Origin of the sequence: Campylobacter concisus, assembly GCF_002913765.1 — a bacterium.
GTDB classification, from domain to species: Bacteria; Campylobacterota; Campylobacteria; order Campylobacterales; family Campylobacteraceae; genus Campylobacter_A; species Campylobacter_A concisus_BB.
On sequence record NZ_PPCH01000026.1, the window covers coordinates 1 to 57,671 of the forward strand.

51 protein-coding genes, 1 tRNA gene and 1 pseudogene (1 of these 53 running past the window's edge) are annotated in these 57,671 nt (G+C 41.2%); 27 read left to right on the forward strand and 26 right to left on the reverse strand.

Annotation, left to right across the window (positions count from 1 at the left end; genetic code table 11):
• Positions 1 to 185: pseudogene (locus CYO89_RS09285) on the forward strand (beta-aspartyl-peptidase); the annotation flags it as partial.
• A 137-nt stretch (positions 186 to 322) separates the two neighbouring features.
• Here CYO89_RS09285 and CYO89_RS09290 read toward each other — a convergent pair.
• Positions 323 to 1,147 carry an adenylosuccinate lyase gene (locus CYO89_RS09290; protein ID WP_103598068.1) on the reverse strand — a complete coding sequence of 275 codons (825 nt, stop codon included), beginning with the start codon at positions 1,145 to 1,147 and terminating at the stop codon, positions 323 to 325.
• 50 nt (positions 1,148 to 1,197) lie between these two features.
• On the reverse strand, positions 1,198 to 1,383 hold the full coding sequence (locus CYO89_RS09295) for a hypothetical protein (RefSeq protein WP_103598069.1): 186 nt from the start codon (positions 1,381 to 1,383) through the stop codon (positions 1,198 to 1,200).
• A gap of 109 nt (positions 1,384 to 1,492) precedes the next feature.
• Here CYO89_RS09295 and CYO89_RS09300 point away from each other — a divergent pair.
• Positions 1,493 to 1,569 (forward strand) — tRNA-Arg (locus tag CYO89_RS09300).
• 41 nt (positions 1,570 to 1,610) lie between these two features.
• Here CYO89_RS09300 and truA read toward each other — a convergent pair.
• From truA to glmU, 7 genes are read right to left on the reverse strand one after another with little or no spacing between them, the layout of a single operon-like run.
• Positions 1,611 to 2,342 carry a tRNA pseudouridine(38-40) synthase TruA gene (gene truA, locus CYO89_RS09305; RefSeq protein WP_103598070.1) on the reverse strand — a complete coding sequence of 244 codons (732 nt, stop codon included), beginning with the start codon at positions 2,340 to 2,342 and terminating at the stop codon, positions 1,611 to 1,613.
• Entirely contained in the window at positions 2,342 to 3,370 is a 1,029-nt protein-coding gene (locus CYO89_RS09310; protein WP_103598071.1) for an LptF/LptG family permease, read from the reverse strand. The genes truA and CYO89_RS09310 overlap by 1 nt, the downstream gene beginning before the upstream one ends.
• Entirely contained in the window at positions 3,363 to 4,151 is a 789-nt protein-coding gene (locus tag CYO89_RS09315) for a prepilin peptidase (protein ID WP_103598180.1), read from the reverse strand. The genes CYO89_RS09310 and CYO89_RS09315 overlap by 8 nt, the downstream gene beginning before the upstream one ends.
• A gap of 7 nt (positions 4,152 to 4,158) precedes the next feature.
• Positions 4,159 to 4,830, reverse strand: a complete 672-nt coding sequence (gene uppS, locus CYO89_RS09320) for a polyprenyl diphosphate synthase (RefSeq protein ID WP_103598072.1) — start codon at positions 4,828 to 4,830, stop codon at positions 4,159 to 4,161.
• Between the two features lie 3 nt (positions 4,831 to 4,833).
• On the reverse strand, positions 4,834 to 5,520 hold the full coding sequence (locus CYO89_RS09325) for a hypothetical protein (protein WP_103598073.1): 687 nt from the start codon (positions 5,518 to 5,520) through the stop codon (positions 4,834 to 4,836).
• Positions 5,517 to 6,689 (reverse strand): bifunctional phosphopantothenoylcysteine decarboxylase/phosphopantothenate--cysteine ligase CoaBC, encoded by a 1,173-nt coding sequence (gene coaBC / locus CYO89_RS09330; protein ID WP_103598181.1) that lies wholly within the window; start codon positions 6,687 to 6,689, stop codon positions 5,517 to 5,519. The genes CYO89_RS09325 and coaBC overlap by 4 nt, the downstream gene beginning before the upstream one ends.
• Entirely contained in the window at positions 6,676 to 7,986 is a 1,311-nt protein-coding gene (gene glmU, locus CYO89_RS09335; RefSeq protein ID WP_103598074.1) for a bifunctional UDP-N-acetylglucosamine diphosphorylase/glucosamine-1-phosphate N-acetyltransferase GlmU, read from the reverse strand. The genes coaBC and glmU overlap by 14 nt, the downstream gene beginning before the upstream one ends.
• Before the next feature lie 136 nt (positions 7,987 to 8,122).
• Between glmU and CYO89_RS09340 the strand changes: the two genes are divergently transcribed.
• From CYO89_RS09340 to CYO89_RS09375, 8 genes are read left to right on the forward strand one after another with little or no spacing between them, the layout of a single operon-like run.
• Positions 8,123 to 8,890, forward strand: a complete 768-nt coding sequence (locus CYO89_RS09340; RefSeq protein ID WP_004318159.1) for a motility protein A — start codon at positions 8,123 to 8,125, stop codon at positions 8,888 to 8,890.
• Positions 8,890 to 9,669 carry a flagellar motor protein MotB gene (locus tag CYO89_RS09345; protein ID WP_004318176.1) on the forward strand — a complete coding sequence of 260 codons (780 nt, stop codon included), beginning with the start codon at positions 8,890 to 8,892 and terminating at the stop codon, positions 9,667 to 9,669. Before CYO89_RS09340 ends, CYO89_RS09345 begins: the two co-directional genes overlap by 1 nt.
• Before the next feature lie 11 nt (positions 9,670 to 9,680).
• Positions 9,681 to 10,403: a flagellar type III secretion system pore protein FliP gene (fliP, locus tag CYO89_RS09350; RefSeq protein WP_196779718.1), complete on the forward strand. Its 723-nt coding sequence runs from the start codon at positions 9,681 to 9,683 to the stop codon at positions 10,401 to 10,403.
• On the forward strand, positions 10,403 to 11,668 hold the full coding sequence (locus tag CYO89_RS09355) for a TolC family protein (RefSeq protein WP_103598075.1): 1,266 nt from the start codon (positions 10,403 to 10,405) through the stop codon (positions 11,666 to 11,668). The genes fliP and CYO89_RS09355 overlap by 1 nt, the downstream gene beginning before the upstream one ends.
• Positions 11,665 to 12,408 carry an efflux RND transporter periplasmic adaptor subunit gene (locus CYO89_RS09360; protein ID WP_103598076.1) on the forward strand — a complete coding sequence of 248 codons (744 nt, stop codon included), beginning with the start codon at positions 11,665 to 11,667 and terminating at the stop codon, positions 12,406 to 12,408. The genes CYO89_RS09355 and CYO89_RS09360 overlap by 4 nt, the downstream gene beginning before the upstream one ends.
• Positions 12,405 to 15,431, forward strand: a complete 3,027-nt coding sequence (locus tag CYO89_RS09365) for an efflux RND transporter permease subunit (protein ID WP_103598077.1) — start codon at positions 12,405 to 12,407, stop codon at positions 15,429 to 15,431. Before CYO89_RS09360 ends, CYO89_RS09365 begins: the two co-directional genes overlap by 4 nt.
• On the forward strand, positions 15,428 to 16,663 hold the full coding sequence (locus CYO89_RS09370; protein WP_103598078.1) for a TolC family protein: 1,236 nt from the start codon (positions 15,428 to 15,430) through the stop codon (positions 16,661 to 16,663). The genes CYO89_RS09365 and CYO89_RS09370 overlap by 4 nt, the downstream gene beginning before the upstream one ends.
• Complete coding sequence (locus CYO89_RS09375; RefSeq protein WP_103598079.1) at positions 16,660 to 17,523, forward strand: EamA family transporter; 864 nt, start codon at positions 16,660 to 16,662, stop codon at positions 17,521 to 17,523. Before CYO89_RS09370 ends, CYO89_RS09375 begins: the two co-directional genes overlap by 4 nt.
• Before the next feature lie 29 nt (positions 17,524 to 17,552).
• On the opposite strand, the gene CYO89_RS09380 is transcribed toward CYO89_RS09375, so the two are convergent.
• The 8 genes from CYO89_RS09380 to CYO89_RS09415 all read right to left on the reverse strand — a co-directional run bounded on the left by CYO89_RS09380 (position 17,553) and on the right by CYO89_RS09415 (position 25,069).
• Positions 17,553 to 17,924: a hypothetical protein gene (locus CYO89_RS09380; protein ID WP_103598080.1), complete on the reverse strand. Its 372-nt coding sequence runs from the start codon at positions 17,922 to 17,924 to the stop codon at positions 17,553 to 17,555.
• A gap of 52 nt (positions 17,925 to 17,976) precedes the next feature.
• The gene (locus tag CYO89_RS09385) at positions 17,977 to 19,224 is read right to left on the reverse strand and encodes a ComEC/Rec2 family competence protein (protein WP_103598081.1); all 1,248 of its coding nucleotides are present in this window, start codon (positions 19,222 to 19,224) and stop codon (positions 17,977 to 17,979) included.
• Positions 19,225 to 19,226: 2 nt separating this feature from the next.
• Positions 19,227 to 20,639, reverse strand: a complete 1,413-nt coding sequence (locus CYO89_RS09390) for a replicative DNA helicase (RefSeq protein ID WP_009293632.1) — start codon at positions 20,637 to 20,639, stop codon at positions 19,227 to 19,229.
• Between the two features lie 4 nt (positions 20,640 to 20,643).
• A complete protein-coding gene (gene ispG / locus CYO89_RS09395) occupies positions 20,644 to 21,702 on the reverse strand; it encodes a flavodoxin-dependent (E)-4-hydroxy-3-methylbut-2-enyl-diphosphate synthase (protein ID WP_103598082.1) in 1,059 nt (352 codons plus the stop codon).
• Positions 21,703 to 22,318: 616 nt separating this feature from the next.
• The gene (locus tag CYO89_RS09400) at positions 22,319 to 24,169 is read right to left on the reverse strand and encodes a primosomal protein N' (RefSeq protein ID WP_103598083.1); all 1,851 of its coding nucleotides are present in this window, start codon (positions 24,167 to 24,169) and stop codon (positions 22,319 to 22,321) included.
• Positions 24,169 to 24,579 carry a type II secretion system protein gene (locus CYO89_RS09405; RefSeq protein WP_103598084.1) on the reverse strand — a complete coding sequence of 137 codons (411 nt, stop codon included), beginning with the start codon at positions 24,577 to 24,579 and terminating at the stop codon, positions 24,169 to 24,171. Before CYO89_RS09405 ends, CYO89_RS09400 begins: the two co-directional genes overlap by 1 nt.
• Entirely contained in the window at positions 24,576 to 24,812 is a 237-nt protein-coding gene (locus tag CYO89_RS09410) for a hypothetical protein (protein ID WP_009293636.1), read from the reverse strand. The genes CYO89_RS09405 and CYO89_RS09410 overlap by 4 nt, the downstream gene beginning before the upstream one ends.
• Positions 24,813 to 24,835: 23 nt before the next feature.
• Positions 24,836 to 25,069, reverse strand: coding sequence for a hypothetical protein (locus CYO89_RS09415; RefSeq protein WP_009293637.1), 234 nt, complete (start codon positions 25,067 to 25,069; stop codon positions 24,836 to 24,838).
• Positions 25,070 to 25,194: 125 nt separating this feature from the next.
• Here CYO89_RS09415 and uvrB point away from each other — a divergent pair, with 125 nt between their 5' ends.
• On the forward strand, positions 25,195 to 27,171 hold the full coding sequence (gene uvrB / locus CYO89_RS09420; protein ID WP_103598085.1) for an excinuclease ABC subunit UvrB: 1,977 nt from the start codon (positions 25,195 to 25,197) through the stop codon (positions 27,169 to 27,171).
• An 804-nt stretch (positions 27,172 to 27,975) separates the two neighbouring features.
• Here the strand turns inward: uvrB and CYO89_RS09425 are convergent.
• Positions 27,976 to 29,136: an MFS transporter gene (locus CYO89_RS09425; protein WP_103598086.1), complete on the reverse strand. Its 1,161-nt coding sequence runs from the start codon at positions 29,134 to 29,136 to the stop codon at positions 27,976 to 27,978.
• Entirely contained in the window at positions 29,137 to 31,680 is a 2,544-nt protein-coding gene (locus tag CYO89_RS09430) for a tryptophanyl-tRNA synthetase (protein WP_103598087.1), read from the reverse strand. It lies immediately after the preceding gene.
• A gap of 168 nt (positions 31,681 to 31,848) precedes the next feature.
• On the opposite strand from CYO89_RS09430, the gene groES reads away from it, so the two are divergent.
• The 3 genes from groES to CYO89_RS09445 all read left to right on the forward strand — a co-directional run bounded on the left by groES (position 31,849) and on the right by CYO89_RS09445 (position 35,259).
• Positions 31,849 to 32,109: a co-chaperone GroES gene (gene groES, locus CYO89_RS09435; RefSeq protein ID WP_009293641.1), complete on the forward strand. Its 261-nt coding sequence runs from the start codon at positions 31,849 to 31,851 to the stop codon at positions 32,107 to 32,109.
• A 17-nt stretch (positions 32,110 to 32,126) separates the two neighbouring features.
• On the forward strand, positions 32,127 to 33,761 hold the full coding sequence (groL, locus tag CYO89_RS09440) for a chaperonin GroEL (RefSeq protein ID WP_103598088.1): 1,635 nt from the start codon (positions 32,127 to 32,129) through the stop codon (positions 33,759 to 33,761).
• Between the two features lie 130 nt (positions 33,762 to 33,891).
• Positions 33,892 to 35,259: a phosphomannomutase/phosphoglucomutase gene (locus tag CYO89_RS09445; protein ID WP_103598089.1), complete on the forward strand. Its 1,368-nt coding sequence runs from the start codon at positions 33,892 to 33,894 to the stop codon at positions 35,257 to 35,259.
• A gap of 449 nt (positions 35,260 to 35,708) precedes the next feature.
• On the opposite strand, the gene CYO89_RS09460 is transcribed toward CYO89_RS09445, so the two are convergent.
• The 4 genes from CYO89_RS09460 to CYO89_RS09475 all read right to left on the reverse strand — a co-directional run bounded on the left by CYO89_RS09460 (position 35,709) and on the right by CYO89_RS09475 (position 38,705).
• Positions 35,709 to 36,566, reverse strand: a complete 858-nt coding sequence (locus tag CYO89_RS09460; RefSeq protein WP_103598092.1) for a cysteine ABC transporter substrate-binding protein — start codon at positions 36,564 to 36,566, stop codon at positions 35,709 to 35,711.
• Between the two features lie 91 nt (positions 36,567 to 36,657).
• Positions 36,658 to 37,395: an amino acid ABC transporter ATP-binding protein gene (locus CYO89_RS09465; protein WP_103598093.1), complete on the reverse strand. Its 738-nt coding sequence runs from the start codon at positions 37,393 to 37,395 to the stop codon at positions 36,658 to 36,660.
• A 1-nt stretch (position 37,396) separates the two neighbouring features.
• The gene (locus CYO89_RS09470) at positions 37,397 to 38,065 is read right to left on the reverse strand and encodes an amino acid ABC transporter permease (RefSeq protein WP_103598094.1); all 669 of its coding nucleotides are present in this window, start codon (positions 38,063 to 38,065) and stop codon (positions 37,397 to 37,399) included.
• Positions 38,052 to 38,705 (reverse strand): amino acid ABC transporter permease, encoded by a 654-nt coding sequence (locus CYO89_RS09475; protein ID WP_021085233.1) that lies wholly within the window; start codon positions 38,703 to 38,705, stop codon positions 38,052 to 38,054. The genes CYO89_RS09470 and CYO89_RS09475 overlap by 14 nt, the downstream gene beginning before the upstream one ends.
• A gap of 109 nt (positions 38,706 to 38,814) precedes the next feature.
• Here CYO89_RS09475 and CYO89_RS09480 point away from each other — a divergent pair, with 109 nt between their 5' ends.
• From CYO89_RS09480 to CYO89_RS09505, 6 genes are all read left to right on the forward strand, one after another.
• Positions 38,815 to 39,060, forward strand: coding sequence for a CBU_0592 family membrane protein (locus CYO89_RS09480; RefSeq protein WP_103598095.1), 246 nt, complete (start codon positions 38,815 to 38,817; stop codon positions 39,058 to 39,060).
• Positions 39,057 to 40,025, forward strand: coding sequence for an agmatine deiminase family protein (locus CYO89_RS09485; RefSeq protein WP_103598096.1), 969 nt, complete (start codon positions 39,057 to 39,059; stop codon positions 40,023 to 40,025). The genes CYO89_RS09480 and CYO89_RS09485 overlap by 4 nt, the downstream gene beginning before the upstream one ends.
• Positions 40,026 to 40,027: 2 nt before the next feature.
• On the forward strand, positions 40,028 to 40,954 hold the full coding sequence (locus CYO89_RS09490; RefSeq protein WP_103598097.1) for a cation diffusion facilitator family transporter: 927 nt from the start codon (positions 40,028 to 40,030) through the stop codon (positions 40,952 to 40,954).
• Position 40,955: 1 nt separating this feature from the next.
• A complete protein-coding gene (locus CYO89_RS09495; protein ID WP_103598098.1) occupies positions 40,956 to 41,828 on the forward strand; it encodes a carbon-nitrogen hydrolase in 873 nt (290 codons plus the stop codon).
• Between the two features lie 204 nt (positions 41,829 to 42,032).
• The gene (locus CYO89_RS09500; protein WP_012001579.1) at positions 42,033 to 42,974 is read left to right on the forward strand and encodes a TAXI family TRAP transporter solute-binding subunit; all 942 of its coding nucleotides are present in this window, start codon (positions 42,033 to 42,035) and stop codon (positions 42,972 to 42,974) included.
• An 87-nt stretch (positions 42,975 to 43,061) separates the two neighbouring features.
• Positions 43,062 to 45,128, forward strand: coding sequence for a TRAP transporter permease (locus CYO89_RS09505; RefSeq protein ID WP_103598099.1), 2,067 nt, complete (start codon positions 43,062 to 43,064; stop codon positions 45,126 to 45,128).
• Between the two features lie 99 nt (positions 45,129 to 45,227).
• On the opposite strand, the gene CYO89_RS09510 is transcribed toward CYO89_RS09505, so the two are convergent.
• The 3 genes from CYO89_RS09510 to CYO89_RS09520 all read right to left on the reverse strand — a co-directional run bounded on the left by CYO89_RS09510 (position 45,228) and on the right by CYO89_RS09520 (position 47,741).
• On the reverse strand, positions 45,228 to 45,713 hold the full coding sequence (locus CYO89_RS09510) for a tetratricopeptide repeat protein (RefSeq protein WP_103598100.1): 486 nt from the start codon (positions 45,711 to 45,713) through the stop codon (positions 45,228 to 45,230).
• A gap of 70 nt (positions 45,714 to 45,783) precedes the next feature.
• On the reverse strand, positions 45,784 to 46,467 hold the full coding sequence (locus CYO89_RS09515) for a YgjP-like metallopeptidase domain-containing protein (RefSeq protein ID WP_103598101.1): 684 nt from the start codon (positions 46,465 to 46,467) through the stop codon (positions 45,784 to 45,786).
• Positions 46,422 to 47,741, reverse strand: a complete 1,320-nt coding sequence (locus CYO89_RS09520; protein ID WP_103598102.1) for an MATE family efflux transporter — start codon at positions 47,739 to 47,741, stop codon at positions 46,422 to 46,424. The genes CYO89_RS09515 and CYO89_RS09520 overlap by 46 nt, the downstream gene beginning before the upstream one ends.
• A 96-nt stretch (positions 47,742 to 47,837) precedes the next feature.
• Here CYO89_RS09520 and abc-f point away from each other — a divergent pair, with 96 nt between their 5' ends.
• The 7 genes from abc-f to CYO89_RS09555 all read left to right on the forward strand — a co-directional run.
• The gene (gene abc-f, locus CYO89_RS09525; RefSeq protein ID WP_103598103.1) at positions 47,838 to 49,769 is read left to right on the forward strand and encodes a ribosomal protection-like ABC-F family protein; all 1,932 of its coding nucleotides are present in this window, start codon (positions 47,838 to 47,840) and stop codon (positions 49,767 to 49,769) included.
• 1 nt (position 49,770) lies between these two features.
• Positions 49,771 to 49,893 (forward strand): hypothetical protein, encoded by a 123-nt coding sequence (locus CYO89_RS10645; RefSeq protein ID WP_258032564.1) that lies wholly within the window; start codon positions 49,771 to 49,773, stop codon positions 49,891 to 49,893.
• A 386-nt stretch (positions 49,894 to 50,279) separates the two neighbouring features.
• Positions 50,280 to 51,791 (forward strand): DKNYY domain-containing protein, encoded by a 1,512-nt coding sequence (locus CYO89_RS09535; protein ID WP_103598104.1) that lies wholly within the window; start codon positions 50,280 to 50,282, stop codon positions 51,789 to 51,791.
• Positions 51,791 to 53,236, forward strand: a complete 1,446-nt coding sequence (locus tag CYO89_RS09540) for a DKNYY domain-containing protein (RefSeq protein WP_103598105.1) — start codon at positions 51,791 to 51,793, stop codon at positions 53,234 to 53,236. Before CYO89_RS09535 ends, CYO89_RS09540 begins: the two co-directional genes overlap by 1 nt.
• A 125-nt stretch (positions 53,237 to 53,361) precedes the next feature.
• On the forward strand, positions 53,362 to 55,302 hold the full coding sequence (locus CYO89_RS09545) for a BCCT family transporter (RefSeq protein ID WP_103598106.1): 1,941 nt from the start codon (positions 53,362 to 53,364) through the stop codon (positions 55,300 to 55,302).
• Positions 55,303 to 56,002: 700 nt separating this feature from the next.
• Positions 56,003 to 56,455 carry a hypothetical protein gene (locus CYO89_RS09550; RefSeq protein ID WP_103598107.1) on the forward strand — a complete coding sequence of 151 codons (453 nt, stop codon included), beginning with the start codon at positions 56,003 to 56,005 and terminating at the stop codon, positions 56,453 to 56,455.
• A 152-nt stretch (positions 56,456 to 56,607) separates the two neighbouring features.
• Positions 56,608 to 57,671, forward strand: partial view of a sodium-dependent transporter gene (locus tag CYO89_RS09555; protein WP_103572329.1) — the 5' portion only. 310 nt of this gene lie beyond the right edge of the window; only the first 1,064 of its 1,374 coding nucleotides appear in the window; the start codon lies at positions 56,608 to 56,610; the stop codon falls past the right edge of the window.

Sequence of the window (57,671 nt, forward strand, 5' to 3'; positions counted from 1 at the left end):
TGCAAAAAGCAGCCGAAGAGGCTGTAAAAGAGGTAGCAGCACTAGGCGGTAGTGGTGGTATCATCTCTATCGATAAATTTGGTAAGACTGGCTTTGCTTGGACTAAAGATAAACTTGGTATGTATCATGGTGAGGCAAGACTGGGAGCTAAACCAGTTGTTTACTGGCCACTTGGCGAGAAATGATTAGATAGCTAGGTCGGATTATATCCGGCCTAGTTTTTAAAGGGAGAAAGTTTATTAAAATATATAAATTGCTCCAAGAACGATAAATGCTCTTAGGCAAAAACCGCCGATTAAATTTATATTAAGTGTTGTCTTATCTAGCCAACTTTTATAAAATTCTCTTGGTTTTTAAAGAATGGTTTTAGTGCCTCATAGGCTGCTTGGATCTTTTTAAATTTAGCGTTATACTCGTTTTTGATGCTTTCGCTCTTGCTTGAGTGCCTATCTGGGTGATAAATTTTAGCAAGGGCTAGGTAGCTGTCTCTTACAGTTTCGAAGCTATCATTGTTTGAGCAGCCTAAAATTTCAAAATTTTCTTCTAGTAAATTTGCCAAAGCGCTGAAACGACTTTTAAATTTGGCTGAGTTTTGGATCTTGTAATTTCTCTTAAACTCTTTAAATTTGACTTCATTGTAGTTAAAATTTACTATAAATTTTAGATGTTCGCGTCTTGAAATGATCTCTTCTATCAAGTCAAAGTCGCTATCTTTTTTTATTTTTAGGCTAATTTTATGATTTTTCTCGTCAAATTTAGACTCATTTCCTTTAAAATTTTGCAAAATGTAGCTAGCAAAAGCTCTTGGAGTGTTGTTTAGCGTAAATATAATCTCGTCGTTAAAAAACTCAATGTCAATGTTATAGATGTTTGTTAGAGCGTTTCTTTGCACTAGAGATAGTTTTATGGTTTTGTATTTTGCAAAGGTCACGTCAAGCTCGTTGCCCTGTTTTTCGTAGAGTTTTTTTATAAATTTTAAGAAGCATTTTCGTTGCGGGATCTCGCTCTCTTCGTAAAAAGAGATGATCTTGTCTTTGTTTGCTAGGGTTTTTGTGAAATTTTTACTTATCAGTGCGCGAAGCTCGCAAAAAAGAGCGTCACTATCGGTTAAAATGCTTAAAGATTCTAAAGTTTGGGTTATATTCATGGGTTTCTCCATTCAAAATATCCCTATTTAAAGCAACTAGCGTTCCAAAGTTAAATTTTCCTGATATTGCTATCTTTTGTATATGTCAAAAATTCATCTCTTAGCTTTTGTTCTTTGTGTAAGATCGCCTCCTCTTTTGTGTGAGAAGCGGCTTCTTTTTGGGGCTTTTTAGCCACGCCTTGCTCTTTTGTAAGCTCTTTTTTGATCTCTTTTAGACTATCGAAAAAATCGTTCATTTTTGCTCCTTTTACTCAAAGGATTTTACTAAAAAGGTTATAAATTTAAAATGAATACAATCTCTTTTTAAGGAAAGTTTGGTTAATATCACAACTTAATTTTTCATGTGCGCTCGTAGCTCAGCTGGATAGAGCATTTGATTGCGGTTCAAAAGGTCAGAGATTCGAATTCTCTCGGGCGCACCATCCTTTTCTCCCCAAATTTTATTTTCAGACCACTTTTGAGATTAGTTAAATTTATAAAAAACTCTATTTAGATATAGCCCTTCAGCAGGTGCTGGTATGCGAGTTAGGGCAGGATGTCCATTTAGTGAAGCTTTGATGAGCTCGCTGCCGTCTTTTTGCTTTAGCGCCTTTAGTAAATTTGCAACCATGAGGCGAACTTGACCGCGTAAAAAGCCATTTGCCTTAAAAACGATGATAGTTTGCTCTTTGTATGCGTAGCAAAATGCTTTGTAAATTTCTCGCACTGGGCTTTTTGTATCGCTTCCGGTTTTCATATATGCGCTAAAATCATGCTCGCCGATAAAATTACGCAAAATTTCATTTGCTTTTTTGATATCAAATTTAGGCAAAAATACCTTGTAGTTTGAGCTAAAAACATCAAATTTACCGTGATCTATCACATATCTATAAGACCTTGCGACCGCGTCAAATCTTGCTTGAAAGCTCTCATCCACAAAATTTATGCGTTTTATGTGAATGCTTGGATGTGCGTGACGGTTTATAAGATCTTTTAGGTGATTTAAATCTTTAAAGTGATCGCCGCAAACGACACTTGAGCTTTGGTTATTTGCATGCACGCTTTTATCGGTGCGCGAACTAGAGATCACTCTTTCGAAAATGCCAATGTGAGCTAGGGCGCGCTCTAACTCATCTTCTACGCCGTTTTCATGCGGCTGGGTCTGCGAGCCTTGAAATTTCGAGCCATCGTAGCTGTAGATTAGCTGAATTTTCATCAGTATCTTCGTGTGATCTTGGCTTTATAAAGCAAGACGCCAGCTAGTAAAAATACGAAAAATATGAGCGGTATTGCAAGCGCTGGCTTCGATGAAAAGAGCATTATGAGCGTAAAATATCCAAACAAAACGCCAAAAGTGCCAACATAGACCATGCCCTTTTCATATCTATACGTGACGATGCCAAGGCTGATAGCAAAGAGCGTGCTTGCAAGTGGGAAGAGGGCCACTAGGACGTAGGTGCTAAGGTCTTTTCGGCGTTTATCGCTGCTAGCTGCATCCATCCAGTACTCTTTGATGCTGCCAACGTCGCTTATCTCCTCGCTTTGGGCGGTTCTTATCTTCATTGATTTGAAGTTGCTTTGGTGATAAATTTCATCTCTGATGTCATACATTTTGCCCTCGTTTAAAGAGAGCTCTACACTTTGACCCACGTTTATGATCTTTGCGTTTTTGGCGGTTATTAGGCGCTGTGAGTCTTTGACAAAGGGGTTAAACATCACGATATCTTTGTAGGTTGTGCCATTTTTGTCTTCGCTTTCACTGCCCACATAGACCATCCAGTCGGAGAATTTTTGTCCAAACTGGGTTGGCTTTAAATTTAGCTTAGCAACCGTCTTTTTATAGTCGATGAAATTTGCATTTAGCTGGGCGGCTATTGGTATCATGACGATGGCAACTACCAGCAAGGCAGCGCTTAAAAGGGCTGAAAAAGCTAAGAAAAATCTTGCGATCTTATTTGGCGAGCCACCAAGTGTGAAGATAACGATACTTTCATTTTCTTTTGATAGCCGAAAAAGCGTCATCGCAAGTGAGACGAAAAACGCGATAGGCACGACAAAGAGCAGCACTCGTGGGAGCATAAATGAGTAGAGTTTAAAGAGCTCGCCAAAGCTGATCTCGATGTATGAAGTGATACGCGCGATCTGGATGAAAAAGACGATCGACATGATCAAAAAAAGCGTACTAAATAGCGATGCGAACGTGCCTAAAAAGTTAAACAAAAGATATTTATTTACTCTATTCATAAATGAACCTTAAAATTTCTAAAATTTGCCCGTCAAAAGCGTAGGTGACAAGCAGTCCTAGGCTTAAAAATGGCACAAAGGCTAGCTCATAGCCCTTTTTGCGAACGAGCGCATAGACTGGGAGCGTAAGAAGTGCCGCCAGATAGATCGCCACAAGGGCTAGCTTGGCTGGCAAAATGGCTCCGATGATCGCTGCGATAAATATGTCAGCACTTCCCATGGCTTCTTTTTTCATCGCATAGCTCACGACAAATCTCAGCGCCCAAAATATAAAACCAAAGATGATTAAATTTAAAATTTGAGCAAAATTTCCTTTAAAGATAAAAAGCAGCAAGGCATAGGCAAATGCAAAAAATAGCGCCGCAAAAAGAAGCGCATCTGGCACTGCTTTATACCTTATGTCTATGACGCTAAGGGCTAGTAGCATGATAAAGCAAAGTCCTAAAAATAGCGAATAAAGCAAGGTTTCTACGCTTAAAATTTCGCCGCACTCTTTAAAAAAACAGATCAGAAAAAGTAGCCCAGAGGCTAGCTCAACCAGCGGATAGACAAAGCTTATCTTTTGCTTGCAAAAGGCGCATTTGCCGCCTAAAAATAGCCATGAAAAAAGCGGGATATTGTGATAAAAATTTAGCTTGTGAGAGCATTTTGGGCAGTGTGAGGCTGGGAAATTTATGCTTTCATTTCGTGGCAAGCGGTATATCAGCACATTTGAAAATGACCCCACACAGATGCCAAAAACAAAAGCAAAAACGGCAAAAAAGATGACTAAAATATCCATTATCCCACTAAACTCCGCCAAATCTTCGCTCTATATCTTTAAATTTAGCCACGATGCTTGCAAGCTCATCCTTGCCAAAGTCTGGCCAAAGTGTCGGCGTGAAAAATAGCTCCGCGTAGCTTGCCTGCCAGAGCATGAAATTTGAAAGCCTGCTCTCGCCACCAGTTCTAATGAGAAGATCCACCGGCTCACTCTCGTCAAGCGCCGCATTTAGGCTCGCTTCATCTATCTCGCAGCCTTTTAAATTTAGTTTTTTCACAGCTCTTATGATCTCATCCTTTGAGCCGTAGTTTATCGCTAAATTTAATAATAAATTTGCGTTCTCACGTGTTGCATTTTTAGTGATCTCTATCTCATTTTTTAGCTCGTCACTAAATGGCGAGATGTCGCCGATCGTGTTAAATTTGATCCCATTTTTTATAAAATCATCACGCTTTAAAAGAAGAAATTTTTTAAGCAAATTCATCAAAAAATCAACCTCTTTTTGCGGTCTTTTCCAGTTTTCGGTGCTAAATGCGTAAAGGCTTAAAATTTTCACCCCATTATCGATGCAAAATTCACACATATCACTCACCACATTTGCCCCGGCCTCGTGCCCATTTGTCCGCAAAAATCCACGCTTTTTAGCCCAGCGTCCGTTGCCGTCCATGATGATAGCGAGGTGGTTAAGTTTGTTCAATGTCTAGCCTTTAAAGTCAATTATCTGCTCTTTTTTGCTCCAAAGAGCGCTTACGTTTTGCACCATAACTGCGGCACTGAATTCGCTTTTTAGCAAGCTCGCGACGTTACTAAATGGAGTTGCGATCTCACACAAAATTTCATCTTTAAATTTAAAAATAAGCGGCGCAAAATTTGAAAAAACAAGAAAAACTCTCATCTCATTTGCCTCTTTTTTAAGCTGGAAAATACCGTTTGTACCGCTATATGCAAATGGTATATGCACGACATTTTCTTGCAGGGCAAAGAGCATTTTAGCTAGCACTCTCATCTCATCTTTTGTTTTAACTTCGCTTAAGTTTTTAAATAAATAGCTGTAAAGCCACGATAAATTCTCGTTTTTTACCAAATTTTCTATCAAATTTAGCCCGTCAGCCAAAACGTCCTCATCTAAAATTTTTGGTTTTTCGTATAAATTTTTTATGACGATGTTTTCGCCCTGACTATGCACCTCGCCCCAGTATCTTGAGCCTACATTTAGCTCTTTTACGCTTTTTGTGTTTAAATTTCTATTTGCGAAATTTAAGATGTATCTGTTAAAGCCCACTTTTTGGCTCACCAAAATGCTAAGTGGCAGGGACGAATTTATCGCTACTAGCGGAGCTTGGCTATTGTTTGCTATCTTTTGGACGCGTGAGATTTGCTCTATCATAAATTTGCCGCTAGCTCCACGATGCGCCCTGCGATCTCATCTTTTGAGGCAAGCGGCAGTAAAATCTCACTATTTTTTGTAATGAAATTTACCTCGTTTTGCTCGCTTGCAAAGCTATTTTTCTCGCCTAAAATATTTAGACAAACTGCATCAAGCGCTTTTTTCTCTAACATTGATCTAGCGCTTTTAAGAGCGTTTTCGTTTGAAATCTCAAGTTTAAAGCCGATCTTTTTACAGCTAAATTTACTTAAACTTTGCAAAATGTCGATATTTTTGTTTAGGCTTAAATTTAAAACTTCGCCAACGTCCTCTTTTTTTATCTTGCCATCTATCTTTGTCGGTACAAAATCGCTCACCGCAGCGCACATTACAAGTAAATTCGCCTCCTTGCACTCACTCTTGCAAAGCTCTAAAAGCTCGCTACTTGAGCTAAATTTAAGGCACTCAAATGGCTCGCCACTAGCCTCAAAGCTAGCAAGTAGTTTTACCTCCGCACCTGCGTAGTAAAAGGCTCTAGCCAAGGCTCTTGCCATTTTTCCGCTTGAGAAATTTGTAATGGCTCTTACATCATCTATCTTTTCAGTTGTCGCGCCACCAGTTATCACTACTTTTTTGCCTGCAAAAATGGGCTTGCTAAGCCTTTTAATGGCAGCTTCTACTATCATCTCAGGGCTTGCAAGACCGCCCTTGCCAACGTCGCCGCAAGCTAGAGTTTTAAGCACTGGCTCAACTACCAAAGCGCCGTTTTTCTTTAAAATTTCAAGCGAATTTTGCGTAGCAAAATGCTCGATCATATTATTATTTGCAGCAGGGGCAACGACTAAAGGTACGTGCGAGGCGGCGATTAGCGTTTGCATAAAGACATTGTCGCAGATGCCAGCTGTTAGCTTATTTATCGTATTTACCGAGGCAGGTGCGATGAGGACTAGATCCATTTTAGAGTAGGCTATGTGATTTACGCCATCTTGCCAGTTTTGCGTTTGTGAGCTTAAAATTTTATGCTCGCTTAGTGCCTCAAAGCCGCTTACACTGCAAAATTCAAGCGCTCCGTCACTTAAAGCTACATAAACATCAGCGCCTTGCTTTTTAAGCAGTGATAAAATTTCGTAAGCTTTATAAAAGGCGATACTACCGCAAACGGCAAGTAAAATTTTCTTATTTTTTAACATCGTCTTTGCCAAAGAATTTCTCAAAAAAGCCGCTTTTGTTCTCTTGACGACCTCTGCTGATAGCTAGAGCGCCGCTCTCAACGTCTTTTGTGATGGTGCTGCCAGCTGCGATGATGACGTTATCAGCGATATTTACAGGGGCAACTAGCTGCGTATCTGAGCCAACAAAGACGTTTTTGCCGATTTTGGTTTTGTATTTTGCCTTGCCGTCGTAGTTGCATGTGATCGTGCCACAACCGATATTTGTGCCACTTTCTATCTCGCAGTCGCCAAGATAGCTTAAGTGTCCAGCTTTTACGCCACTAAGAACGCCTTTTTTAACCTCGACGAAATTTCCTATGTGCGTATCAGAAATTTCAGAATTTGGTCTTATGTGAGCTAGTGGACCGATGTCTGAGTTTTTGATGATGCTACTTTCGATCACTGATGAGCTTTTGATGATGCTCTCAGAAATAACGCACTCGCCAAGGATACTGACGTTTTCTTCTAGTACGCACTCGCCTTCAAATTTAGCCCTGCTATCTATGAAAATGCTCTCAGGCATACGCATCAAAACGCCAGCTTTCATTAAATTTTGCTTGATCTCATCTTGCATGATTTTTTCAGCGATACTTAGCTGAAATTTATCATTTATCCCCATGAAATTTTGCTCATTAACATTTACTGCAACGCACTTTAAGCCCTTTTCATTTGCTATTTTTATGGCGTCAGTTAGGTAGTACTCTTTTTGTGCGTTTTGATTGCTTATGAGCGGTAAAATTTGCTCTAGCGCCTCGCGTTTAAAGCAGTAGCAGCCAGCATTTACGCTTTTTATGGCAAGTTGCGCTTCGCTCGCATCTTTTTGCTCGACGATGGCCTCAACTTTGCCGTTTTTTATGATGACTCTGCCGTAGCCAAAAGGATTTGCTGCTTCAAATGAGCTCATAACCACGTCTGCTTCGGCATTTGCTAGACGCATAAGGTCAGTTGATCTAACAAGTGGCATATCCCCGCAAGTGACAAGCACCTTTTCACCGCTTAAATTTACGCCCTTTATCGCGCCTGCTGTGCCTGGGAAATTTGCTAGATCTTGCTCAAAAATTTTAGTTTGAGGGAAAATTTCTTTTATCTTTTTGCTAATTAACTCTTTTTCGTAGTGAAGCACGACGCTAACGTCATTTGTGATCGCATAAGCTTGCTTTAATATGTGAATGATCATTGGCTCGCCGCATAGCTCAAATAGCACCTTTGGGCGTTTTGATTTCATTCTGGTACCAAGACCAGCAGCTAGGATTATGATTGAAGTATTATTGTTCATTTTTAAGCCTTTTAACGTTAAAAATTTCGCAGATTGTAGCAAAAAATGGCAAACATTTTTTTTAATTTAACGATTGTTTCAACAAAAAGCTAATAAAATAGCAATTCTTAAGAATTTATAAATAAAGCGAGTTTAAATGGATTTAGGAACCGTCGTCGGCTGGGTTTTGACCCTGGTGCTTTTGTTTGGATCAATGGCGATAGGCGTTGGTATAGGACCATACATCGATATCCCTTCTGTGATGATCGTTTTTGGTGGTACTATCGGCGTTATGATGGTTGGCTTCAAGATGGAGACGCTTAAAGGTGTTGGTAAATTTTATGGTGTCGCTGTTAAGCCATCAGTTGTTGTAAATTTACCTGAGACTATAAAAAAAGTAGTTGATTACTCAACCAAAGCTAGGCGAGATGGCATCTTAGCACTTGAGAGCGAAGTAAATAACGAATCAAATCAGTTTTTAAAAAAAGGTCTTTCAATGGCGGTCGATGGCAATGAGCCAGATGCGATCAGAGCGCTTTTAGAGATCGATATCGATCAAACCAGCACAAGGCATGCAAATAACATCAAAATTTTTGAGCAAGTCGGTGGTTTTGCTGGTGCGATGGGTATGATCGGTACGCTTATTGGTCTTGTTGCGATGCTTCTTAATATGTCAGACCCTAGTGCGATCGGTCCATCTATGGCGGTTGCTTTGCTTACGACACTTTATGGTGCGATGATAGGTAACATCATCGGCTCACCTGTTGCAAATATCCTCTCGATCCGCGATGCTGATGAGGCGCTTGAGAAGCAAGTCATTTTAGAGGGTATCATGGCGATACAAGCAGGGGATAACCCAAGAACGCTTGAGGCTAAGCTTTTAGCATTTTTACCTCCAAAAGATAGAAAAAGTCAGTTTGAATAATGGGTAAATTAATAAAACCAGAAGAGTGCCCAAAGTGTATGCCTGAGTGGTTGGCTGCCTTTGGTGACCTTATGTCGCTGCTGCTTTGCTTTTTCGTTTTGCTCCTTTCTATGGCGACGATGGATGCCAAAAAGATGGAGGCTGCTGTTGGCTCACTAGCTGGTGCGCTAAGCGTGCTAGAGGGTGGTGCAAGACCAGATAGTCAGGTAGAAAAAGAGACAGACCCTGAAAGCAGACGCACTCCAAAGCCAAAAGCTCAAAAAGGCGCTCAAAATGAGGTCACTTCGACTGTTAAAAAGATAAATGAGCTACTAACGGCTAGTGGGGCACCTGAGATCACGATGGAGGAGAGCGAGGATGGCTTTATTGTGAGACTTCCAGCTGCGATGCTCTTTGACAAAGATAGTGCTGAAATTTCTGGCGAGGATGCGAAACTCTTTTTAAAGCGAATAGGCATGATCATAGCCAAAATGCCAAATGAAGTAAAAACAGATATCATCGGATACACTGATAATACAAATCCAAGCAAAGACTCTATATACAAAAACAACTGGCAGCTCTCTACCGCAAGGGCGCTAAGTGTGCTTGAAGAGCTAGTTAGCGATGGCGTGCCACAAGAGAGGCTTATCACTTCTGGCAGAGCCTCTTTCGATCCGATCGCTAGCAACAGCACAGACGAGGGCAGAGCCAAAAACAATAGAGTGGAAATTCACTTTGTCTCGCTCGAGCCAAAAAATAAAGAGGCTACTAAGAAAAGTATCCTTGATACGAGGAATTAGTCGTGAAAGCACTGCTTAGCTTAGCGGTTTTGTTTTGTGTAGTTTTTGGCGCTGATCCTGCGCTACCAACTATAAATTTAAGCCTAAATTCACCGCAAAATGCCGAGCAGCTTGTAAATTCACTAAATGTTTTACTAATCCTCACCGCACTAGCACTCGCTCCTTCACTCATCTTTATGATGACGAGCTTTTTGCGCCTTGTCATTGTATTTTCATTTTTGCGTCAAGCGATGGGCACGCAACAAGTGCCACCTTCAACGGTTCTCATCTCGCTTGCGATGGTGCTTACATTTTTCATCATGGAGCCAGTTGGGCAAAGAAGCTACGATGAGGGTATAAAGCCTTATATAGCCGAGCAGATAGGCTATGAGGAGATGCTTGATAAGAGTTTAAAGCCGTTTAAAGAATTTATGGTGAAAAACACTAGAGAAAAAGATCTTGCACTATTTTTTAGGATAAGAAATTTGCAAAATCCAGCAAATATCGAGGATATCCCGCTAAGCATCGCGATGTCAGCTTTCATGATAAGCGAGCTAAAGACATCTTTTGAGATAGCATTTTTGCTCTATCTGCCGTTTTTAGTTATCGACATGGTCGTAAGCTCCGTTTTGATGGCGATGGGTATGATGATGCTGCCTCCTGTCATGATCTCGCTGCCATTTAAGCTACTCATCTTCGTGCTGGTAGACGGCTGGAATTTGCTAATAGGAAATTTAGTAAAAAGCTTTCACTGATGAAGAAAATTTTATTAGCACTTTTGCCTTTGGCGCTATTTGGATCAAATTTAAGCGAGATAGCAAACAAGGCCACTCAAAACGAAATTTCAAAGATCAAAGAGCTTGAGCTAAAAAGAGCAAATTTAAATGACGAGGCGACATCAAGCGCCTACTTGCCAAGCCTTAGCCTAGAGGGCTCATACGGCAAAAACGCAAGCACCTTCCCAAGCATAGTCGCCAAAGAGTCAGCTGGCGTGCTGGCAAGGATTGATTTTTTACTATATGACGGCGGGGCGAGAGAGGCTAGGCTAAAGATGAGCCAGCTTTTAAAAAACAAAGCCGCCATCGCAAGTGATGAAGCCAAAAACTACCTTGCATTTAAGGCTGTAAATTTATATTTTAACGCCTGCGCACTTGAAAATATAATAGCTGCCAAAAACGCTCAGGCAAATTTTTTAAAAGGCGTTTTAGACAAGCTTGAAAAGGCGAACATTGCAGGACTTGCCGCAAAAGATGAGCTAGAAAATGTGCGGGCAAAATACCACCTAGCAAACAGCACGCAGCTTGAATACAAAAATAAAATGGAGCAAATTTTAAACGAGATAAATTTGCTAACAGGCGAGCAAATTTCGCCACTTAGCGGGGCAAAAATGGCTGAGATTAGCTCAAATTTAGCTTCAAAAAATGCCGAGCTTGACAGACTAAATCAAGATATATCTTTAAGCGAAGCTAAGCTTAGCGAGACAAGAGCTGGCTTTTTGCCTCAAATTTCGCTTTATGACACCTATGGATTTTACAAAAATAACTACGACATCGACCTTGGCAAATATAGCGCTTACCGCCCATATCTTGACAAATATCTAAAAGAAGATACGCACGGCAATAAATTTGGCGTTAGCTTTAGGTGGAAAATTTTTGACTTTTTTACCACTAGCAAGATGAGCCAAGCTAGCAAGATCGCGCTTGATGAGGCGAGACTAAATTTAGAGTATAAAAAGCGCGAAAACGAGACAAAACTTAAAAATTTACAAAACGAGATCATTTCGCTTAGCTCAAAGATCGCCTCGCTAAATGAGTATGTAAAAGCAAGCGAACTTGCGCTTAGAGCGAGCTTTGAGAAGTATAACTCTGGGCTTTTAGGGTATAGCGACCTGCTTGAAGCGCTCTCGCAAAAATTTGATGCTATTAGTCTTTTTGAAGGGGCGAAAGACGAGCTAGAGATAAAAAAGGCGGAGTATTTTTTTGAAAGTGGCGAGAGTATTTTAGAGAGGATTAGGGATTGAAAAAGCTGATAATTTTAATGATATTTTGCATCTTTTCATTTGCAAGGGAGGAGATTTTTGCTGATTTTGAAGTCTATGCTAGGCAAAGCTCAAAGCTTGCATTTGAGAGCAGCGGCAAGGTGGATAAAATTTTTGTAGATGTCTCAAGCCACGTTAAAAAGGGCGACACTTTAGCTAGCCTTGATCAAACAAGCCTTGAGATCGCTCTGAAAAAGGCAAAAAGCGACCTAGCACTTGCCAAAAATGCCAAAGAATTTGCTAAAAGCACCTTTAATAAATTTAGTCAAGTAAAGGACGTCACTTCAAAGCAAGAATTTGATGAGGTAAAGTATAAATTTGACGAGGCAGCTCTAAGAGTTCAAGCAGCGGAGATCGCCATTTTAAATGCAGATGATCATCTTAAAAAGGCCGTTTTAAAAGCTCCGTTTGATGGTGTAATAGCTAGTAAAAATGTCGAGCTTGGCGAGAGTGCTTCGCCACTTCAGCCAGCCTTTGTCTTAAACTCCGAGGAGGCTAAAATTTTAATAGCGATCGATGAAAAATATGCAAATTTAGTAAAAGTTGGCGATACGTTTAAATTTAGGCTTGACGCAACAAACGAGGAAAAAGAGGTTAAAATCGCGCTAATTTACCCAGAGATTAAGCGAGAGACTAGAAAATTTTACGCCCAGGCTTATGACAGCGGGCTAAAGCCAGGCATGTTTGGTCAAGGAAAAGTGATAATCGGCGAAAATAAATGATAAAAACAGCCATAAACCGCCCCATAACTACGCTTATGATATTTTTAAGCCTCGTTGTCTTTGGTATCTACTCGCTAAAGACGATGAATGTAAATTTATACCCGCAAGTAAATATCCCAATCGTTAAGATCACAACCTACGCAAATGGCGATATGAACTACATCAAGACAAAGATCACGCAAAAGATCGAGGATGAGGTCTCAAGCATCGAGGGGATAAAAAAGCTTTACTCAACTAGCTTTGACAACCTAAGCGTGGTAAGCATCGAATTTGAGCTAAACAAAGACCTAGAGAGCGCTACAAACGACGTCCGCGACAAGATGCAAAAGGCAAGGTTAAACGCAAACTACGAGATAGAAAAGCTAAATGGCCTCTCTTCAGCCGTCTTTAGCCTTTTTATCACAAGGCTTGATGGTAACGAAACTAAGCTCATGCAAGAGATAGATGATGTGGCAAAGCCATTTTTAGAGCGCATTAGTGGCGTTTCAAAGGTCAAGACAAATGGCTTTTTAGAGCCAGCGGTGAAAATTTTACTTGATAGGTTTAAGCTAGATAAGGCTGCTCTTAGCGCAAACGAAGTGGCAAATTTGATAAAGATTGAAAATTTAAAAGCGCCACTGGGCAAGATAGAAAATGAAAAAATCCAAATGGCGATCAAGTCAAATTTCAGCGCCAAAAGCATAGATGAGATAAGAAATTTAACGATCAAACAAGGGGTCTTTTTAAAAGATATCGCAAGCGTTGATCTCGCTTACAAAGACGCAAACGAAGCAGCGATAATGGATAAAAAAAGTGGCGTCTTGCTTGGCCTTGAGCTAGCTCCAGACGCAAACGCCCTAACCGTGATCGCTCTAGCTAAATCAAAGCTAGATCAGTTTAAAAGCCTGCTTGGCAATGAATACGACGTAAAAATAGCCTATGATAAGAGCGAAGTGATACAAAAGCACATCGATCAAACCGCCTTTGATATGATCCTTGGCGTCTTGCTGACCATCGTGATCGTCTATCTATTTTTAAGAAATTTCTCGATCACCATCATCTCAGTCGTAGCGATACCAACTAGCATCGTAGCGACATTTTTCATCATAAATGCCCTAGGATACGACATAAACCGCTTAAGCCTCATAGCGCTCACACTTGGCATCGGAATTTTCATCGACGATGCGATCGTCGTCACTGAAAATATCGCTAGCAAGCTAAAAGATGAGCCAAATGCCCTAAAAGCAAGCTTTGCAGGCATAAAAGAGATAGCATTTAGCGTCTTTGCGATCTCGCTCGTGCTGCTTTGCGTCTTCGTGCCTATTGCCTTTATGAGCGGCATCGTTGGCAAATACTTTAACTCATTTGCGATGAGCGTGGCAGCTGGCATCGTCATCTCGTTTTTCGTGAGTATCTTTCTCGTGCCAACGCTTAGTGCTAGGTTTGTAAATGCCAAAGAAAGCGGCTTTTTTCTAAAGAGCGAGCCCTTTTTTGAGGCGCTTGAAAATGGCTACGAGAAGCTTTTAACTTTAGCGCTTAAATTTAAGCTCATATTTTTAGCTATAACGCTTGCGGTCGTTGTTTGCTCGTTTGGGCTGGCTAAATTTGTAGGCGGTGACTTCATGCCAAGCGAGGATAACTCGGAGTTTAACATCTACTTTAAGCTTGATCCCTCACTTAGCCTGCAAGCTAGCAAAGAGAGGCTAAAAGATAAAATTTCACTCATAAATGCCGATCCTCAGGTAGCTTACGCCTACTTTATCCTTGGCTACACAGACGCCAAGCAGCCTTATCTTGTAAAGGCTTACGTTAGGCTAAAGGAGCTAAAAGATAGAGCTAATCACGAGCGGCAAAACGCTATCATGCAGAGGTTTCGTGACAAGCTAAAAAGTGACGATATGAGCGTCATTGTAGCTGATCTTCCGGTGGTTGAAGGTGGCGATGTGCAGCCAGTTAAGCTTACTATCACCTCTGAAAATGGCAAAGAGCTAGAGAAATTTGTGCCAAAGATCAGCAAGATGCTAAAAGAGATAAATGACGCAACGGACGTAAATTCGCCCGAAGAAGATCTGCTAAAACGCGTGCAAATTTCTATCGATGAAGATAAGGCTAAGAGGCTAAATTTAGACAAAGCCAGCATTGCAAGCGCCGTTTATAGCGCATTTAGCCAGAACGAGGTCTCTGTTTTTGAAAACGAAAATGGCAAAGAGTATGAGCTTTACATGCGCCTTGATGATAAATTTAGAAGCGATACAAATGATATCTTAAAGACCAAGATAAGAAGCAATGAGGGCTTTTTTGTCACACTTGGCGATGTGGCGACGATTAGTTTTGAGCAAAAGCCAGCTAGTATTTCAAGGTTTAATAGAGCCGATGAGATCAAATTTCTAGCAAATACAAAAAACAACGCTCCGCTAAATAACGTGGCGAATGAAATTTCAAAGAAGCTTGATGAAATTTTGCCAGCAAATTTCAAGTATAAATTTCTTGGTTTTGTTGAGCTGATGGATGATACGAACGCTTCGTTTATCTTTACGGTGAGTGCGAGCGCGGTGCTTATTTACATGGTGCTTGCTGCGCTTTATGAGAGCTTTTTGCTGCCATTTCTCATCATGCTAGCCATGCCGCTTGCCTTTTGTGGCGTGGTGATCGGACTTTTTATAAGCGGCAATCCATTTAGCCTATTTGTCATGGTTGGCGTCATCTTGCTCTTTGGCATGGTCGGTAAAAATGCCATTTTAGTCGTTGATTTTGCAAATCACTTTGCAAATAGCGGCATGGAGGCAAACGAAGCTGTGAAAATGGCTGCAAAAAAGCGCTTAAGAGCCGTTTTGATGACCACTTTTGCCATGATATTTGCCATGCTGCCTCTTGCGCTTGGCAGAGGCGCTGGCTTTGAAGCCAACTCGCCTATGGCTATAAGCATCATCTTTGGGCTCATTAGCTCGACTTTGCTAAGTTTGCTTGTCGTGCCAGTGCTATTTGCTTGGGTCTATAATCTTGATAAATTTATAAGAAAATTTTATGAAAGGGAGAGAATTTGAAGAAGATTTTGGCTGTTTTGCTCTTTGCTTTGCCTCTTTGGGCTGGAAATTTACTAGAGATCATCGCTCTGGCGCAAAGCGCAAAGCTTGAGAGTTTGAAAGAATTTAATAAAAACGAATATATAAATAAAAATAAGAGCAACAAGCTAAATTTATCCCTTGATGGCAGATATACCTTTGTGCCTGACGAGCTAAAGGGCGGGTATATGACAAAGGCTGGATCGATCACGGCAAAGGTCGAGTATCTCATCTTTGACGGCGGTGCGAGTGAGGCTTCGGATAAAATTTTAGACCACAAGGGCGTGGAGAAAATTTACAAAGATGAAGAGCTTATGAATCTCACTGCTTTTCAGGTCGCAAAGGTCTATTTTAACGCTGTTGCACTAAATTCTCTTATAAATTTAGAGACAAAATTTGTGGATAGCTTTGCCAAGGCTGCAGCTGAAAATGAGTTTTGGTTTGAGTATGGCGAGATAGATAAGAGCGAATTTGATGCGATAAATTTCACTCTTAATAAAAAAAGAGCCGAGCTAGACGAGCTTGGGCTTAAGCTAGCCGAGCTAAACTCAAGGATAAATTTACTCTCAAACGGCGAGATCGGCTTTAATGCTGGCTCAAAGATAGTGATGCCTGACTTTAGCAGAGATGATCTAAGCGCCAAGCTTGGGGCGATGGAGCAAGAAAAATATATAAAAGAGCAAGAAAATGAGAAGCAAAAGAGCAAATTTGCTCCAAAAATTTACCTAAAAGATACGCAAAGTGTGAATAATAACAGCTTTAAAAAAGGCGAGAGGACGACTTCGCAGATGGCTGAGGCATACGCTGATGCGAACAAGCCTAGAGTGGAGTTTGAGTGGAAGCTGCCAGATAGCCTAAGCCTCAGCAAGCAAAGCCAAACTAAGCGCATAGAGGAGCAAAAGGCTGCGCTTGATCTAAGTGATGAAGAAAACAGGATAATGGCTAGGCTAAAGGATCTAAGAGGCGTGATAGAGGGCTTAAGTGCTAGGCTAAATTTAGACTCGCTAAAGCAAGATAGTCTTGATAGCGACTTTAATGACTTGTTAAATGGCTATCTTAGCGGCAAGGTAAAATTTGAGCAGTTTTTATTTGTGAGCGAGAAAAATTTTAGCGACAGGGCAAATTTCATCCTAAATGGCGATCTGCTCGAGCTAAACAAGCTTGAATACTTTTTTGAATGCGCAAGAAATATAAATGAGGTGGTGATAGAATGAATAAACTGATCTTTGTGACCATTTTGTGGGCGTTTAGCTTTAGTTTGATAGGCGAGTTTTTAGCTGGCAAGGTCGATAGCTATTTGGCTGTTTTTGTGCGTGTGACGCTTGCAAGCCTAGTTTTTTTGCCATTTACGAAATTTCGCGGCGTCAGCCCCAAGCTAGCCCTTGGCATAATGGGCATAGGAGCGGTGCAAATAGGGCTAATGTATCTTTGCTACTACAACTCGTTTTTGTATCTAAGCGTGCCTGAAGTCGCGCTTTTTACCATTTTTACGCCGTTTTATGTGACGCTCATATATGATGCGTTTAGTTTTAAATTTAGGCCGCTTTATCTCTTTAGCGTTGGCGTTGCGGTCTTTGGTGCGCTTGTCATAAAGTATGGCGCGATAAACGAAGGGGCGATAAAGGGCTTTTTGCTGGTGCAAGGGGCAAATATCTGCTTTGGAGCAGGGCAGAGTGCGTATAAGGCGCTTTTGGAGAGATTTGACGTGGATCAAAAAAAGGTCTTTGGCTACTTTCACTTTGGAGCGTTTTTTGTGGCAGTGATCGCGCTCGTAACACTTGGCAATCCAGCTAAATTTCACGTAGATCTAACCCAAACTTTGGTGCTTTTGTGGCTTGGAGCGGTCGCTAGTGGGGTTGGCTATTTTATGTGGAACAAAGGCGCTTGCGAGGTCGATAGCGGCGTGCTTGCCATCATGAATAACGCCCTCATACCAGCGGCTATTATCGTAAATTTGGTCTTTTGGCAAAAGGACGCCAACCTAACAAGGCTCATTTTAGGTGCTGCGATAATGTATATCTCGCTACTAATTCACAATAAAATCATGAAATTTTACGGCGTAAAGGCCGCGTGAGGTTAAATTTAGGGTTAGATTTGAGCTATTTAAGCGCCTTGCATCTTTACAAGCTGGGCGTTTAGTTGCATTATCTGAGCAAAGATAGCTCCCTTTTTGGTCTGAAGCGAGGCGACCAGCTCTTTTGCGTATGGATTTTTGCTAGCACTTGCCTGTTTTATCGCATTATCGATCTCTTTTAGCTGTTTTTGCAGTTTTTCTAACTGCTTTTTTATGACATCGGCGCTACTCTCACTCTCATTATTTACCTCGCTAGCTAAATTTGAAGCGTCATGCAAAATAGTGCTTTTATCGATGTTTTGTGACTCTTCGCTCTTTAAATTTGCCTCATCAGCCTTTAAATTTAGCCCACTTTTAGGAGCACTTTTATTTAAATTTATAAAATTTGAGTTTATCTGCATCGCCTTGCCTTTAAATTTAAAAGCATATCGGCAAATTTAAGTAAAACTTTGACTACGAAAAATTTAGCAAGAAAAGTAAAAACACTACCACGCCAAAGAGTGGCGGAAGTAGGACTAGGGATTTAAATTTAACGCAAAAAAGTATGATGGCGTTATAAAGTAAAAATGTAAATGTGCTTATATGAAGGCTGCCAGAGCTTAGTCTAAAAGCTAACATCTTGCTTAAAATTTCATCAAAAATGCCGCCATATCCAAAGAGGTGAAGTAAAAAGCTTAGCGGATAAAATATGCTAAATAGGTAGTTGATAGCCAGCACGCTAAGCTGCAAGAGGCTAATGAGCGGGAAAAAGTAAAGCACTGCAACCTCCATCGCAAAAAAGACATATAAATTTAAAAGTAGCGAGTTTGCTAACAGGCTAAATTTGGGTGCAAAATACAAAAGATAGACGAAGATATAAAAGACGCCAAGGCATGAAAAATAAAAGCCAACGCTAAAAAGAAGCTGCGGAAATAGGGCGACACTAAATAAAATAACGCCAAAGAGTGTGTAGAAATTTAATATCTTTATCTTTTTGCAGACCATGTAAAAGCCAGCCACGCTCATCAAAAATGCCCGCAAAAAGCTTGCTATAAAGCCGATCATATAAAAGTAGAAGCAAAGCACTAAAAATACGGCAATTGTAAAGTCAAAAATGTATGAGCGGTAAGGCATATATCTTGCGTAGATGGGCTTAAAAACGAGCTTTAAAAGAAAGAAACAAACTGCGCTTATGACGCCAAGATGATAGCCGCTAATGGCAATGAGGTGCGCCACGCCCCAGTTTGAGACATCATCTCTTAGCTCGCCAAAGACATTTGTGCCAAGAAAGAGCGCTGAGAAAAGCTGCGAAATTTTAGCGTTTTCGTGCTGGGCGGAGATGAAATTTATAGCTCTTTGCCTTAGGCTCTCGTCTTTTTTGATAACGGCTCTATCGTAGCTTGGCATGTAAAATGTGCCAGAAAGATAGTTTTTAAAACTAACGTCTATTGGCTGAACACTAAGCACCACGACGTCATAAAGGCTGATCTCATCTTTTTTAGAAGCGGTTGTGTAAAAGCTAAAATTTGAGGTGTCGATCCTGATGATCTGGCGCTTTTTGCCGTTTTTCTCTTTGGTGAAATTTACGCTTACTTTGCCTGTGATATCTTGCTCGCCAAGCTCCATAAAAGCGCTGTATTCATGAAATTTAAGCGCTAAATTTAGACAAAAAAGCAAAATGCAAAGCAGGAGAAAATAAAATATACGCCTGCTTTTTGGCAAATTTACTCTTTAAATTCAGTTGATTGCACTGGTGTGGTGGCGATATCGCAAAAGCGCGAGTACTGCTTTTGAAAGAGCACGTCGATAGATCCCACTTCACCGTTTCTGTTTTTGCCAACGATGATCTCGGCATTTTCTTGAAGCTTGTTAAAAACGTGCTCGCTTTTATACTCTTTGCCCTCGGCTGCTGCCTTGCTCTTTTTCTCGTTCTCCTCTTGCTCCAGATAGACCTCGTGCCTATAGACAAAAAGGATGATGTCGGCGTCTTGCTCGATCGCGCCTGACTCTCTTAGGTCACTTAGCATAGGGCGCTTGTTTGCGCGTGCTTCAAGGCCGCGGTTTAGCTGCGAAAGTGCGATGATAGGCATATCCAGCTCGCGCGCTAGAAGCTTTAAGCCACGAGAAATTTCAGCTATTTGTATGTGGCGATCGGCGTAGTTGTTTGTGCTCATCATAAGACCGATGTAGTCGATGACGCAGAGTGAAATTTCAGGATGAGCCGACTTTAGCTTGCGAAGCTGCGTCCTTACTTGGTGGATATTTACGTAGCCGCTATCGTGCACAAAGAGCTTGGCGTGCGAAAATTCGCTGCATGCGTGGCTAAAGTGAGCGAGCTTCTCGTCGTCCAAGGTCGCTGTCATTATCTCTTGAAGTGGGATCGAGGTCTTATCTGCTAGCATCCTCATCATGATCTGCTCTGCTGGCATCTCAAGTGAGAAAAATACAACGCCAGCGCCACTTTTTAAAACGTGCCCCATGAAATTTAGACAAAGCGTCGTTTTACCCATGCCAGGGCGTGCTGCGATGATGATGAGGTCGCCATTTTTAAAACCTTTTATCATCTCATTTAGCTTTTTAAAGCCGGTGTTTAGTCCGATGATATCGCGCTCGTTTAGGGCTGCTTGCTTTTGCATGTGCACGATCAAGCTTTTAATGATGTCCTCGCTATCTCTGATGCTGCCAGTGCCGCTACCATCGACAAGAGAGTAAAACTCCTGACTTAGCTCATCGACCATATCGCGGCTAGCTTTGTCCTCATTTACCTTGCTTGGAATGTCGTGGGCGATCTTTACTAGACTGCGTTTGATCGATTTTTCTTTTAGCTCGTTTGCGTATCTTTGGATGTCGATGATCGAGTTTGTGGCCAAAATGCTCGCCATGACGTTGTCATCGTAGTTTTCGCCAAGCTTGTTTTTGATAAATGTCGATGCGATAGGCACGTCGCCGTTTAGACAATCAACCATCGCTTTGTAAATTTGCGCGTGAGCCTTTAGGTAAAAGTCCCCAGCCTTTATAGTGTCAAAAATTTCGCCCAAAGCGTCGTTGTTTGCGATGATCGAGCTTAGTATGGCTCGCTCCATATCAAGGTCGTAAAGGTTGCTAAATTCTATCTCGTTAAGTCTCTCTTTTGCCACTGCTTTATCCTCTGCTCTTTATCTCGTCGTCGATCTCTTGTAAAAATCTATCCACAAGCTCGCTCTCAGGCAGCCTTGCAACCACTTCGCCGTGTCGCATTATCATGCCATTTCCCTTGCCAAAGGCTATGGCTACGTCTGCGCCTTTTGCCTCGCCGATAGCATTTACCACGCAGCCCATAACTGAGACGTTTAGTGGCTCTTTTATGTTTTTAGTCTTTTCTTCTACGAGTTTTACTGCTGCCATTAAATCAGCTTGCAAACGCCCACAAGTTGGGCATGAGATAATGTTTAGCCCCTCTTTTTGGCGGCCGCTATCTTTTAAGATCGCCTTTGCGACTTTGATCTCCTCTTCAAGCTCGCCTGTGATGCTAACTCTCATCGTATCGCCGATACCCTCAAGTAGTAACCCGCCAAGTGCGATCGCGGACTTGATAGTCGCGTGAAAAGTAGTGCCAGCCTCGGTAACACCTAGATGAAATGGGTAGTTTGTCTTTGGGCGAAGCGCTCTATAAGCTTGCATAGTGCGCTCGACGTCGCTTGATTTAAGTGAAATTTTAATGTCTGTAAAGTCAAAATCCTCAAGAAGCTTGATGTTGTATAAGGCACTCTCCACCATCGCCTCCACCGTGCGGCCATAGCGGTCCTCAAACTGCTTTTCAAGCGAGCCAGAATTTACGCCTATGCGGATAGGTAAATTTCTCTGCTTGCAGGCATCAACAACTGCTTTTATGTTTTTAGCTGAGCCTATGTTGCCTGGATTTATGCGGATAGCATCGACAAATTCGCTAACGATGAGCGCGTAGGTGTGGTTAAAATGTATGTCTGCAACGACTGGGATGGGTGAGCCTGCGACGATCTGCTTTAGCGCGCTGGCGTCCTCTTTGTCAAAAACTGCGCAGCGCACGATGTCACAGCCTGCAAAATATAGCCTTTGTATCTGCTCTAGCGTGCCTTTTACGTCCTTTGTCTTTGAAAATGTCATCGACTGCACGGAGATCGGTGCGTCACCGCCTATTAAAACATCGCGAATTTTTATCTGTTTTGTCGGGTATCGTTGCAAAATTTTGCCTTTAAATTTTATTGGGGATTATAAGAAAAAATGGCTTTTAAAAGTCTTGAAAAATTAATAAAGTTTTTAAATGCAGGTGGTTTGCAATTCAGGTCTCTTTATTGTAAATGCAAATTTTAAAATTTTACTCACTTGCCTTAGCAGCTTACTAAATTTAGAAGCGTGATATGCTCGTTCATGAAATTTTAAAATTTGTCTGACTTTCTATTACACAAAACGCATGCAGTGCGAAGCACAATTGCATGCACTTTGAACGTGCGAGGGGTTTAGGGGATTTAAAAAGGAGGATAAGGGGACGGCTTCGTCATTCAAGTCCCCTTGTCTCTCTTTTGGATAAAAGAGTTTTTAAATTTAAGGTCTATATTTTTAAAAAAATTTACTATTTTTACAAATTTTAAAATTCCGTTCACTCGCAAGAATTGACTACTAAAATTTGGCTTCGCTTACAGCTTAGCTCAAATTTTAGAGCCGAAATTGCTCGCTCACGAAATTTTAAAATTTGTCTAACATTTATATACACTATGAAGCAAATTTGCAAATTTTAAAACTTTGCTCACTCGCCTTAGCAACTTGCTAAATTTAAAATTTGCTTGTGTTAAATCGTCTTCTAGCTAAAATTCACCGGATCTATATCAATATCACTAAGTTCGCTTTTGCAGAGGTTTGCCGCTTTTAAAAGCATGGTGTGAGAGTTTGAGCGAAGCAGAATTTCATATCTAAATTTGCCCCCAAGATATTCTATCTGGCATTTGCCATATCCCACGATCTCGAGCTCGTCGCCCTTTAAACTTTCCAAATTTCTTACAAAATCATTTGTTGCACCCTTTGCCGTGCTCTCATCTTTGTGCGAGATAACTATGCGAAGTAGCCTAGTAAATGGCGGATAAAGAGCTTCTCTAAAAGGTATCTCATCCTTTAAAAATGCGTCGTAGTCGCTGATATAGCTCTCAAAAAACTCCTTTTGCTTGCTTTGGATGATGACCCTGCCAGCTCCGTTTCTACCAGCTCTTCCAGCTACTTGCATGGCAAGGGCAAGTGTCCGCTCTCTAGCTCTGTAATCAGGAAAATTTAAAAGCTCGTCAAAGCCCATGATGACGGCTAGCTCGACATTGTGATAATCATGCCCCTTGCTTAGCATCTGCGTGCCAAGCAAGATGTCTATCCTGCCGTCGTTAAATTCCTTTAAAGCCTTTACGAGCTTGTTTTGCGTCGTGATCTCGTCTCTGTCAAATTTAGCGATCCTAGCGTTTGCAAACTCAGCTTGCAACCTCTCAAGAAGCTCGCTCGTGCCGATCTTTTTAGCCTCTATCATCTCGCTGCCGCACTGGTGGCAGGTCTTTGGCACGGCCATTTTGTGCTCGCAGTATTGGCACTTGAGCACGTTTTGCTTTTTATAGTAGCTCATGCCGATGCTACAAAACGGACACTTCACCGTCTCGCCGCAGTTTTTGCAGACAAGATATTTGAAATTTGCCCTTGTTGGCAGGCAGATGACGGCTTGCTTTTTATTTTCAAGCGTCTTTGCGATCTGCTCTTTTAAAATTTCGCTTATGCCAGTCTCGCTCTCGTCAAATATATAGCTCTTTTGCGACGCAAAATATGTCCCTTTTAGGCGAAAACACTCTTGCTTATAAAAGCTAGTGAGGCTTGGCGTGGCACTACCCAGAACTACTTGCAGGTCAAATTTGCTAGTTAAAAAGAGTGCTAGGTCCCTTGCGTTGTAGTGGGGCTTTGAGCCTGTGTTTTTGTAGCTATCGTCGTGCTCTTCGTCGATGATGATGAGTTTTAGCCTCTCAAGTGGCAAAAATAGGGCAGACCTAGCTCCTGCAACAAGCCTAGCCTTGCCGCTTTTGATGTCTTTTAAAATTTGCTCTTTTTTCTTTGGTGTGATCTTAGAGTGCCACACTGCCACAGCCTCGCCAAAGAAGCTCTCTAAGCGCTTTTGCATCTGCGGGGTTAGTGAAATTTCAGGCATTAAAAATAGCGCTTGGCCGCCTGCGTTTAAAATTTCTCTAATTTTTGCTATGTAAATTTCACTTTTGCCACTTCCCGTGTCGCCAAAGATGAGTGAGCTTTTCCGCTCGTTTATAAAATTTAGCGCTTCAAGCTGCTTTGGGCTTAAATTTGGCGATTTAAAGTCGCTTTCGCCTTTGTAAATTTCATCATCAGTAAGGCTTTGTGGTTCAAATAAATTTATAGCAACGCCAAGCTCGCAGGTGTAGTAGTAGGCGATAAATTTGGCTAATGTTGCCTGTATCTCGTTTAGCTTAATGGGTAAAATTTCATCAATGAGGCTTGTTTTAAAGCTTGGCTCATCCACTTCACGCAGGATAAAGCCAACTAGACTTTTGCCTCTAAGTTTTGCAGTGACGGCGCGAAATGGCGCAATATCTAGCTCGCTTTTATATGTGAGCGCAGCTAAATTTACCCCGCTAAATACGACCTCGTAGTATCTCATCACTCAAGAGCGCTGCAAAGTCCGTCGCTACTCTCGCAGTCAAATTCGCCAGTGGTTTTGTTATAAGTGAAATTTGCTGTTTGTCCGTCTAGTTTGAAGGTATAAGTGGTTGCTCCAGTTTTGTGCCAGCCGTTTTTTGTGCCGCTGTCTGCGATATTTACGCTTATTACTTTGTTGAAAAGTTTGTTCCCATCATCAAGCGCGTCTGGATATGCTGGAGTGCCTTTTAGGACACTATCGTTGTATTTTAGTGAGATGCCGCTTTTTATGGCAGCGATTTGCGTTTTTGCGTTTGCAACTATGGCGTCGCTTCTAGTAAAGAAAAGCTTTGGTATAGCAATAGCGCTTAAGACGCCAAGTATGACGATGACAAATATAATTTCTATTAGGGTAAAAGCTCTTTTTTTCATTTATTTTCCGGTTTTAGTATCTCTTCTATCTCTTTTGTGACGTCCTTTACGACGCGTAAATTTGTGTAGCTCTCGTAGCTCTTTTCGACAAAAGCGTTTATAAGCTCACGAGGCTCGATAAATTTCTTTCCACCCATAAATTTCTGCCAGTCACGCTCAAAAACTTCAGCAAAATCATCATCAAGCGTTATCGTGTAGTCGCGAGATGATACGGTGAGCGTGATCTGTTTCATCTTTTATGCCAAAAATGCCTAGCTTATCTACCAAGGACAGCTTCGATCTTTTTCATTACATCATCAGCTTCGCTATTTTTCTTGTCAAGATCCTCTTCTAAGCGCATGATCTGATTGCTCTTTGCCTCATTTTGTGCTTTTAATGTTACGATCTCGTTACGTAGCTCTTCATTTACTCTGCAAACTTCATCGTATTTTGTGATGAGGTCATTTACTTTATCGCTTAGTGTGGTTAAGATCGCATTATCTTCAAACATAAAGGTTCCTTTAAAATAATAATTAATGCCGTATTCTAACACGCAGAGGCTAAATTCTTTTTAAAATTCTCATTTGACAAAGCACTATCTTTGCTATAAAATTCGCCCAAATTTAAAGGTAGTTAATGAGTAAATTTGAAATTTCATCTAAATTTAGCCCAAGCAGTGATCAAGCAAGAGCGATAAAAGAGATAGTAAAAAGTATAAAATCAGGCAATAAATACCAAACTCTTCTAGGTGTGACAGGATCTGGTAAGACCTTTACTATGGCAAATGTCATACGTGAGCTAAATATGCCAACGCTCATCATGACGCATAATAAATCCTTAGCTGCTCAGCTTTACAGCGAATTTAAGGGCTTTTTCCCAAAAAACCATGTCGAGTACTTCATAAGCTACTACGACTACTATCAGCCAGAGGCCTACATCCCAAGAAGCGACCTATATATAGAAAAGGATAGCTCGGTAAATGAGGAGCTTGAGCGCTTGCGCCTCTCTGCGACGGCTAGTTTGCTAAGCTTTGACGACGTCATCTGTGTCGCCTCAGTCTCTGCAAACTACGGCCTTGGTAATCCAAGCGAGTATAAGGGGATGGTGGCATATCTTAGCGTGGGTGAGAAGATAAGCCAAAGAAAGCTTTTAGAGCAGCTCGTGGATATGGGCTACAAGCGCAATGACAACTACTTTGACAGGGGGGATTTTCGTGTAAATGGCGATGTGGTGGATATTTACCCAGCTTACTACAACGACGAAGCCCTAAGGATCGAGTTTTTTGGCGATGAGATCGATGCGATGTATCATTTTGACGTGCTTGATAACAAGAGACTCAAAGACATCTCTAAATTTACGCTTTATGCGACCAGCCAGTTCATCGTGGGCGCTGATAGGCTAAAGATCGCGATGAAAGAGATCGAAGAGGAGCTTGATGCGCGTTTGAAAGAATTTAACGAGCAGGGCAAGCTAGTCGAGGTGCAGAGGCTAAAGCAAAGGGTTGAGTTTGACCTTGAGATGATGGCAAGCACTGGCATGTGCAAAGGCATCGAAAACTACGCGCGCCACCTAACCGGACAAAAGCCCGGAGAGACGCCGTACTCGATGTTTGACTACTTTGAGATAAGCGGCAAAGACTATCTGGTCATCGTCGATGAGAGCCATGTGAGCTTGCCGCAGTTTAGGGGTATGTACGCGGGTGACAGGAGCCGTAAAGAGGTGCTTGTGGAGTATGGATTTCGCTTGCCATCAGCGCTTGATAATAGGCCGCTTAAATTTGATGAGTTTATAAGCAAAAAGGCGAAATTTCTTTTTGTCTCAGCCACGCCAAACGAGTATGAGCTTGGTATCAGCCAGGGGCACGTCTATGAGCAGATTTTGCGACCTACTGGGCTGCTTGATCCGCTTATCGAGATAAAAGATAGTGACAATCAAGTCGAGGCGCTATTTGACGAGGCAAAGGCGGTCATCGCTAGAGGTGAGCGTGTGTTAGTTACGGTGCTAACTAAGAAGATGGCCGAGGAGCTAAGCCGCTACTACATCGAGCTTGGCATAAAGGTAAAGTATATGCACTCAGACATCGACGCGATCGAGCGAAATGAGATCATTAGGGGGCTTAGAAGCGGCGAATTTGACATGCTAATAGGCATAAATTTGCTCCGTGAGGGGCTTGATCTGCCAGAGGTGAGCCTGATAGCCATAATGGACGCTGATAAAGAGGGCTTTTTGCGCTCGACTACGAGCCTTATACAGACGATGGGGCGTGCGGCTAGAAATGTAAATGGCAAGGTGCTAATGTTTGCCAAAAAGATCACACACTCGATGAAAGAGGCGATCGATACAACGACTGCTAGACGTAAATTTCAAGATGAGTACAACAAAGCTCACGGCATCACACCACACTCTGCAAGTAGAAATATCGAAGAGAGCCTGCATGTCGAAGATGATGGTGAAATTTATAAGCGCGGTAAGAATTTAGAGAAGATGCCAGCTAGCGAGCGAGCCGCGATCGTAAAAGAGCTAAGAAAACAGATGCTTGAAGCGGCGGCGCAACTGGAGTTTGAGAAGGCGGCGGCGCTGAGAGATGAGATAGCAAAGATGAGAAAGTTATAAAAAGGCTCGTCTCTTGCGCGCTTTTAAATGAACTAGAAATTTTCTCCCTTGATGAACTATGTGTTCTATCTTCGGTTGAAAATTTCTTCGTAACATTTAAAATCATCACAAGATACTTTGCCTTGATATTTCAGTAGCCAAATTCAAATTTTTATGTGTCTGGTCTGCGCAAATTTTAACTACGCAACATTTAAATCTGTTACAAAATACTGTTACAAAATACTGCCGCCAAATAAAATTAAATTTTAATGTTTCGCGCATTTAGTATTTTTTATACGCTCCCTTTTTTGCTCATCCGCCTTGTCTGAAACAAAAATTTTCTTGTCTTAATGGCTTAAATTTATTTGTTTTATCTTCGGTTGAAAATTTCTTCGTTTCTGCTTGCAGTTGCGAGCTTGCGAAGCAAAACATTTAAAATCATCACAAGATACTTTGCTTTGATGCTTTGTTGTTAAATTTAAAAATAAAACTACTGCAAAATACTGCTACCAAATGCCATGGTTTGGCTCTTTTGGATTTTTAAATTTAGCTTTGCTTTTATAGAGAAGCAAAAAAACTTATTCTCTTTGACAAGTTTTGTCTAAATTTCAGCTCGTATCAAATTTCGCCTGCTCAACAAAATTTAAAGCCCAAAAAATAAAATTTGCGGCTCGGGGCATTGTCATCTAGTGCCTTTTTTTGGGCAAAAAGCTTGGTAAAAGCCGCAGCATTTCAGGCGTCAAAAAGAGGTGGCCAGATCGCTTACAATATCAGAGACGACGGCAAGACTGTTCTATACGCTGTTAGCAAGCTATTTTTGTAAATTTATATCTTGCTAACTGGCTTTAAGAAGTAGCTAGAAACCGCGCAGATGAGCGAAACTACGGCGATAAAGTAAAACGAGTGCGTTAGGCTAAAGATGTCAGCGATCTTGCCGATGACTGTTGCGAATATACCGCCGATTGTGATGCTAAGCCCAAGCGTTACGCCAGAGGCTAGGCCGATTTGATTTGGCAGATAAAGCTGTGCAAGGGCGATTGAGGGGCTAAAAGATAGGCTGATGCAGGCGCTAACGCACATAGAGGCCGCGAGAAATAGCGCGTAGCTGTCGATAAAGAGCATTAGCACGACTAGCGGCGCGGCTATGCTTAGGCTTATTTTGATGAGCCTAACTAGGCCGTATCTATCAGCTAGTGCTCCACCAAATAGCGTAGAGATCGCACCTGCAGCAAAAAACATACTTAAATTTACATTTGCAGCTTCTTTACTAAGATCAAAAATTTTGATGAGATAGATGCTAAAAAATGCCGCAAAGCCAAAAGCGACGATAGAGCGTGAAAATATACAGACACAAAGCCTCAAAAATGCGCCCAGATCGTCTTTTAGAGCGCTTGTTTTTTGTGAAATTTGCTTTTTGTGATTGTCTTCTAGCGCTTTTATAAATTTGCCCTTTTTAAGGTATAAAAGTGTTAGAAAAATTTGAGGGATGATGAAAATTAAGGTCCCTTTTAGGCCAAAATTCCCCACAAAAACGGCAACTAAAATGGGTCCAACTGCAAAGCCGATATTACCACCAAAAGAAAATATGCTTATGCTTTTGGCTCTATTTTTGGCGTTTGAGGCGTAGTTTACGATCCTTGCGGCGCTTGGGTGAAAGAGCGCGGCGCCGATACCGCTTATCATCACGCAAACTAGGATGATGTAGTAGTTTGTGACAAAGCCAGTTAGGCTCATGCCCCCGCCCGCAAGCAGTAGCCCAAGCGGGATGACGTAGGGCAGCTCTTTTTTGTCGCTTAGGCGGCCGATAAGCGGCTGGATGAGCGAGCTTGCTAAATTTGTGGCGGTCACGAGCGAGGCGGCTGTGGCATAGTCGTAGTGGTAGCTCGCGATGAAAAATGGCAGCATCGCACCAAGCGCACTTTGGTTTATGTCGCTACAAAAGTGCCCAAGCCCCATTAGATACTTTAAATTTTCCGCCTTTTTCATCTAAAATAGCCCTTTTAAAAGCCCCTTTAAATTTTGCTTTTCGCTGTTTGCGCCTTCATCATCTTTGCCAAGCTTTTTATCTAAAAATCTACCTATCTCTTTTTTGACCTTATTTTCGAGATATTGCGATCTGACGTCATATTTTAGCTTGTCTGTCGTGCCTGAGATTTGCACGTTTAGATCGGTCTTTTCGAGCCTGCAAACAAGCGGCGCGTTAAGCATTTTTGTCGCGGTATTATAAGTGCCGTTTGCAACCTTTATGTCGCTCTTTGGCGAGCTTAAATTTACGTTAAAAATGACGTTGTCGCCCTTTATATCGCCGTAAATTTTGCCGTCTTTGTAAATTTCTTTTGTGATGTCCTTGCCGGTGAAGGTTTTTATATTGTTTGTGAGATTTGTGCTGGCTAGGTGACCCTCTTTTAGCAAGATATCAAATTTACCGAGCTTTTGCTTTGTTTCGTAGTCAAATTTAGCATCGCCGTTGCCATCATAAAGATGATCTAACCCCAAAGTTTGCGTTAGCCCCTTGACTTCGAAGTTTTTTAGCACCGCATCAAGCGCGCCACCTTTGTAGTTTGCCTCTAGTTTGCCTTTAAATAGATCATCTGAAGTGGCTTTTACGCTTAGATCATCCACTTTGCCATTTGCTGTTACTAGGGCTGCAAATTTACCGTGAAGCTCGCGTCCAGCTAAAAATGCAAGCTTATTTAACTCCGAAACTACCGCTTGAAGCTTTAAGTTTAGCGTGCTTTTGCCCACGTCAAAACTGCCATCTATGCCCTTTATATCAGCAAGCGAGCTAAGAAAGTCGCCACTAAATTTTGCCATTTCGCCTTTATAGTCTAGGCTCAAATTTGAGCTAAATTTCTCGTTTTCAGGGAATTTTTTATCAAGCATTTTGCTAAGCGCTGCGGCGTTAAATTTGCCATCATTTAAAGCGATCGTTGCGGTGACGCTTGGGCTTTTGCTAAAGATACTTTGCCCCTTTGCCTGGACATTTGCCTTAGCATTTGCCAGCCTGTCGTTGCCGCTAAGTGCTAAAATTTCTCCTAGCTGCGCCTCTTTTAGGCTAAGATCAAGATTTTCATTTTTTATGGTGGCGTTTAGCTTGCCAGCAAAGGCATCGCCGCCTAAATTTAGCTCATCTATCTTGCTTGCTTTAACCTTCACATCGCCTGCAAGCGCCATCTTTGAGCCCACCTCAAAGCCACTAACCGCTTTAAATTTCTCAGGGTCGCTAATGAGCAGGGCAAATTTGCTAAAAATTTGGCTGTTTTTTAGGTCAAAAATGCCCCTTACATCCTTTAGCTCGCCAAGGTCGCTAAGCATGTTTGCGTCAAAATTTACAAGTTCATTTTTTGCTGTGGCGCCACCTTTTAGCTCAAATTTAGCTGCATTTTTAAGCTTTGCAAGACCATTATCTATAAGACCGTTTTTTATCTCAAATTTAGCTTCGCCTGCAAGCTTTTTTAGCTCGTCAAAGCCGCTAAAATTTGCGTTTAAATTTATCTGCCCGTCTGCGTAGCTAGGCTGCAAAGCAAGCGCTAGAAGCTCTTTTAGCTTTATGCTAGTTGCATTTAGGGCTAAGTTTTTGCTATCAAAATTTGCATTTATCTTGCCACCAAGCCCGTTTATCTCAGCTTTTAGGTTTTTAAGAGCATTTTCATGCATTGTAATTTCGCCGTTTGCATCCACCGCGCCACTTAGTTGCTCGCCTAAGAGCTTGCCAAAAAGGGCAAGATCAGGCACGTTTAGCAAAAAGTCGCTCTTTAAATTTTTACTAGATAGATCATAGGTCGTCTCATTTGCTTTTAAAGTGGCTTCAGGTGCGATAATAAGGGTTTTAGCGCTCACTTTTTCATTTGCAAATTTAGCATTTACACCGCCTTTAAAGTTTATATCTTTTGCTAAATTTAGCCCAAATTCGTTTTTAAGAATTTCTTTGTTTATCGCTGCGTCACTTGCTAAAATTTGAGCGTTTATGATGGGCTCATTTTTCTCATCAACTCCTTGCATATTGCTCGTTAGATCAAGCTTGCCGCTAGCTAAATTTGGCTTTTTGGCAAGAGCTGATATCTCAGAAAGCTCGATGTTTTTAGCGTCAAGATTTAGAGCTTTTGGCAGGTAGTCTTTTAAATTTGCGTTTAAATTTATGTTTGAGCCAAGCGCCGTGCCAGTTGCTGTTAGCTTAAAGTCACTAAATTTACCAGCCACGTTTGCTTTAAGCGCGACGTCCTTTTTTAGACCAAGCTCGTTAGCCTTTGCCTTGTCAGCGCTTATATCTATGTTTAAGTTCATACTTTGAGCAAGCAAGGAAAGCTCGCCATTTGCCTTTAAATTTATGGCATCCATCACGGTTGCTTCTAAATTTAAGGTGCTAAGCCCAAGGCTAAACTCTTTAAATTTGACATAGATACCACGAGCTAGTGCCTCTTTTTCTATTTTGCTGGCTATAAATTTATTGCCAAAAGAGCTAAAGATAAAGCCAAAAATGCAAGCTACTATGAGTACAAGCGCGCCAACTATATAAGCTACTTTTTTCATAAAATTCCTTTATATTAGTTTTACATATCATAAAACTTTAGTCACTTAGACTAAAGTTTTTAATAAAATTCACTATAAATTATTGACTTTTTCAGAAAAAAATGCTAGGATTTCATCACTCAAAAATAAAGAGTGCTAAAAAAGACAATTAAACTAAAAGGATGAACAATGAACTTTCAACCATTAGGCAAGCGTGTCCTAGTCGAACGCGTAGAAGAGACAAAGACGACAGCTTCGGGCATCATTATACCTGATAACGCAAAAGAAAAACCTTTAAGCGGCGAGGTAAAAGCAGTTGGTGCTGAAGCTGAGGGCGTAAAAGTTGGCGAAAAAGTAGTATTTGCTAAATACGCTGGCACTGAGGTGAATTTAGATGATAAAACATATCTTGTTTTAAACATCGACGACATTTTAGGCGTGATTAAATAATTTAAAAAGGAAAGACAATGGCAAAAGAAATTTTTTACTCTGATGATGCAAGAAACCGCCTATACGAGGGCGTAAAAAAACTAAATGACGCTGTAAAAGTGACAATGGGACCAAGAGGCAGAAACGTCCTTATCCAAAAGAGCTTTGGCGCTCCAAACATCACAAAAGACGGCGTTAGCGTGGCTAAAGAGGTTGAGCTAAAAGATACTATCGAAAACATGGGTGCAAGCCTAGTTAGAGAAGTAGCAAGCAAGACAAACGACCAAGCAGGTGACGGCACTACAACAGCGACTGTGCTAGCTCACGCGATATTTAAAGAGGGTCTTAGAAACGTAACTGCTGGCGCAAATCCTATCGAAGTAAAACGCGGCATGGATAAAGAAGTAGCAGCTCTTATAGATGCACTAAAAAACATCTCTAAAAAAGTTTCTGGCTCAAAAGAGATCGCTCAGATCGCTACTATCTCTGCAAACTCAGACGAGAGCATCGGCAAGCTTATCGCTGATGCGATGGAGAAAGTCGGCAAAGATGGCGTCATAACAGTAGAAGAGGCAAAGTCTATCCAAGACGAGCTAAGCGTCGTTGAGGGTATGCAGTTTGACCGCGGATATCTAAGCCCATACTTCATCACAAACCCTGAAAAGATGCAAGTTGAACTAAGCAATCCATTTATATTACTATTTGACAAGAAGATCACAAATTTAAAAGACCTGCTTCCAGTGCTTGAGCAAGTACAAAAGAGTGGCAAACCACTTCTAATCATCGCTGAAGATATCGAGGGCGAGGCACTTGCAACACTTGTTGTAAATAAACTTCGTGGTGTGCTAAACATCTCAGCTGTTAAAGCTCCTGGTTTTGGCGACAGAAGAAAAGCAATGCTTGAAGATATCGCTATCTTAACAGGTGGCGAGGTTATCAGCGAAGAGCTAGGCAGAACACTTGAGAGTGCTACTATAAACGATCTTGGACAAGCTTCAAGCGTAGTTATCGACAAAGATAACACTACTATCGTAAATGGCGCAGGCGAGAAGTCAGCGATCGACGCTAGAATAACTCAAATAAAAGCGCAAATCGCAGAGACTACAAGCGACTACGACAAAGAAAAACTTCAAGAGCGCCTTGCAAAACTAAGCGGTGGCGTGGCGGTTATAAAAGTAGGTGCTGCGACTGAGACAGAGATGAAAGAGAAAAAAGACCGCGTAGATGACGCTCTAAGCGCTACTCGTGCAGCTGTTGAAGAGGGCATCGTAGTGGGTGGCGGTTCAGCTCTTATCCTTGCTTCAAAGAGTGTAAATTTAAATTTACAAGGTGACGAGGCAATCGGTGCTGAGATCGTTAGAAGAGCGCTTCGTGCTCCACTTCGCCAAATCGCTGAGAACGCTGGCTTTGACGCTGGTGTGGTAGCAAACGCAGTTGAGACAAGCAAAGATGCAAATTTTGGCTTTAACGCTGCAACTGGCGAGTATGTAGATATGTTTGAAGCTGGCATTATCGATCCAGTTAAAGTTGAGAGAGTTGCGCTTCAAAACGCTGTTAGCGTGGCTAGCTTGCTACTAACGACTGAGGCAACTATCAGCGAGATAAAAGAAGAAAAAGCAATGCCTGCAATGCCTGACATGGGCGGAATGGGTGGCATGGGCGGCATGATGTAGCAGCCCCTTTCGAGCTAGAGCCTTTTCTAGCTCGAATTTATATTTTAACCTCACTAAATTTATAAAATTATTTACTCCTTTTTAAATTTATTCTTGTATCATTTTTGCATTCTTTTAGGGAGAATTTACAATGAAATATGATGAAATTTTTAGAGAATACGACATCCGCGGCATTTTTGAAAAAGACTTGACAGAGGACAGCGTCAAGGCTATAGGACTTGCTTTGGGTAAGAAATTTAACGAATTTGGCGTGAAAACTTTAAGTGTTGGCTTTGACGCAAGACTAAGCGCTAGCACGCTTTTTAGGTATCTGCTAAGCGGCCTAAACAAGGCTGGTGGCTTTAAAATTTACAACATCGGCTTACTTCCAACTCCTGTTGGCTACTTTAGCGTTTATGCTGATTATTTTGACGCAAACATCATGATCACGGGCTCTCATAACCCAAAAGATTATAACGGCTTTAAGATCACTATCAAAAAGGATAGTTTTTTTGGCAAAGATTTGCAAATTTTAAAAGATAAGGTGAACGAGATAATCGCCTCTGGTGAGCAAATAGCAGACGATGAGAGCTGTGAGAAATTTAATATCTTAGAAAAATACGTTGAGTTTTTTGTAAAAGAATTTAGCGAGCTTAAAAATTTCAAAAAGCCTTTTGTCATCGACTGCGCAAATGGCGCTGTTGGCGTGAGCTTGGTGCCTATCGTCAAAGCGCTTGGACTAAATGCGAAAATTTTATATGAAGATCCAGATGGAAATTTCCCAAATCACCACCCAGACCCAAGCGAAAAAGAGAATTTAAAAGAGATATTTTCGCTCATCGAAAAGAAAGAATTTGACCTTGGATTTGGCTTTGACGGAGATGGCGACAGGATCGCCGTGATAACGCCAAAAAGAGATATAAAAGGCGATGAGCTAGCATATCTTTATGCGCTAAATATGGATCATCCAAAGGTGCTTGGCGAGGTAAAATGCTCACAAAATATGTATGATGAGATCGCCAAGATCGGCGAAGTTTTTATGGGTAAGACTGGGCATAGCAACATCAAAAAAATGATGAAAGAGCTAAACGTAGATCTCGCGGCTGAAGTGAGCGGTCATATCTTCTTTAAAGAGCGATACTTTGGCTTTGATGATGCGCTTTATGCGATGATGAGGGTGCTTGAGCTAGTTCATAAGGGCTTTGATCTTGACGGCGAGCTTGATAAGATGCCACTTGTCTTTAGCACCGATGAGATCAAGATAAAGACGACTGATGAGGCCAAATTTAAGATAGTTGCTAAGCTAAAAGAGTGCGTGAAAAACGAGGGTTGCGACCTGCCAAAGATAAAAAATATCATCGACATTGATGGCATAAGAATTCAGTTTGAAAATGGCTGGGCACTGGTGCGTGCGTCAAACACAACACCAGTTATTGTTACTAGATTTGAAGCTAAAAGCAAGGAATTTCTAGAAGAGATCGAGCAAAAAGTGACAAATTCGCTAAAGAGCTTAATGTAACCTGTAAAGAGCATTTTGGGCTAAATTTACTCCAAAATGCTTTTTAAAATTTTTATTTAAATATTCAAAAACTAAGGTTTTCTTTCTTGCGGATTTTTCTCTGCATACATGCTTCGTAGTATTAAATTTATCAAATATATAGAATTTAAAATCAGCAAATAGTCTATCGGTATCGGCGTTTTTCAAAAAGAGTTCATTGCACTATAGGCTTATTTTGCTCGTTTAGCGCTCAGGTATGCAAAACTACTTCATTATGGATTTTAAAGCAGTCCATTTTGCTGACAAAAAATTTAGAAACATTATTATAAAACCTACCCAACAGCTTGCTGCCAAGAATTACAAAACTACCGTCATGGATTTTATTAAAATACCACTTACAGCCAAAAACTTCACGAATATATTTGTTAAATTTAAAAAAGAGAGATGGCGTAAAGATTACGCCATTAAATTTATAGTTTGCCGCCTTCGACGACTAGAGATTCAGGATTGACACTGTCACCATAGATCGGTTTTAGTGTTGCGTCATAGTCTTTGTGGAAGAAATTTTCTTTTCCAAGCTCGATGATCTCGTTATTTAGCCACTCAAGCAAGACTTTGTTGCCCTTTTTGACAGCTGGAGCTATCACATCCACATCGCCAAGCGCCTCAACGCCAACGACAAAGCCAGGAGTCTCTTTCGCCCAGGCAAAAAGTAGGGCGTTATCATGCGCTAGAGCTGCACCCCTTTTATCAACCAAAGCTGCGAAAGTTTCGGTGTTTTGATCATACTTTAAAAGCTTGATATCAGGATAATTTTTTGTAAAAAATGCGTCCGCTGTTGTGCCTTTATTGACGATCAAGGTTTTATCTTTTAGCTCATCAACGCTCTTTATCACAGCGCCCTCAGGGCTAACGATGCCAAGTGAAACTTTCATATATGGAAGCGCAAAATCAACAACTTGTGCGCGCTCAGGCGTCTTTGTAAAATTTGCAAGCGTGATATCGACCTTGTCAGCTGTGAGCACTTCGACCCTGCCAGCAGCCTCGACTAGCTCAAATTTGACCTTGCTCTCATCGCCAAGCAAGTCTTTTGCGATGCGTTTTGCAAAATAGATGTCATAACCTTGGTTTTTGCCGTCTTTATCGACGTAGCCAAATGGCGGTTTGTCGCTAAAAACGCCTATCCTTATATATCCACGCTCTTTGATCTTTGCGATCGTATCAGCTTGGTTTGAAGCGGCTGCTTTGTCCGCACCTTTGTCATCACCACAACCCGTTAGAAAGACGGTAGCGACTAATGCTAATAAGAAAAATTTAAATTTTCTCACTCTTTCTCCTTTGAAAAATTTAGTAAATAAGAGCGACCAAATCTCGCTCTAAACGCATTTTGAAAAAACGGCAAATTATCTCTTATTTTTTCTAAAACGAGAATAAATTTAGAAATTTCTTTGCTCGCTCACTCTTTGGATTAGTAAAAAACTCCTCTGGCTCGCTGATCTCTACGATCGCTCCAGCGTCCATAAATACGATCTTATTTGCAACCGCTCTTGCAAAGCTCATCTCGTGAGTGACTATTAGCATCGTCATGCCATCTTTAGCTAAATTTAGTATCACATCAAGCACTTCTCTAACGATCTCTGGATCAAGTGCAGCTGTAACTTCGTCAAATAGCATGATCTCAGGGTTTAAACAAAGGCTTCTAACGATGGCTATGCGCTGCTTTTGACCGCCGCTTAGCTCCTTTGGATAGGCAAATTTCTTATCAAGTAGCCCAACCTTGCTTAGCCACATATCAGCCGTCTTTTCAGCCTCGGCCCTATCTCTTTTTTGCACTTTTAAAGGCCCAAGAAGGACGTTTTCTATGACGTTCATATGATCAAACAGCTCGTAGCTTTGAAAGACCATGCCGACCTTTTGGCGGATCCTTTGCCACTCTTTAAATTTAGCATCTATCACTTCGCCATCTATGACGATCTCGCCGCTTGCTATGCTCTCAAGGCCGTTTATGCACCTAAGAGTTGTGCTCTTACCACAGCCTGATGGTCCAAGAAGCACGACCACTTCGCCACTTTTTACCTCTAAGCTTATATCTTTTAAGGCGTGAAGCTCTCCATAAAATTTGTTTATTTTTTTAAGTTCTAAGATATTTTCGCTCATTTTAGCTCCATTTTTCTTCTAGTTTTTTTGATAGTTTTGAGACTGGATAGCAGATCGCAAAATATAAAAAGAATATGAGCGTGTATATCCAAAATGGCGCCATAGGATTTGTAAATACATTTCGCTCGATGATCTGCTGGCCGACTTTGACTACTTCTACAACGCCGATTAGAACGACGATAGAGGTCGTTTTTATCATACGGCTTAGTAAATTTACAGCTCCAGGCACCAGCCTTCTAGTAGCAAGCGGGATGATGACATAAAAGTAAATTTGAAATTTGCTAAGTCCAAGTGAGGCGGCTGACTCAAACTGGTGTCTTGGTATCGAGGTGATAGCGCCGCGCACGATATCCATCATCTCAAAAACGCCCCAAAGGCTAAAGACGATGAGTGAGGCGGTAAATGCTGAGATATGGATATCAAAAGCCTTGCTAACGCCAAAGTAAAATAAAAATAGCCAGACGATCTGAGGCATGATACGAACGATCTCGAGGCAAATTTTTAAAATAAAATATATAAATTTATTTTTCATGCTCATCAAAACGCCAAGTATAAGGCCGCCGATAATGGAGATGACGATAGAAATAAGCGAAATTTCGGTGCTTACCACAAGACCTTCAAGCAGCCTTAGTAAATTTTGTGTGTCAAATAATATACTAACTCCTTGCATTTCTTACCCTTTTTTCGACGTAGCTAAGCGCCAGCGAGACTGGCAAGATGATGACAAGATAGCTAATAACCAGCATAAAAAGCGCCTCATCTGTCTTGTAGTAAAGCCCGATAAGATCCTTTGCGACATAGACTAGATCAGCAAGGGCTACGATGCTAACGATGCTTGTCTCTTTTAGTAAAAATATGACGTTTGCGCTGATGCTTGGCAGTGCCACGCTAAAGGCTTGTGGCAAGATGACATATCTTAGGAGTTGATTTTTACTAAGCGCGATACTAAGTCCTGCTTCTATCTGCGATCTTCTAACCGCCTCAAAGCCAAGTCTAAAGCTTTCGCTCATATAACTGCCACCAAGAAAGCTAAGCCCAGCGACCGCACAGGCAAAGCCGCTCATCGACACTCCAAGCTTTGGCAAGCCGTAGTATAAAAAGAATAGCTGGATGAGAAGTGGCGTGTTTCTTGAGAGTTCGACGTAGCAATCAACTAGTTTTGAGAGAAATTTTAGCTTGTAAAATTTCACAGCCATGCAAAAAATGCCTATCAAAATAGAAAAAACGATCCCTAAAAAGGCAATTTCGATCGTAAGCACGCCAGCCTTTACAAAGAGTGGGTAAAATTTCTCAATAAACTCAAAATCCATAAACTTTAATCCAATCTGAAAAATGGAGTTATTTTATCCCATAATCATAAATTTAAAACTAATTAGATATGATCACGCTTTAAATTTAAGCTTACAAAAAGGATAAAATTTGATCGATCTTTTTCAGGTCATCGGCTTTTTAGGGATGATTTGCATCGTGATGGGCTACTTTTTACTTCAGATCGGCCGCCTAAATAGCCGTGATCTAGCCTATCAGATAATAAATTTAGCAGGTGCGGTGCTGCTCATCATTTCGCTTTTTGTGCACTTTAACCTCGGCTCATTTTTGATAGAGGTCTTTTGGATAATCATTACGATATATGGAATTTATAAAATTTACAAGGAGAGAGCGTGAGAGCGTATGCAGAATGGGAAGAGCAGGAACTTTTGTTTTTATCGCTGCCACATAGTAAGAGCGACTGGGAGCCTTATTTAGAGGAGATTTTAGCTAGTTATGAAGAGCTTGTGGCTGCTGTTACGCCCTATGAAAAGGTGGTGCTCATCTGCCCTGATGAGGCAAATTTCACTAGGTTTAAGAAATTTAAAAATGTTGAGTTTGTAAAGCTTGAGACTGATGATACTTGGATCAGAGACTACGGTATGATCGACGTTTGCGCCGAAGATGGCATAAAGAGCTACGACTTTAAATTTAACGCTTGGGGTGGTAAATTTAAGAGCTCAAAAGATGATGCGATAAATTTAGAGCTAGCTAAAATTTATAAAACTAAGCTTGAGCCTGTTGATATGATACTAGAGGGCGGAAGTGTTGAATTTAACGGAGATGGCGTGCTTTTAACCACCTCAAAATGCCTACTAAATGAAAATAGAAACAAAGCACTTAGCAAAGAGCAGATCGAAGAAAAACTAAAAAATTTATTTGGCTTAAAGCGTATCATCTGGCTTGAAAATGGCTTTATAAAAGGCGATGACACAGATAGTCACATCGACACTTTAGCGCGCTTTATCACGCCTGATACGATAGCTTACGCAGCTTGCGAAGATGAGAGTGATGAGCACTTTGATGAGCTTAAAAAGATGGAGGATGAGCTTAAAAAAACTGGCTTTAAGCTACTTGCTCTGCCACTACCTAAGCCTAAATTTTATGAGGGTAAAAGGCTTGGCTGCACCTATGCAAATTTTATCTTTATAAATGGTGCGCTAATCGTGCCAACATATAATGACGAAAACGATGAAAAGGTACTAAATTTACTTGCCAAGGCACTGCCAGATAGAAAAGTTATCGGTGTAAATTCGCTAGTTTTTGTCCGTCAAAATGGCTCGCTTCACTGCTCAAGCCAAAATAGATACAAAAGGTCTTAATCTTGTCAAGTCCGTTTGATTATGAGTTTAACCGCATAAATAAGCAGGAGTGCACGCAGGGCGAAAATAAGGCTGTTATCGCAGCTGGAGCTTGCGCCTTTTTGCTCGCACTTGTGAAATTTACAGCTGGACTTTTTAGTGGCTCGGTCGCTGTGCTTGGCTCGGCGATTGATTCAATGCTTGATTTTATCGTTTCGCTTTTAAATTTATTTGCGCTTAGAAAGTCAAGAAAGCAAGCCGATGAGAGATTTAACTTTGGCTACACAAAGCTAGAGGCGTTAGCAGCGCTATTTGAGTGCGTCATCATCGTGCTGGCTGCTGGATATATATTTTATGAGAGTGTTAAGAAATTTAGCGAGCCAAATTTAGAGATAGACCTTGGCTTAAGCCTTGGTGTGATGATATTTTCGGTTGTGGTGACGCTATGTTTGGTGCTATTTTTAAACCAAATTTCTAAAAAAAGTGGCAACCTTATCATTAAAGCAGACGCGCTGCACTATAAGATCGACCTTTTTAGCAACCTTGCAGTCATCATCTCGCTGCTTATCATTAAATTTAGCGGATTTGTGATGATAGATGCGATCTTTGGCATTGTAATAAGTGGCTACATCGCTCAAAGCGCCATAAGTCTTGGCAAAGACGCCTTTGGTGTCTTGCTAGATCACGCAGCAAGCCCCAAGATCACAGCTGAGATCATCAAGATGATAAAGGCAAAGCAGAGGATTTCAGACTTTCACTACCTAAACACAAGACAGAGCGCAAATACCATATTTTTAACGCTGCATTTAGTTTTTGACAAAGATATCTCGCTTTACGACGCGCACGAGGTGGCCGAATCGCTTGAAGCTGAGATAAGAGAGAAATTTAAGGATTTTTCGTGGCAGATAACCACGCATTTAGACCCATATAACGACAAAGAAGGGAGATGAGATGAAAGTAGCACTACTTCAACAAGAATTTAAAGGGACAAAAGAAGCGACCATTGCAAAGACGCTTGAGCTAATAGCTGAGGCGAAAAAGGGAGGTGCTGATCTCGTGGTCTGTCAAGAGCTGCACCAGACGCAGTACTTTTGCCAAAGCGAGGATACAAATTTCTTTGATCACGCAAACGACTGGCAAGAAGATGTCGCTTTTTGGGGCAGGGTGGCAAAAGAAAATGGCGTGGTTTTAGTCACTTCGCTTTTTGAAAAGAGGGCTGACGGACTTTATCACAACACCGCCTTTGTCTTCGAGTGCGACGGTAGCGTGGCTGGCAAATACCGAAAAATGCACATCCCTGATGACCCTGGATTTTACGAGAAATTTTACTTCACGCCTGGTGACATTGGCTTTGAGCCTATTGAAACTAGCCTTGGCAAGCTTGGCGTTTTGGTTTGCTGGGATCAGTGGTATCCAGAGGCAGCAAGGCTAATGGCACTAAAAGGGGCAAAAATTCTCATCTATCCAACGGCTATTGGCTGGTTTGAGGGCGATAGTGACGATGAAAAGTCAAGACAGCTTGAAGCGTGGGTGGCAGTGCAAAGAGGCCACAGCGTGGCAAATGGCCTGCCAGTTGTTGCTGTAAATCGTGTGGGCTTTGAAAAAGATGATAGCGGCGTGATGGATGGGATAAAATTTTGGGGAAATAGCTTTGTTTTTGGGCCACAAGGCGAGCAGCTTTTCCGCGCAAATAGCACAGATGAGCTTTGCAAGATCGTTGAGATAGACATGAAAAGAAGCGAAGAAGTGCGCAGAATTTGGCCATTTTTAAGAGACCGCAGGATCGATGCCTACGCAAATATCACAAAAAGATTTATCGACTAAATTTAGAGCTAGAATTTCTAGCTCTTAAAATTTAGAATGCTCGTAAAAGAAATATAAATTTATTCTTAAGAAAATATTTTTTTAAGCCTTGATTGTGTAGAATAGTTGCAACTTTACCAAAATGGCATAAAAATATCATATCAAAAAGATACAAAGCTAAATTTATAGAATAAAATAGCCTTAAATTTTTTGAAAGGATTTTAGATGAAAACTACTTCTTTGGCACTTGCTGGATTGCTTTTGGCAACAACACTTTCAGCAAAAGAATTTATCAGTATCGGCACTGGCGGCATGACAGGTACATACTATCCGATAGGTGGAGCGATCTGCCGCTTGGCAAATAAAAATACAGATGTAAAATGCTCTGTTCAATCAACTGGCGGCTCTGTTTATAACGTAAATAACGTCCTTAAAAAAGAGCTCACATTTGGCTTTGTTCAAAGTGACGTCGTCTATGATAAATTTAACGGCACTGGCAAATTTGACGGAGCAAAAGATGAAAATTTACGCTCAGTAGTTGCGATCTATCCAGAGCTTCTTGCATTCGTTGTAGCAAAAGATAGCGGTCTAACAAGCGATCTCTCTTCATTTGCAGGTAAAAAATACAACGTCGGCAACCCAGGCAGCGGTAACGAAGTGAGCACACTTGAGGTTTTTAAAGCAAAAGGCTTTGACGTTTCAAAACTAGGATACCGCGGCGTTTTAACAGTTGGCGAATGCCCACATGCACTAAAAGATAAAAAGATAGATGGATATAGCTTTGTCGTTGGTCACCCAACTGCAAACATCACTGATGCTGCGACATCTTTGCCTATTGATATCCTAAACATCGAAGGCAGCGAGATCGATAACCTTCTTAAAGAAAAACCATACTTTGCAAAAGGTGTGATCCCAAAAGGCTCATATGATGGCGTCGATCACGATGTAAATACTATCGGCGTAAAAGCTGTTTTAGTAACTAGCAAAGATACAAAAGACGAGGCTGTAAAAGCTGTGATAAAAGCTATCTTAGATAACTTTGATGAGTATAAAACTCTTCACCCGGCACTAAAATCAGTTAAAAAAGAAGATCTCGTCCAAGGTCTTTCAGCTCCGCTTCACCCAGCTGCAGAGGCTGCATTTAAAGAGGCTGGCATCTTAAAATAGTCCATTTCCAGGGGCTTTTGCCTCTGGATAAAATTTAAATATGCAAATTTCTTCTAAATTTATATATTTAAATTTTAAAGGAGAAAGATGAACGAAGTTAATGACAACGAAGAACAATTTGTCGAGGTAAAGACAAGGGAGATAAATAGCAATATTTACAACTATTTCATCGCATTTGCGTGTTTCTCTTGGTCAGTTTTTCAGCTTTATATAGCGTATTTCCCACTAAATACTAACATTTCGCGCTCAGTGCACCTAGCTTTTGCGGTTGGGCTTGTATTTTTGCTCTATCCAGTCACTTTTCATAAAAAGGCTCACTCAAGTTTGCCATTTTACGACCTAGTTTTTTGCGTGGTAGGCGTTGTTGCCGTGCTTTATCCAGCGGTTTATTTTTACGAGCTAGCTGATAGGACAGGGGATTATATCACTCAAGATATTGTCATATCGTTTTTAGCGATCATTGTCTTGCTTGAAGCTGGCAGACGTGTCATGGGGCCAGCGCTTCCTATCATTTGTATATTATTTTTGATATATGATCACTTTGGCCCTTATATGCCAGACATCATCGCTCACCAAGGCGCTAGCTTTGAAAAGATCGCAGGTCACATGTTTTTGACAACAGAGGGCGTTTTTGGCGTGCCTATTGGCGTTAGCGTTAGTTTTATCTACCTTTTTGTTCTTTTTGGTTCATTGTTAGAGCGAGCAGGCGCTGGACAATACTTTATAAATTTAGCCTTCTCACTTCTTGGTAAATATAGAGGTGGCCCAGCCAAGGCTTCAGTCATCGCAAGTGGCCTAACCGGCATGGTCTCAGGTAGCTCAACAGCAAACGTCGTAACCGTTGGTACATTTACCATACCGCTTATGAAAAAAGCTGGCCTTTCACGCACAAAAGCTGGAGCCATTGAGGTCGCAGCTGGCGTAAATGGACAGCTCATGCCACCTATCATGGGTGCGGCTGCTTTTATCATCGCTGAGTTTTTGGGTATGACATATACAAATGTTATGATGGCAGCGGTCATCCCAGCATTTGCTTGTTATTTGTCATTATTTTTCATCGTGCATTTAGAGAGTGTCAAGCTTGGACTAAAAGGCATAAATCAGAGCGAATTTCACTCAAGATTTAAAATTTTTGTAAGTGGTCTTCACTATATAACGCCTATTTTGATCCTGCTTTACACGCTTTTAATAGCAAAAGAGTCAGCTATAGCTGCAGCGTTTAATGCTATTGGATTTTTATTTTTGATAATGATCTTTCAAGAGCCAACTAAAAAGCTAGCTTCAGGCGAAAAAGTGGGGCTAAGCGACGTGCTTCTTGGCTTTGAGGATATATTTTGGGCGATGGTCGCAGCTGCAAAGAGCATGACTACAATAGCCATCGCAACAGCGCTTGCTGGCATCATCGTGGGCTCTATCTCGCTTACTGGCCTTGGTCAGGTGCTCTCTGATCTAGTCGAGCTTTTAGCAGGCGATAACATCATGATGATCCTAGTTTTAACAGCTCTTATGTCGCTCATTCTTGGCATGGGTCTTCCAACGACAGCAAACTACATCGTCGTCTCAAGCCTTGTTGCGCCAGTTATCTTGTTTTTGGCGCATAAAAATGGCTTTTTGATCCCTGCCATCGCTGTGCATCTTTTTGTATTTTACTTTGGAATTTTAGCTGATGACACGCCACCAGTTGGCATCGCAGCCTACGCAGCAGCGGGCATTGCCAAAGCAAATCCAATAACTGTTGGCGTTCAAGGATTCTTTTACGATCTAAGAACGGCGATCTTGCCATTTGCCTTTTTCTTTAACAACAAACTTATGCTAATTGAAAGCATAAACACGAGTGATCCGCTTGATTCAAAAGGGATAGTCTGGATGAGCAACCCACTTGAAATTTTACTTGTTTTTGGTATGGCGATCGTGGGGATGTTTGCCTTTTCAAGCTTGCTTCAAGGTTACTACGTCACTAAGCTTAGGATTTGGGAGAGGGCGCTACTTATCCCAGTCGTGCCTCTAGCTCTTGTGCCAAACATCTGCGTGAAATTTGGCCTAATGCCAAATGAATTTGTCGCTTACATTGTGGCTGCAGGGCTTTATGGCTTTGTCTTTATGACTCAGTGGGGCATAAAAGATAAACCGCTTGATCAAATAAGAGCGATTTAACATTAGGCAAGAGCTCTCTTGCCTAAACTTTTAAATTTATTTATAAATTTTTTATTGATTTTGTAAAAAGTGAGAATTTAGGCTTATAAAGCCTAAAGATCAAAGTTGTTTTGAGCGTTTTAGATCGCCTGCAAACTCGCAAGACATCTTATCGCTTAGTTTGCAGCCTTTTACTAAGAAGGTGTAAGCCTCTTTAAATTTCTTAGCTTCTATTAGTATCGAGCCTATCATGCCGCAAGAGTAGCCGTCGTTTTGCTCGCAAGCTTTGTTAAAAAGCTCTCTTGCCTTTTGTGGATCGTTATCTAGATAAATTCCACCAGCTGCTGAGCAACCCTCTTTTTCGCCACCTTGGCAAGCTTTATTGTAAAACTCTAGCGCTTTGCTACTATCTGGCACGTCAGTTTTTCCAAGCTGATAGATCGCACCTGCTTTTGCGCATGATCTTGCGTCATTTGCTGCGCAACCTGCTTCAAATTTAGACAAAGCCTCAGTAAAATTTGAGTCAGCATAAGCTTTCAAGCCATCTTCAAAGTCACCTGCTAGAGCGCAAGCTGCAAGAAGCGAGATAAAAATCATTTTTTTCATAAAATTTTCCTTTTGTAAAGTAATGTGCAATTTTAACATATTAAATTTACACTTACTTGATGAAAAATAATTATGATTTTAAAATTTGCTCTTGCTCTTTGTAATCAGGCATGATGGCTTCTATAAATTTATAAAAACTGCTTTGATGATGCGGATAGAGCAGATGAGTAAGCTCGTGAAGCACGACATATCGCACGGCTGAGAGCGGCTTTTCTATAAGCCTTAGACTTAAGTTTATATAGCCTTTTTTGTGGTTGCAGCTGCCCCAGCGAGTTTTGCTATCTCTTATGACGATGCGACTAACTGGCTTGTTGATATGAGGCTGATAGTAGCTTACAAGCTCCAAAAATATCTCTTTTGCTTTTACTTTTTTAAAGCGCTCAAGTGCCTTTAAATTTGGCGTTATGATAAATTTATCTTCAAAAAATGGCACATTTACGCTCTCATCAAATTTGATCTTATAAATTTGCCCAAGAAATTTCATCTCATCATCTTTTGGCAAATTTAAAAGAGCTTTTTTGTAAGCATTTTCAAGCCAAATTCTGTGTGTCTCTAGAAAGCTAAGAGCCATCTTTTGCGTGCTATAAAATGGCATAGAAAGCGTGATCTTAGCGTCCTTGCCAACTCTTAATCGCATAGCCTTTACATTTGTTTTAAAATTTATTAAAACGCTTAAGCCATAAAATTCTAAAATTAGGCTCTTTTGTCTCAAACTAGGCGTTTTTCTTGCCACTTTTTGCTTCTCCAGCGCCATGTATTTGCAAGGCCTCTTAGCCACTCATCAGCGCAAAATCCTATCCAAACGCCAACGATGCCCCAGCCAAGGTGTATGCCTAAGAAATATCCAAGCGGCAGCGAAAGCCCCCACATAAAGATAAGCCCAGTCGCTAGTGGAAATTTAGCGTCGCCACTTGCACGAAGGGCATTTACGATGACGATGTTAAAGGTTCTGCCAGCTTCTAGCACGATCGAGAGGGTAAAGAGCGGTAGCATTATCTTGCGCAAGCCCTCATCTAAATTTAGCGCGTCCATGATCTTATACTTTAAGGCGTAGGCGATCAAAACGACGACAAGTGTGATAGAAATTCCAAGCCACAAGGCTTTAAAAGTTCTTGTATAGGCCTCGTTAAACTCGCTTGCCCCAACCAAATGCCCCACGATGACCTCGTTTGCCACGCTGATACTTGCTCCACAAAGCAAGATGAGAAGAGTGATCTGAAAGTAGATAGTCTGCACGCTAAGAGTTGCCTCACCCATGCTCGCGATAAAGCCAAATGCGACCATGTATTGCGCCATCCAGAGTAAATTTTCTCCAGCACTTGGCAAGCCAACTGAGAGTATTTTCTTTAAAATTCCAAACGGCACGACAAGCAGTTTGCTAAGATAAATTCTAACTTTTGCCACGCGTATGAGCATGTAAAGTAGGACAAAAACGCCGATAAGCCTACCTACAAATGTCGAGATAGCAACACCTTGCAAGCCTAAATTTGGCAGATCAAACCAGCCAAAAAGGGCGATGGCGTTGCCAAAGATGGTGATGATGTTCATCAAAACTGAAGTTAGCATGACCGCGGTTGCTAGATTATAGACGCGAAGCACCGCAGCTAGCACCATGCCGATGCCATCAAAGAGCAATGCAAAGCCAAGGATGTGAAGGTATGAGAAGCTATCGTTTATGAGATCACTTGGCACGTTTAGTAAATTTAAGATGTTGTAGCCAAAGACGTAGATGATGATGGCTGAGAAGATACCAAAGACCGTATTTGACGTGATACTTGCGTGTATGACGCTTGAGGCTAGCTCGTTTTGCTTTGCTCCAAGAGCTTGTGCGACGACGACTGAGCAGCCCATGCTTAAAAAGTTAAAAATGGTCATAAAAAGATCCATCACTTGATTGCCAGCACCCATAGCGCCAACTAGATGCACGCTCACTTTTGTCACCATGTAGGTGTTTATGATGAGCGTTATAAAGTGCAAAAACATATCTAAAAATATAGGGACGACCAGTTTTTTCATAGAAAGATTCATAAATTTCTCCCTTTTTAAATTTTGGGGCGATTATAGCCAAATTAGGTTTTAGCTCCCTTTTGATATAATCCAAAAAATTTAAAATTTGAGAGAAAAATGGCATTAATCGACCTGATAGACGTAAGTAAAAAATTTGGCGCAAATGAAATTTTAAACAGCGTAAGCCTTAGCGTAAATGAAAATGAAAAGATAGCGATCATCGGTAAAAACGGCAGCGGCAAAAGCACGCTTATGAAGATCATCTCTGGCGAGGTGGTAGCAGATAGCGGCAGACGCATAGTGCAGAGCTTAATAAGCGTCGAGATGCTAGCGCAAAATCCAAATTTTAACGCCACATTTAGCGTAAGAGATGCGCTAAATAACGAGCTAAAAGAGATATTTGACACGATAAGCGAGTATGAAAAGAGCGGCGTCTTGCTAGCAAATGAGCCTGAAAACAAAGAAATTTTAAAAGAGCAAGAGAGACTTTTAAAATTTATAGAGGCAAAAGACGGCTGGAATATCGAGCATAAGATCGAGCGAATTTTGCAAGAATTTAAGCTAAAAGAGTATGAAAATAGACCAATTTGCTCGCTAAGCGGTGGCGAGATCAGGCGTGTGGCACTGGGTGCTCTTATCCTTAAAAAGCCAGATGTGCTTTTGCTTGATGAGCCTACAAACCACCTTGATGTCTATATGGTCAAATTTCTTGAAGATATGCTTAAAAGCTCAAATCAAAGCATAGTTTTTATAAGCCACGATAGGTATTTTATCGATGCTCTCGCTACTAGGTGCGTTGAGGTCGAGGATGCAAGCTTAAAAAATTTCGAGGGCGGATATGCAAACTATCTAACCAAAAAAGAGGAGATTTTAGCAAGCCTTGCAAAGTCGCATGAGACGCTGCTAAAACAGCTAAAGGCCGAAGAGGAGTGGCTAAGGCGCGGCGTAAAAGCTAGACTAAAGCGAAACGAGGGCAGAAAAGAGCGGGTGCTTGCTATGCGCGAGGAGGCTAAGAAAAATCCAGGTGTGATAAGACGAGTGAGGCTAGAGCTTGAGCGTGCTAGTAAAAATTTCAACCAAACGCAGAGCCAAAACCGCAAAAAAATGCTCTTTGAGTTTAAAAATTTAAGCAAGATCATAGACGGCAAGGTGCTTTTTGAGAAATTTGACGCAAGAGTCTTGCAGGGCGAGAGGATCGCCATAGTTGGGCGAAATGGCAGTGGCAAAAGCACGCTGCTTAAAATTTTACTAGGGCTTGAAAAACAAAGTAGTGGCGAGATAAAAAGGGGCGAAGTAAGTATCGGCTACTTTGATCAAGCTAGAAATGTCCTTGATGATGATAAGAGCCTTATAGAGACATTTTGCCCAAATGGCGGTGACCACGTGCTAGTTCGTGGGCGAAATATGCATGTTTATGGCTATCTTAAAAATTTCCTCTTTCCAAAGGAATTTTTAGATAAAAAGATAGGCGTTTTAAGTGGCGGCGAGAAAAACCGCGTGGCACTGGCGATGCTTTTTACTAAAACTTACGACGTGCTGGTGCTTGACGAGCCGACAAACGACCTTGATATCGCAACTATCAACATCTTAGAAGACTACTTGCAAAGCTTTGAGGGGGCTATCTTGCTAGTTAGCCACGATAGATATTTTGTCGATAAGATGGCAAATAAGCTCTGGGCGTTTGAGGGCACAAAGATAAATGTCTTGCACGAAGAGTACAGTGTCTATCTGGAGCTTGAGGATGAGATGAAAGAGCTTGATAAATTTGAAAAAGAGCTCTCAAATAGCCAAAATGAAGCCAAACAAAAGAGTAAATCTGGCGTAAAACTAAGCTACAAGCAAACGCAAATTTTAAACACATATCCAGATAAAATTTCAGCCCTTGAAGCAAGAGTCGCCGAGCTAAATGAGGGGCTTAGCGATCCTAAAATTTATCAAGAAGTGGGGCTTACTAAGCTTTATGAAGAGCTTGAAAAGGCAAAAGCTGAGCTTGAAAGCCTAGAAAATGAGTATTTTGAAGTGCTAGAGATCGCTGAGGAGCTCGAGTAGCTTGAAAAAGATCGGTAGGATAAGCGCACTAAATACGAGAGTTGTTAGGCAAAATTCTGTTGTAAGCCTTAGCATTATCGTTGATAAGATGAGATTTAGTGAGACATTTTCACCTGATATATAAATATGAAGTAGGCGATCTAGTCGAGATAAAATATAAAAAGGTTGGTTTTTTAAATAAGATAGATATTATTAGGCTAATCGCAAAAAGCAGCAAAGAGTCAGGAGTTTTTGCAAGGATTGCAAATTTGATCTTCATGCTTTGTTATTTTTATTTATGCTTTATTGCGTCAGTCTTTATTTATTATGGGGTTACGCTGGAATTTGATATTATTAGGCTTATTATTACATTAGCAGCCGCTTGTTTTCTGTTTTTGATGGGTAAATTTGCATATCTTAAGTTTTTGATTTTTAGATATTTTATATTTGGTTAGGTACTTTAAAATTTAAATTTATGAAAGGTTTTTGCGCCATGATGAGGTCGCTAAATTTATTTGAAACGAGGCTAAAATGCTAAAAAAACATCCACTAATCTCTGTAGTGATCGCCATTGTTGTGATATTTTTTGCTACCTACTTTTTTGTCTTTGGGTTAGTTTCTGTTTTAGATGACGACATTGGCGATAGTAAAGAGTTAAATAATAGCTATTTTTACGTCAAAGATGACAAGGTCTATGCTATGGTGCCAAGCGGCGGTAAATTTGAGCTAATAGGCGTGAGGGCCAGCAAATTTAGATACATTGACACCGGCAAATACGACAACAGAAACGTTGGCGCTAGTGATAAGGCGGTATATTGTGGCAACCTCGTGATGAGTGGGCTTGATCCAAATGGCGTTAGGGCGCTTGGCAATGGCTATTTTGGCGATGGCAAGATAACATATTTTTGTGATAGCGAAAGCGAGACAAACCTCGAAATATCCGCACTTAAAGAGTTTTGGGATATCTTCTCACATAAAATGTTTAAAACCCCAAAAGCGCAAACTCATATCTATAAATTTAGGCAGGTTGATAACGCTAATTTAGCTGCGATCTTGGGCTTTGGCTATGCAAGCGACGGAGTAAAGGTCTATCATGATGGCAAAGAGCTAGAGGGCGCAAATGCCAGCAAAATGCGATACATCGAGCAGGCATCTGGCAGAAAGAGCATACATTTTACGACTGACGGAGAAAATGTCTATTATGACAGCACAAAACTAGGGATCAAATTTAGCCCGCAAATGCGTGATATCGGCGAGATATGGCGCATTCACTATCTGTATGAGCCAAATTCTGGCATGGTCTATGCAAATGATCACGAATTTGACCCCCAATTTGCCCCATACGAACCGCTTTTTAACCTAGAAGACAGGCACACCTATCATGCGCTCTTTCGCGGCAAAGGCGGGATCTATCACTGGGAGCGAAAGTGGCAGTGGTATAACAGCATAGATGAGGGCGAGTTTGTAAGAGACGGAGACGATCCGTTTAAAGGCGAGATAACGCCGCTATATGGCGACGTGGTGATAAGTGATGGCAAGACATATTTTCTAAAAACCTATGAAATTTGGCACAACACAAAAAATGATCACAGCCTAAGCTCACGCCACACGTGTATCGTAAGGCTTGATACAAAAGAGCAGTGGCGAAAGATCGGCCTTGTAAGAAACGATGGCTACGGAGCGGTTTATGCAAACGGAGATAAGACCTATTATTTTGATAACGTCGGCTACGGCTGGCGTTTTAACAGCAGTGTGTATGATATAAACGACCTTGGCGTGGTTGAAATTCTCACTCGTCCTTATGGTCCAAATGTTAAGAATTTAAAACTTGATGAGATAGTAAAAATGGTAGATCAAGGCGCTATGACGCCAGCTGAGGGCGAGGTGGTGATCGATGCGATAAGCGACTTTGATGATTACTCGCAAAAATATGCCTACTGGATATTTCTTGCCATTGCATTTGTGGCCTCGGTGGTTGGCGCTATTTTTAAAAATAAAAAGCAAGCAAATAAGCTTAAAAAAAGGGTGGATGATTATAGATAATGAGAAAAATTGCGACTAAGATACTTTATCTTTTTGTCATTTTGACGCTATTTTTTGTTTTGGCGATGCTTTATCTCTGGCATGAGGGCGAGTATCAAAGAGGCTTTGCAAACATAGATAATAGCGAGTTTTACCGCTCGCCTGAGGGTAAAATTTACGTTCAAATTTCAGGCAGTGGCAAGTATGAGCTAAAAGGCGTCGATGAGGCTAGTTTTAGGGTCTTAAAGCTAAAACACGCATACGACTACTCAAACGTGGCGGCTGATAAAAATCATGTCTATTGCGCTAGAGAAATTTTACCTGATCTTGATCCAAAAAGTGCCAAAGTGCTTGGCAATGGCTATATAAGTGATGGCAAGATAAGCTATTATTGTGGCACTAGAAGCGAGAAAGAGGCGGGATTTAGCGAATTTGGCGCCATTATGAAAAACCTTGTTCACGTTTTTATAAAAAGCTACGATGATAGCCCTTATTTTTACAGGGCAAAAAGGGTTGAAAGCACAAATTTAGAGCCTATATTTGACGCTGGCTTTGCAAGAGATGGCGGCACGCTTTACTATAAGGGCGAAAAGGTTGACGCACAGCCTAGCGAGCTAAGATACATCACGGCAGAAAATGGCGCTCCTAGCGGATATTACACAGATGGCAAAAGCCTATTTTTAGGCTTTTATAAGCTTGATACAAGATATTCAGATGAGACGCGCCGAATATGCTACGATGCTAAGCACGATATAGAATATCTTTTTGAGCCAAAAAGTGGGGCTGTGTTTGCAAATGAGCGTAAATTTAGCGCTCAAAATATGCCTTATAGCGCCATTTATAGCGTGGATAACGTGCACTCGTTTTGGCCTCTTTTTGCCAGCAAAGATGGAATTTACTTTTGGGATGGCAGTAAAAACGAGCAGGCTAAAATTTCAGACTACCAGCTAAAAGGCGAGCTAAAAAGGCTCTATGCTGACGTTTTTGTAGATGAGAGCTCAGCGTATTTCTTGCAGCAAGGTGAAGAGTGGCGGCGCTCAAAGCATGGCAGGCACTTAGAGGCGCAAACAGTCTCTTTATATAAATTTGCCCCAAGCTCCTCTTGGCGTGAGGTAGGGCTGGTAAAAGATGGCGAGTATGGCGCAGTCTATGCAAACGGCGATAAGCTCTATTTTTTTAGCAAGATAAAGCCATTTTATGGCATAAAACATAGCGTTTATGAGGTGGCTGATCTTAGCGTAATAGAAATTTTAACAAGAGCGTCTAAAGAGCTTAGCGCAAAAGATATCAGCGATATGATAAAGCGTGGCGAGCTAGTGGAGGTAAGCGGCGAAGAGGTCGCAAGGTCGAGGATAGAGTATGACTCGCCAAAGATCATTTTGTATATCACATTTGGCATCGCTTTTGTCGTCATAGTGCTAACAACCCTTGCAAAACCAAAGAGAGATAAAAGCGACTTGAGATAAATTTCGAAGTGGCTATTTTTGGTGGCTAGAGCTTAAAATTTCATAAAAATTTAAAGAGAAAATTTGGCCTATTTACTCTTTTTTGTTATTTTAAGGCAAAACTGAAATTTATAAAAAGGAGAAAGATGTTTAAATTTCAAAGGTCAAAATTTAACAATTCAGTATTTATCCCATCGCTTATTGTCATATTTTTAATAGTGGCATTTGCAGCGATATTTCCAAATTTCTCAAATGAGTTTTTTAAGGGTATGCAAAACTACATCGCGGCCAAATTTGGCTGGTTTTATATCCTAGTCGTTGCCGTCATACTGCTAAGCGTCATCATTCTTGGCTTTAGTAAGCTTGGCGAGATCAAGCTTGGAGCTGATCACGTAAAGCCAGAGCACAAAAATATCTCGTGGTTTTCTATGCTTTTTGCTGCTGGCATGGGCATAGGTCTAGTATTTTTTGGTGTGGCCGAGCCGCTCATGCACTATCTAAACCCACCAGTTGGCGACGCGCAAACTATCGCAGCGCAAAAGCTTGCGTTGAATATCACATTTTTTCACTGGGGCATGAGCGCATGGTCAGTTTATGCTATCGTAGCGCTAATTCTAGCCTTTTTCTCGTATAGACACGGCTTGCCACTAACGCTTAGATCGGCGTTTTATCCGATCATCGGAGATAAAATTTACGGCAAGATAGGCAACGCTATCGATACATTTGCCGTCGTGGCGACGCTTTTTGGCGTGGCGACCTCTCTTGGATATGGCGTACTTCAGGTAAATGCGGGTCTTACACACGTTTTTGGGCTGCCAACCATGCACATCACGCTTTTAATAGTGCTTTGTTTTGCGGCTACTATCTCAGCGGCAAGTGGTGTGGATAAGGGCATCAAAATCTTATCAAACGCAAACATCGCGCTAGCTATATGCTTTATGTTTTTGATACTATTTTTAGGCGATACGACGCAGCTTTTAAAGTCATTTGTGCAAAACAGCGGCGACTACGTCTCTACGCTCATTTCAAACACATTTAACCTCTACGCCTACGAGAAGCAAAATGATAGCTGGCTTGGCGGCTGGACGCTGCTATACTGGTCTTGGTGGCTCTCTTGGTCACCATTTGTGGGGCTATTTATCGCTAAAATTTCAAAAGGCAGGACGATAAGAGAATTTGTGGTCGGCGTGCTTCTCGTGCCAACTGGCTTTACCTTTGCTTGGATGAGCTTTTTTGGTAACTCGGCGATCGCTTTGGTGCAAAGTGGCTTTAGCGAGCTAGCAACGACTGTAAATTCCGACTCAGCCTCAGCACTTTTTATGTTTTTGGAGAAATTTAGCTTCTCAGGCGTGCTAAGCGTGATCGCAGTCTTTATGATCGTCATATTTTTTGTCACTTCTGCAGACTCTGCGGCGATCGTGATGAATATGCTTTGCTCAAACGGCAAGGACGATACGCCAGTTTGGCAAAAGGTCTTTTGGGGTGTTACGGTGGGCGTCGTGGCGGCATTTTTGATGCTAGCAGGTGGTCTTGGCTCACTTCAGGCACTTACGATCACGACAGCACTGCCATTTGCGATCGTACTGCTTGGTGCTATTTACGGGCTATTTAAAGCCTTGCGCGTGGATCTAACCAAAAAAGAGACAAATAACTTTAGTAACATGCCTCTTAGCGATCTTTCAAAGCCGTGGCAAGAGCGCCTAAGTGCGATCATCACGCTTCCAGGCAAGAAAGATGGCAAGAAATTTTTAAACGAAGTCGTGATAAAAGCCTTTAACGAGCTAAAAGAGGAATTTGCTAAAAATGGGCTTGAGGCAAAGGTCACAAATGGCGAAAATTTTGTAAATTTAAACGTCGGGCTTGGCGATGAGATGGACTTTAGATATGGCGTCTATCTCACCAAAAGCCAGAGCCCAGACTACACCAGAGAGCTTGACGGCGATGATCTTTACTATAGAGCCGAGGTCTATCTAAAAGAGGGCGGTCAGGACTACGACGTGCTTGGCTGGAGCGAAGCCACGCTGATAAATGACGTCATCGAGCAATACCGCAAACACATGCAGTTTTTACACGTCGTTAGAGAGTAAATTTGAGTGAAATTTGCCTAGATTTTTAAAATTCTGGGCAAATTTGCAAATTTAATCAAGCTATTTTGCAAATTTTAAAATTCCATTCACTTCTAAGAATTGACTACTAAAATTTGGCTTCGCTCATCGCTTAGCTCAAATTTTAGAGCCGAAATTACTCGTTTATGAAATTTTAAAATTTGTCTGACATTTATTTGACTTGATAAAAAGAAATTTGCAAATTTTAAAATCTTATTCACTCGCCTTAGCAACTTACTAAATTTAGGGCTCATAACTATTCGCCACTAAATTTAGAAGCGTGATATGCTCGCTCATAAATTTTAAAATTTGCTATAGTTTTTAACTACATGCGGCACGACAGTGCTATCGCATTAACCTCTAACGTCGTCGGGGTTAGGGGATTGTTAAGGGGGAAGGGAGCGACTTCGTAATTCAAGCCTCTTCCCCCTTAACAAAGAAATAAAACTTTAAATTTCTAAAAATCTTTTTTTGTAAATTTTAAAATTCCATTCACTCGCAAGAATTGACTACTAAAATTTGGCTTCGCTTACAGCTTAGCTCAAATTTTAGAGCCGAAATTACTCGTTCATGAAATTTTAAAATTTGCTCATTAACTGCCACGTAAAATTATAAAACCACCATAAATTTTTATATAATCCCTCTTTTATAAAGGTGTAGCGATCTTACAAAAGGGAGACAAATGAGCCAGAAAAGTCCAGTTTTAAATTTTACACCAGCTGATGATGAGGTGCTTGCTTTTTTGTCAAATTTGGGTCAAAAATGGCACAAAAGCGATGATGTAGCAAATTTTATAGAGCGAAATTTTACCTTTGTCGGTTCAAAACCGCTTTTGCAAAATTTAAAAGATTATAAAACAGCTGATTATAAAAATTTATCTGATATTAAAAATTTTCTAGGTTCATATCCAAGCATTCAAAGTAAAATTTTAAACGGCGAGATAGGCTACGTTGGTGATGGTCTAACTAGCCTAGAGCTTAAATTTGTGCCTGAATGCTTTTATGATTTTTTAAAATTTATGGTAGAGAATGTCCCGCAACATCACTATTTTTGCAGCCAAAAAGATGGCTGGATATTACTCATTGCGATGGAGGGATATGTAGAATTTGGTGTTTTAGATAAACAAACTTTTTGAATAAATTTACACGCAAATTTAAAAATAAATTCCGTCCATAAAAGTCCTAAAATTTAGCAAAAAAGCCAAATTTACACGCAAGCATCGCCTTTTGCTAGCAAAATTTAATCATTTTTTTTATATAATCCAAATTTTTCACAAAGGTAGATAATATGGATAGAAAATCGTGGAGTTCGAGACTTACATACATTTTAGCTGTTGCAGGGGCTACGGTCGGCTTTGGCGCGACGTGGCGGTTTCCTTACCTAGTCGGTCAAAACGGCGGCGGGGCCTATGTTCTCGTGTTTTGCATAGCGATGATAGTCATTGGTATTCCTATGATTTTGGTTGAAAACGCCATCGGTAGGCGCCTAAAGTGCAACGCCGTAGATGCATTTGGTGGCACAGTAAATGGCAAAAAGATCAGCAAAAAGTGGCAGATAGTGGGCTGGATGGGGCTTGTTGGCGCATTTGGCATCATGGCTTATTATATGGTTATCGGCGGCTGGGTCTTAAACTATATCGCTCAAATTTCATTTGGCCTGCTTGATCTCTCGCACATCGTGAGCTTTGAGCAAACTAGCGCATTTTACGAGCAAAATATCGTTAGCAACCCGCTAGCCATCAGCTTTGCAACCCTTGTTTTTGTTCTGGTTAATTACGCTATCTTGGTGCAAGGTGCAGTTGGTGGCATCGAGCGCTCAGCAAAATATCTAATGCCGCTTCTTTTTATCTTGATGCTCGTCATGATCGCTAAAAACATCACGCTTGGGGGTGCGATGGAGGGTGTGAAATTTTACTTAACGCCTGATTTTTCAAAGATAAATTTAAAGCTTTTTGTCGAGGTTTTGGGGCAGGTTTTCTTTGCGCTTTCGCTTGGATTTGGCGTGATGATAACGCTTTCAAGCTTTGTAAAAAAGGACGAAGGCTTAGTTAAAATTTCTATCATCACAGGCATCTTAAACACCGTCATAGCCGTGCTTGCTGGCTTTATGATATTTCCGTCGCTCTTTAGCTACGGCGTCTCGCCAGATAGCGGTCCTAGCCTAGTTTTCAAGTCACTTCCGATCGTTTTTTCGCACATGCCTTTTGGCGGATTTTTCGCGGTTGCATTTTTTGCGCTTCTTATGATCGCTGCGCTTACGACGTCGCTGCCGATATATGAAGTGATCATTACCACACTGCAAGAGAAATTTAAGATAAAACGCAAAAAAGCGATATTTTTAGTGCTTAGTGT

Bases quoted from the DNA above. Each gene is read 5' to 3' on its own strand.
- CYO89_RS09295 (WP_103598069.1), bottom strand. From the start codon at position 1,383: ATGAACGATTTTTTCGATAGTCTAAAAGAGATCAAAAAAGAGCTTACA.
- CYO89_RS09355 (WP_103598075.1), top strand. From the start codon at position 10,403: ATGAAGAAAATTTTATTAGCACTTTTGCCTTTGGCGCTATTTGGATCA.
- CYO89_RS09465 (WP_103598093.1), bottom strand. From the start codon at position 37,395: ATGAGCGAAAATATCTTAGAACTTAAAAAAATAAACAAATTTTATGGA.
- CYO89_RS09535 (WP_103598104.1), top strand. From the start codon at position 50,280: ATGCTAAAAAAACATCCACTAATCTCTGTAGTGATCGCCATTGTTGTG.
- CYO89_RS09550 (WP_103598107.1), top strand. From the start codon at position 56,003: ATGAGCCAGAAAAGTCCAGTTTTAAATTTTACACCAGCTGATGATGAG.
- uvrB (WP_103598085.1), top strand. From the start codon at position 25,195: ATGAGTAAATTTGAAATTTCATCTAAATTTAGCCCAAGCAGTGATCAA.
- CYO89_RS09310 (WP_103598071.1), bottom strand. From the start codon at position 3,370: ATGAATAGAGTAAATAAATATCTTTTGTTTAACTTTTTAGGCACGTTC.
- CYO89_RS09540 (WP_103598105.1), top strand. From the start codon at position 51,791: ATGAGAAAAATTGCGACTAAGATACTTTATCTTTTTGTCATTTTGACG.
- abc-f (WP_103598103.1), top strand. From the start codon at position 47,838: ATGGCATTAATCGACCTGATAGACGTAAGTAAAAAATTTGGCGCAAAT.
- CYO89_RS09325 (WP_103598073.1), bottom strand. From the start codon at position 5,520: ATGATAGAGCAAATCTCACGCGTCCAAAAGATAGCAAACAATAGCCAA.
- CYO89_RS09290 (WP_103598068.1), bottom strand. From the start codon at position 1,147: ATGAATATAACCCAAACTTTAGAATCTTTAAGCATTTTAACCGATAGT.
- glmU (WP_103598074.1), bottom strand. From the start codon at position 7,986: ATGAACAATAATACTTCAATCATAATCCTAGCTGCTGGTCTTGGTACC.
- CYO89_RS09445 (WP_103598089.1), top strand. From the start codon at position 33,892: ATGAAATATGATGAAATTTTTAGAGAATACGACATCCGCGGCATTTTT.
- CYO89_RS09475 (WP_021085233.1), bottom strand. From the start codon at position 38,705: ATGGATTTTGAGTTTATTGAGAAATTTTACCCACTCTTTGTAAAGGCT.
- CYO89_RS09545 (WP_103598106.1), top strand. From the start codon at position 53,362: ATGTTTAAATTTCAAAGGTCAAAATTTAACAATTCAGTATTTATCCCA.
- groES (WP_009293641.1), top strand. From the start codon at position 31,849: ATGAACTTTCAACCATTAGGCAAGCGTGTCCTAGTCGAACGCGTAGAA.
- CYO89_RS09520 (WP_103598102.1), bottom strand. From the start codon at position 47,741: ATGAATCTTTCTATGAAAAAACTGGTCGTCCCTATATTTTTAGATATG.
- CYO89_RS09425 (WP_103598086.1), bottom strand. From the start codon at position 29,136: ATGAAAAAGGCGGAAAATTTAAAGTATCTAATGGGGCTTGGGCACTTT.
- CYO89_RS09515 (WP_103598101.1), bottom strand. From the start codon at position 46,467: ATGGCGCTGGAGAAGCAAAAAGTGGCAAGAAAAACGCCTAGTTTGAGA.
- CYO89_RS09495 (WP_103598098.1), top strand. From the start codon at position 40,956: ATGAAAGTAGCACTACTTCAACAAGAATTTAAAGGGACAAAAGAAGCG.
- CYO89_RS09375 (WP_103598079.1), top strand. From the start codon at position 16,660: ATGAATAAACTGATCTTTGTGACCATTTTGTGGGCGTTTAGCTTTAGT.
- CYO89_RS09505 (WP_103598099.1), top strand. From the start codon at position 43,062: ATGAACGAAGTTAATGACAACGAAGAACAATTTGTCGAGGTAAAGACA.
- CYO89_RS09400 (WP_103598083.1), bottom strand. From the start codon at position 24,169: ATGAGATACTACGAGGTCGTATTTAGCGGGGTAAATTTAGCTGCGCTC.
- CYO89_RS09510 (WP_103598100.1), bottom strand. From the start codon at position 45,713: ATGAAAAAAATGATTTTTATCTCGCTTCTTGCAGCTTGCGCTCTAGCA.
- CYO89_RS09430 (WP_103598087.1), bottom strand. From the start codon at position 31,680: ATGAAAAAAGTAGCTTATATAGTTGGCGCGCTTGTACTCATAGTAGCT.
- CYO89_RS09315 (WP_103598180.1), bottom strand. From the start codon at position 4,151: ATGGATATTTTAGTCATCTTTTTTGCCGTTTTTGCTTTTGTTTTTGGC.
- CYO89_RS09415 (WP_009293637.1), bottom strand. From the start codon at position 25,069: ATGTTTGAAGATAATGCGATCTTAACCACACTAAGCGATAAAGTAAAT.
- CYO89_RS09340 (WP_004318159.1), top strand. From the start codon at position 8,123: ATGGATTTAGGAACCGTCGTCGGCTGGGTTTTGACCCTGGTGCTTTTG.
- CYO89_RS09500 (WP_012001579.1), top strand. From the start codon at position 42,033: ATGAAAACTACTTCTTTGGCACTTGCTGGATTGCTTTTGGCAACAACA.
- truA (WP_103598070.1), bottom strand. From the start codon at position 2,342: ATGAAAATTCAGCTAATCTACAGCTACGATGGCTCGAAATTTCAAGGC.
- CYO89_RS09345 (WP_004318176.1), top strand. From the start codon at position 8,890: ATGGGTAAATTAATAAAACCAGAAGAGTGCCCAAAGTGTATGCCTGAG.
- CYO89_RS09470 (WP_103598094.1), bottom strand. From the start codon at position 38,065: ATGCAAGGAGTTAGTATATTATTTGACACACAAAATTTACTAAGGCTG.
- CYO89_RS09410 (WP_009293636.1), bottom strand. From the start codon at position 24,812: ATGAAACAGATCACGCTCACCGTATCATCTCGCGACTACACGATAACG.
- CYO89_RS09405 (WP_103598084.1), bottom strand. From the start codon at position 24,579: ATGAAAAAAAGAGCTTTTACCCTAATAGAAATTATATTTGTCATCGTC.
- CYO89_RS09365 (WP_103598077.1), top strand. From the start codon at position 12,405: ATGATAAAAACAGCCATAAACCGCCCCATAACTACGCTTATGATATTT.
- coaBC (WP_103598181.1), bottom strand. From the start codon at position 6,689: ATGTTAAAAAATAAGAAAATTTTACTTGCCGTTTGCGGTAGTATCGCC.
- groL (WP_103598088.1), top strand. From the start codon at position 32,127: ATGGCAAAAGAAATTTTTTACTCTGATGATGCAAGAAACCGCCTATAC.
- CYO89_RS09380 (WP_103598080.1), bottom strand. From the start codon at position 17,924: ATGCAGATAAACTCAAATTTTATAAATTTAAATAAAAGTGCTCCTAAA.